Origin of the sequence: Simplicispira hankyongi, from assembly GCF_003570885.1 — a bacterium.
In the GTDB taxonomy this organism is placed as follows: Bacteria; Pseudomonadota; Gammaproteobacteria; order Burkholderiales; family Burkholderiaceae_C; genus Simplicispira; species Simplicispira hankyongi.
In genome coordinates, this window is record NZ_QXJC01000001.1 from 1,301,502 (window position 1) to 1,357,538 (window position 56,037).

The window sequence follows — 56,037 nt, forward strand, 5'->3', positions numbered from 1 at the left end:
GGCATTCCCGTGCCCGACCCGCAGGGCGACGCGCAGGGCGAAATCCTGCACAGCGTCTGCGGCAAACCCGCCGCCCTGGTCAACCGCCTGCCCGGCCACAGCCAGCTCGCGCCAGAGCCGGTGCACTGCGCGGCCGTCGGCGGCATGCTGGCGCGCATGCACCTGGCGGGGCGCGGGTTCGAACGCCAGCAGCCCAACCTGCGCGGCCTGGCCTGGTGGAACGAGACGGCACCCCTGATACTGCCAAAAATGGCTACGGACGAGACTGCGCTCTTGCAGGCCGAGCTGGCCTACCAGAACCATGTGGCCGAGAGCCCCGCCTGTGCGGCGCTGCCACGCGGCCCGGTGCACGCCGACCTGTTCCGCGACAACGTGATGTTCGAGGGCGAGCAGCTCACCGGCTTCTTCGACTTCTACTTTGCCGGTGTCGACACCTTTTTGTTCGACCTGGCGGTGTGCATGAACGACTGGTGCGTGCACCTGCCCAGCGGCGCGCACGACGCCGAGCGCGCCAGCGCGCTCTTGCGGGCGTACGAGGCCGTGCGGCCGCTCACCGCCGCCGAGCGCAGCCTGCTGCCCGCCATGGCGCGCGCCGGAGCGCTGCGCTTCTGGATTTCGCGCCTGTGGGACTGGCATCTGCCGCGCGAAGCCGAGGTGCTGACGCCCCACGACCCGCGGCATTTCGAGCGCGTGCTGCGCCAGCGCGTCGCCCACCCTCTTGTGCCCTCTGCCTGCGCCTCCACCTGCCTGTCTGCATGAAACTTCACATCGTCCCCGCCCGCACCGGCATCACCTGGGTCAAAAGCGGCATTCGCGTCTTCTGGCGCCAGCCCATGGCGCTGTCAGCGCTGTTCTTCCTGACCATGGCGGCCATGTCGGTGGCGACCCTGCTGCCGCTCGTCGGCCCGGTGCTGGCGCTGGCACTGCTGCCGTCGGCCACGCTGGCCATGATGGTCGCCTCGGCCGAAACCATGCAGGGGCGCGCTCCCACGCCTGCCGTGCTGCTCACCGCGTTTCGCGCCGGGCGCCAGCGCCTGCGTGCCATGGCGGTGCTGGGCGCGCTGTATGCGGCGGGTTTTCTGCTCATCATTGGGGTCTCGGCACTGTTTGACGGCGGACAGTTTGCCCAGGTGTACCTGGGCGGCGCGCCGCTGACGCAAGAGGTCGCCGAAAGCGGCGCCTTCCAGCTCGCCATGTGGGTTGCGATGCTGCTGTATCTGCCGCTCTCATTGCTGTTCTGGCATGCGCCCGGCCTGGTGCACTGGCACGGCGTGCCACCGGTCAAAAGCCTGTTCTTCAGCTTCGTTGCCTGCGTGCGCAACCTGGGCGCGTTCACGGTCTATGGCCTGGCCTGGCTGTTCGTGTTCGCACTCGGGGGCATCGCCATGAGCCTGATTTCCGGCCTGCTTGCCGCCATGGGCCTGGTGAGCGCCCCCACCGTGCTCGGCGGCACCATGGTGGCGCTGGCGATGATGCTGGCCGCCATGTGCTTTACGTCGATTGTGTTCACCTTTCGCGATTGCTTTGAGCCGCCCGACGCCACGCAAGCCCCCGAAGCCCCTGCGGCACTGGCAGAAACCGCGTCCGAATAGAGCCAGAACCGCGCTCGCTCCCAAAAAACCCGGTCTGGCCGGGTTTTTTGTTTTTCAAATGCCTGTCACATTGCGTTTCTAGTCTCCAGGGCAGGAAACGGGCCACCCGCCCGCTCCAAAACCTCGGCGGACCTGGCCTGCCTTCTGGGCGCGCCGCCCGCCTTTCACCGCCCCTTTCTGGAAACCACCATGCCCCACACGACGACGCCCACCCGCCGCAAAGCCCTGCAATTCTTGGCCGGTGTGCCCCTGCTGCCGCTGGGCGCCAGCGCCTCGGCCGCGATGCTGGCCGCCTGCGGCGGCGGCAGTGACCCCGCACCGAAGGCCAGCTACGTGTCCGCCGCCTTCACCACCATGGCCGCGCCCACGCTGGCCAACCCTGCCGCCATGGCCACCACCACGGTGGGCTCGGCGCTCAACATCACGCTGAGCGACAAGTCGGTGCTGACCTACCAACTGGCCTACCAGCCCTTCTTCGTGACCGGCGACATGGTCTCTGATGGCAAGGGTGGCACGATCCTGTCAGGCGGCTACTACGACATCCACAACCAGCCCATCATCGACGCCACGGTGCCGGGCAAAGAGCGCCAATACTTCTCCGACTCCCCCGACGGCACCTCGCTGCTGACCGTCGCCAACCCCACCGTGACCGGCATCAAGGGCAAGGCCGTATTTGCCGTGGTGCAGTTCGAATACACCACCTGGGCGCAAGACGGCAAGACAGACATGTACGGCAAGCTGCCCTCGCCGATCGCCGTGCTCACGCTCGACCAGGACCAGGCCACCGGCAAGCTCAGCCTCGTGAAGTACCACAACGTCGACACCTCCAAGGTGCACGGCCTGTGGATCACCTGCGGCGCCAGCCTCTCGCCCTGGGGCACGCACCTGTCGAGCGAGGAATATGAACCCGATGCCTTCGGAATTGCCAGCAACACCATGTTCCAGGCCTACAGCCAGAACCTGTACGGCAATGCCGCCACGGCCAACCCCTACCACTACGGCCACATGCCCGAAGTGACCGTGAACCCCGACGGCACGGGCAGCATCCAGAAGCATTACTGCATGGGCCGCCTCTCGCACGAGCTGGTGCAGGTCATGCCCGACAACCGCACGACCTTCATGGGCGACGACGCCACCAACAGCGGCTACTTCGTCTTCGTCGCCGACAAGGAAAAGGACCTGTCCTCGGGCACGCTGTACGCGGCCAAGCTGGGCACGGGCTTCTCCATTGACCCCGCCGTGGGCACGGCCGCCGCGCTGACCTGGATCAAGCTCGGCTCGGCCACCAGCGCCGAGATCGAAGCCCTGGCCAACACGCTCAAGCCCACGGACATCATGACCGTGGTCAAGGCCGACCCGGCCGATGCCGCATACACCAAGATCGTCGCCAACGGCAAGACCGAGTGGATCAAGATCAACCCCGGGATGGAAAAGGCCGCCGCCTTCCTCGAAACCCACCGCTACGCCGCCTTCAAGGGTGCCAGCATGGGCTTCAGCAAGATGGAAGGCACGACCGTCAACATCAAGGACAAGATCGCCTACTCGGCGCTGCAGAATGTGCAGGCCTCCATGGTGGCCGGCAACGCCGCCAACGTGCCGGGCAATAACATCTCGGTGCCCAAGCAACTCGTGGCCGGAGTGGTGATGGCGCTCAACCTCAAGGGCAGCCAGAAGGACACCAGCGGCACGGCCATCAACAGCGAATGGATGCCTGCGGACACCAAGCCCCTGCTGGCCGGCGAGGATCTGCTGGACACCGATGGCAAGACCCTCAAGGGCGACGCGCTGGGCAACACGGCCAACCCGAACAAGGTCGCCAACCCCGACAACCTCAAATTCTCGGAAAAGCTGCGCACCCTGTTCATCGGAGAAGACAGCAGCCAGCACGTGAACAATTTCCTGTGGGCCTACAACGTCGACACCAAAATGCTCTCGCGCGTGATGTCGGTGCCGACAGGCGGTGAATCCACCGGTCTGCACGCGGTGGACGAAGTCAACGGCTGGATGTACATCATGAGCAATTTCCAGCACGCGGGCGACTGGGGCAGCATCCACAGCGTGGTCAAAGACACGCTGGATCCGCTGATCAAGGCGAACTACAAAAACAAGTTTGGCGCCGCGGTCGGCTATTTGACGGGAATGCCAACGCAGATGACGTTGGGGTGAGGCTTCGTTCGAGGCAAGAACGCCCGACTGCCGGCAAGCAAGCATGCTTGCTTGCGCGGTGTGCTTTGGCCTCGATTGGGCTTGCTTTTCGGGATGGTTTTGAGGCGCCGGATGCAACAGGCCTTGAGGCGGCATCACAGCAGCGGGCCTTGCGCGCAGGGCGCCAATTTTCACCCGCCCCTCTGCGTCCTGCAAACCGGGCCCACCGTTCAAACGCGCTTAAAGACCGGCTTGTGTCGGGATGGGAAGCTCATAGACAAGGAATTGCTCATTGCACTTCCAACCGGCGGACGCGTACAGCGCCTGCGCCGTTTTGTTGGTCACCGCGGTTGACAGCGAGAGGCGCACCGCTCCCACGGCCTTTGCAAAGGCAACCGCTGCAGACATCAGGCACGCGGCCACCCCTTTTCTGCGCGCCGATGCCTCCACGAAGAGATCGTTGAGCACAAAAATGCGGGCCAGCGACACCGATGAAAAACTCGGATACAGCTGGGTGAAACCGACTGGCCGGTCGCCTTCCAACGCAATAAAGAGAACCGACTCGCCATGATTGAAACGTGCCGACAAAAACGCCCTCGCCGCACCGGCATCACTCTCACGTCCATAGAACTGGCGATAACGGTCAAAGAGCGCCACCAGCGCATCGAGGTCGGACAGGACAGCTTGGCGAACGGTAAGGGTGTTCATATTTTTCCGGTGCGAGACGAATCAGGGGAAAATCAGACTTCAGTCCACGATAAGTTCTAAGACTTCTTCGTCTCCACTTTCGGCGTATCAAAAAAATAGCTCATCCGCTTGCGCGGGCTCAGGTAGTCGTAGGCCTCCGGGCTAAGCTGGCTGGGTTTTAAGCTGGCACTGATCTCGATATCGGTCTCTTGGCTTAGATCCAGAATGATTGCCTCATTTTTCGGCACGCCCGGATCATGAATCAAGACGCTGGGCCGCAATGGTTTGCCAGAATTAATGGAAATCACCATACCCAACGATTCATCCGATAACTTCACCAGCGTGCCCGGGGGATAGACTCCCATGCAGCGGATAAACATATTCAGCGGCACCGGGTCAAACAAGTGGCGCTGCTGCTTGAACATCATCGACAAAGCTTCAAAAGGCGTCAGAGAATCGTCCGGGTTGGTGCGGTTGCAGTGGTTATCGAAAGTGTTAACCACACAGACAATACGGGCCAAAAACGCGATTTCCTCCCCACGCAAATGATTGGGGTAGCCGCTGCCGTCCATATGCTCATGGTGCTGCTCGATGATATCTAGCGACGCTTTCGGCAAGCCAATTTTTCTCACCACATTAAGGCCATACTGGCAATGCAGTTGCAGCAAGTTCTTTTCTGCACGGTTGAGAGGAAGCGTCGAATTCACAATGCGTGCGGGAATTTCCACCTTGCCGATATCATGAAACAGGCAACCGATGCCAATGGCCTTGATATCCTCGGCTGGCAGCGCCAGCTCTTTCGCCAGCATCATCGCCAGCACCGATACATTGAGCGAATGAAAATACACATCCTCACCGGCAATTTTGTCGTTCATGAGGTGGATAGCGATGCTCTTGTCCGCCAGCAGGCCATCGAGCATCTGCTGTACCAATTGATCCGCATCGGCATAAGCGTCTTGCGGCCTGGAAAACACATTGCGCTCGATATTCTTTAAAGTGCTGCCCGCCTTGGCGAAGGCTTTTTCACATTTTGAAATCGCAGCACGCTCGGCAAGGATTCTTTCGATGCGCGCTTTTTTCTCACTGATCAAGGCGTTTTCTTCTGCACTGGGGGCGACAACTTCCGCTGGTGCCGGCACTGGGGCGGTCAAAGGCAAAGGGCGGGTTGAACTACGCGCCGGTTCCACCCGAATCCGCTTGATACCCAACCGCTTGATGGCGTCGATCTGCCCGGCATTCTTTAATATGAAACTATTGCGGGCAAACGTATGATCCAGCCAACTCATGTCCAGATGCACATACAGACCAACGCATAATTGATCAACAGAAATGGTAAGCGTGGCGGGAGAATTCATTGATCAACGGCGCAAAACATCAGAATAGCCAGGACGGATAGGAAACTCAACCGCAAGACGCTAAGCAGAAGAGCCCCTTTACCCGCCATGATTCAACCCTCCACCACCGTCAACTTCGCCACCGCCAGCGCCAGCCACTTGGTGCCATGCCGGCCAAAACTCACCTGCGCACGCGCGTCGTCGCCCGCGCCTTCGATGGCCAGCACCTTGCCCTCGCCAAACTTGGCGTGAAACACGTTCTTGCCCGCCGCGATGCCGTGGGCGGGCGCCTGCTTCTGCGGTGGCACCGGTGGGCTGGCGAAGCGCTCAGAATTCAAGCCAAATTGGCCTCTAGCGCTTGTCCCATAAGCGCTACAAGCTCCTGAAAAAGGAGCAGTTTTGCCAAAAGCCGATTGCTTGGGTGTGATCCACTTCAGCGCCGATTCGGGCAATTCGTCGAAGAAGCGGCTCTTGATGCCATAGCGGGTCTGGCCGTGCAGCATGCGGGTCTGCGAGTGGCTCAAGTACAGGCGCTTTCGGGCGCGGGTGATAGCCACGTACACCAGGCGGCGCTCTTCCTCGATGCCGCCCTGCTCTGAGAGCGCGTTCTCATGCGGGCACAGCCCCTCTTCCAGGCCGCCGATAAACACCACATCGAACTCCAGGCCCTTGCTGGCGTGCACCGTCATGAGCTGCACGGCGTCCTGCCCGGCCTGGGCCTGGTTGTCGCCGGCTTCGAGCGCGGCGTGGGTCAGGAAGGCGCCAAGCGGCGAGAGCGTTTCGCCAGTGTCCTGGTCTACGCCCGGCGGGCCCGCAAGCGGCGCATCCACGAGTGGCGCATTTGGGTCCAGCCCCTGGCTGGCGGGGCTTTGCGTGAGCGGCTGGCCATGCTCGTCCAGCGGCAAGGCCACGGCGTCGCGCCCGAAGCCTTCCAGCATCACAAAACTCTCGGCGGCGTTGACGAGTTCTTCCAGGTTTTCAATGCGGTCCTGGCCGTCGCGCTCGGCGCGGAAATGCGCCAGCAAGCCGCTGGATTCGAGCATCTGCTCGATGATGGCGCGCAGCGGCTGGCCCTGGGTCTGCTCGCGCAGCACGTCGATCTGCGCGACAAAGGCGGTGAGGTTGCTGCCCGCCTTGCCGGTCATACTGGTGACGGCGTCGTGCAGCGAGCAGCCAGCGCCCTTGGCGGCATCCTGCAGCAGCTCCAGGCTGCGCGCGCCGATGCCGCGCGGCGGGAAGTTGACCACGCGCAAAAAGCTGGTGTCGTCCTGCGGGTTCTCGAGCAGGCGCAGGTAGGCCAGCGCGTGCTTGATTTCGGCGCGCTCGAAAAAGCGCAGGCCGCCATAGACACGGTAAGGGACGGCAGCGTTGAACAGCGCGGTTTCAATGACCCGGCTTTGCGCGTTGCTGCGGTACAAGATGGCCACCTCTTGCCGCGCCACGCCGTCGTTTCGCACGAGCTGGCGGATTTCATCGACCATCCACTGGGCTTCCTGCAGGTCGCTCGATGCTTCGTACACGCGCACCGGCTCGCCGGGGCCACGCTCGGTGCGCAGGTTCTTGCCCAGGCGCTTGCTGTTGTGGCTGATGAGCGCGTTGGCGCTGTCCAGAATGTTGCTGTAGCTGCGGTAGTTCTGCTCCAGCTTGATTTGCCGCTGCACATCGAATTCGCGCACGAAGTCCTGCATGTTGCCGACGCGCGCGCCGCGAAAGGCGTAGATGCTCTGGTCGTCATCGCCCACGGCCATCACGCTGCCGTGCGGCTCGAAGTGGCCGGCCACCTCATCGCCCGCGAGCTGCTTGAGCCAGGCGTACTGCAGCTTGTTGGTGTCCTGGAATTCGTCCACCAGGATGTGCGCAAAGCGGCGCTGGTAATGCGCGCGAATCGGGTCGTTGCCCTGCAGCAATTCGAAGCTGCGCAGCATCAGCTCACCGAAATCGACCACGCCTTCGCGCTGGCATTGCTCTTCATACAGTTGGTAAATTTCGACCTTCTTGCGCGCGTCGCTGTCGTTGGCGGGTACGTCGCCGGGGCGCAGGCCTTCTTCCTTGCAGCCGGCAATGAAATATTGCAGTTGCTTGGGGACGAAGCGCTCGGTGTCCACGTTGTACTGCTTGCACAGCCGTTTGATGGCCGAGAGCTGGTCTTGCGTATCGAGAATCTGAAACGCCTGGGGCAGTCCCGCCGCCTTGTGGTGCGCGCGCAGCAGCCGGTTGCACAGGCCGTGGAAGGTGCCTATCCACATGCCGCGCACATTCACCGGTAGCATGGCCGACAGCCGCGCGACCATCTCTTTGGCGGCCTTGTTGGTGAAGGTGACGGCCAGAATGCCACCCGGCGTGGCCAGACCGTTTTGCAGCAGCCAGGCGATGCGCGTGGTGAGCACGCGCGTCTTGCCCGAACCGGCGCCAGCGAGGATGAGCGCATGGCCCGACGGCAGCGTGACGGCAGCGAGCTGCTCGGGGTTGAGGTTCGCCAGAAGCGGCGAAGCCGCTGGGGATGGCGAAGTGGGCTGGAGCGGCGCAACGCTCTGCGCGGGGAAGGCGTCGTCCTGCGGCGCACGCGAAACCGGGTCTTGTGGGAACATGCGCCGATTGTAGAAAGCGAGGCCCCATGAAGTGCTCCACCGCCACCCTGCCCCTGCTGCTGGCCCTGCATCTGCCGCTGGCCGTTGCGCAGAACGCCTGCAGCAGCGACGGCGCCCCCGCGCCGCAGGCGCTGTACGAGCGTTTTCTCAGCGCCGACTGCGCCGAGTGCTGGCGCAACCCTACCTTCGCGCCCGGCGCGAGCGCAGCAGTGCTCGACTGGATCGCCCCTGGGCGCGCGGGCGACGAGGCGCCGCTGTCTGCCGCCGCACGCACCGACGCCCTGACACGCCTGGACGCCATGGGCCGCCCGCTACCGACGACCACCGACGTGCATGTCGCCCCCGTGGCGCAGCGCCTTCCGGGGCGGCTGCGCGTCTCCTTCGGGCCGGCGGTGAACGACTACGTGGGCACCTCGGCCAGCTACCTCGGTGCTCTGCCAGCCGGTGCGAACGAGGGGTGGACCCTGTGGCTGGCGCTGGTGGAGCAGATTCCGGCGGGCGTGGAGGGCACGCCGGTGCGCAGAAATTTGGTTAGAAACCTGTTCCAGCGCACATGGAGCATGCACGATCAGCTATCAAAAAAAGAGCTCTTCAACTTGCCGCGCACGACCCGCTGGATCGAGCGCCCCGCGATGTACTTGGCGCCCGGCACCAACCCTGAGCGCCTGGCGCTCATTGGCTGGATGGAGAATTCCAAAGGCCAGGTGGTGGCAACCGCACGCGCGGAGTGCGCCGCAGCCAAACCCTGAACCTGTGCGCCAGCGCGCCCAGCGCCACGTCGGTACAATCAACCACCGGGCCCAAGTTTCTTGACGCCCGGTTTTTTGTGCCTGCGCAAGCAGGGGTTCGGGCCACCTCGCTGCAGGCGCCCCGCAAAAACCGGCGCCAGGCCAAGCGCCCACCGCAGAACAGCATTTGCCTCTGCGGCCTTCTACGGAGCTTGGACACTGTATGGAAATCTTCGACTACGACAACGTGCTGCTGCTGCCGCGCAAGTGCCACGTGCAAAGCCGCGCCGAGTGCGATGCCAGCGTAGAGCTGGGCGGGCGGCGCTTTCGCCTGCCCGTGGTGCCGGCAAACATGAAAACCGTGGTGAACGAGGCCATCTGCGAATGGATGGCCAGAAGCGGCTACTTCTATGTCATGCACCGTTTCGACCTCGACAATGTGCAGTTCGTGCGCGACATGACCGAGCGCGGCGTGTTCACCTCCATCTCGCTCGGCGTCAAACAGCCCGATTACGACACCGTGGCGCGCCTGGTGGCCGAGGGGCTGTCGCCCGACTACATCACCATCGATATCGCACACGGCCACGCCGACACGGTGCACGCGATGATCACGCACTTGAAGGAAAAGCTTCCGCGCTCCTTTGTGATCGCCGGCAACGTGGGTACGCCCGAAGCGGTGATCGACCTGGAAAACTGGGGCGCAGACGCCACCAAGGTGGGCGTGGGCCCGGGCAAGGTCTGCATCACCAAGCTGAAAACGGGTTTTGGCACGGGCGGCTGGCAACTCTCGGCGCTCAAGTGGTGCGCGCGCGTGGCGACCAAACCCATCATTGCCGACGGCGGCATCCGCAGCCATGGCGACATTGCCAAGAGCGTGCGCTTTGGCGCCAGCATGGTGATGATCGGCTCGCTCTTTGCCGGCCATGAGGAATCCCCCGGCAAGACGGTGGAAGTGGACGGTCAGCTGTTCAAGGAGTACTACGGCTCGGCCAGCGACTTCAACAAGGGCGAATACCGGCACGTCGAGGGCAAGCGCATTCTCGAGCCCATCAAGGGCACGCTGGCCGACACGCTGGTCGAGATGGAGCAGGATGTGCAAAGCTCCATCAGCTATTCGGGCGGTACGCGGCTGATGGACATCCGCAAGGTCAACTACGTCATCCTGGGCGGCGACAACGCGGGCGAGCACCTGCTCATGTGACGATTGCGCGGTATTCACACACAACTGCTTGAACGCTGGCGCGCGCTCGCTGCAAGCCAGATGACAGCCAAGGGCGGGAAATGCACACCATGATGGGGCTTTCCCAGCCCCTACCCGGAGGATGCCCATGCCCCACACTTCGCGCTCCCGTATCGCCCTGCTGGGCGTTGGCCTCATGGGCCTGCGCGCTGGCCGGCGGCTGCTGCAGGCGGGCTACCCGGTACTTGCCTGGAACCGTACCCCCGCCAAGGCCCAATTGCTGGCTGCCGATGGCGCTACCTTCTGCAAAACCCCAGCCGAAGCCACGGCGCAGGCCGACATCACCATCAGCTTCCTGGAAAACGGCCCGGTGGTGGGCGATGTGCTGTTTTCCCAGGGCGCGGCGCAGGGTATGGCACGCGGCAGCCTGTTCATCGACATGGCGTCCATCCAGCCACGCGAGGCACGCGACCATGCAGCGCGCCTCGGTGAAATGGGCGTCGCCCACCTCGACGCCCCCGTCTCGGGCGGCACGGTAGGCGCTGAAGCCGGCACGCTGGCCATCATGGTCGGCGGCAAACCGGCAGACTACGAACGCGCACGCGAGGTGTTCGAAGTGCTCGGCCGAGCCACCCTGGTCGGCCCGCACGGCGCCGGCCAACTGACCAAGCTGGCCAACCAGATGATCGTTGGCATCACCATTGGCGCCGTCGCCGAGGCCCTGCTGTTTGCCGCCAAGGGCGGCGCCGACATGGCCAAGGTACGCGAAGCCATTGGCGGCGGCTTTGCCGACAGCCGTATCCTGCAACTGCATGGCGAACGCATGGTTCAGCGCGATTTCGCCCCGCGCGGCAGCATGAAAACCCAGCTCAAGGATTTGCACAATGTGCTCGCCACGGCGCGAGAAATTGGCTTCGACGCGCCCGTGACGGCGCTCTTTGAAACGCTCTACACGCAAGGAGTCGAGCACGGACTGGGCGAGCTGGACCACAGCGGCTTGTTCGTCGAGCTCGCCAGCCGCAATGCGATGCAATAGATACGATTTTTTGCGAGACGGCCCGCTTTTCTGTATATAATTTCGCTCTCTGCTGCGAGGCAGACAAGGTTTCAAAGTGGGTTCTTAGCTCAGTTGGTAGAGCAGCGGACTCTTAATCCGTAGGTCGAGTGTTCGAGCCACTCAGGACCCACCACTTACAAAGGGAGCTGGCCATGCGCCAGTTCCCTTTTTCGTTTTTATCTGACACGGGACGCGCTCCTGGGCACGCAAGCGCCGTTTCACCGGCCCTTCCATAATCGTTCGCATCGTGCCGGCGACGCCCGCACGGCTTCCTTTCAGAGAACTGCTTTTCCCATGAATCCGCAAGCCAACGAATTGTGGCGTGCTCCGCGCTGGGCCCTGGCCGTCTTGCTGGCTTTGCTGGGCATGCTGGGACCGTTTTCGATCGATACCTACCTGCCCGCCTTTTCGGGCATTGCCACCGCCTTGGGCGCGACGCCGGTGGAGATGCAGCAAACGCTGTCGGCCTATCTCTTTGGCTTCGCGTTCATGAATCTGTTTCATGGCGCGCTGGCGGACAGCTTTGGGCGGCGTCCGGTGGTGTTGTGGGGCATTGCCATCTTTACCCTGGCATCGGCGGGTTGCGCCTTGTCGCAAACCATTGGGCAACTGGTGTTTTTCCGCGCCCTGCAAGGCTTGTCGACGGGGGCTGGCATCGTCGTCTCGCGCGCCGTGATTCGCGACATGTTCGCGCCAGAACAGGCGCAGAAGGTGATGAGCCAGGTCACCATTTATTTCGGCGCGGCCCCGGCCATCGCGCCCATCGTCGGTGGCTGGCTGCTGGTGCACACCGGCTGGCACAGCATTTTCTGGTTTCTGACCCTGGTGGGCGTGGCGCTGTGGCTGGCCAACTACCGCCTGTTGCCTGAGACGCTGCATACAGACCACCGCCAGCCATTCAATGTGCGCCACCTGATGCGCGGCTACTGGGAACTGGGGGCGAGCCCACGCTTTCTTTTGCTGGCACTGGCCAGCGGCGTACCGTTCAACGGCATGTTCCTTTACGTGCTGGGTGCGCCTGCCTTTCTGGGCCAGCACCTGGGCCTGGCGCCCACCCAATTCTTCTGGTTTTTCTTGCTGACTATCTCCGGCATCATGTCCGGCGCCTGGCTGAGCGGTCGGCTGGCCGGCAAAATCGCTCCCAAGCGGCAGATTCGCCATGGTTTCGTCATCATGCTGGTGACGTCGCTGCTCAACTTGCTGGCCAACCTCTTTTTCCCTGTACATGTCTCCTGGGCGCTGCTGCCCATCGCCGTATTCGCCTTCGGCTGGGCGCTGATGGTGCCCGTCGTGACACTGCTGGTGCTTGATCTTTATCCGGCGCGGCGCGGCATGGCGTCGTCGCTCCAGGCCTTCATCGGTTCGGTTGCCAACGGCACCGTCGCTGGCGTGCTGGTGCCGCTGGTGATGCATTCGACCACCTTGATGGCCTTGTCTTCGCTGCTGATGATGGGCATCGGCCTTGCTGCCTGGATTTACCTGCACCATCGCTGGCCGGAAATCGGCGCCAACACCGCACGGGCCTAAGCCCTTTAGCGGCGCCGCCGATCAGCGGGGATCTCTTCGTAATACCGCGCCTTTTCGGCGTACATGGCCTTGTCGGCGCGGTGCAGCGCAGCCTCTACCTGGTCCCCGCTGCTGCAACTGGCCACGCCAATGGCCAGACTGAGCGACTGGCCGACATAGAACTGGTTGTTCATTTCCACCAGTGAGACGATGCGCTCGGTCAAGGCAAGTGCGCCGTGCTCGTCCGTCCCCGGCAGCAGAATAATGAATTCATCGCCCCCGATGCGCGCCGCGCAGGACGAGGCATCCACCGCTTTGGCCAGCACCTCTCCCGCACGGCGCAGCAAGGCGTCGCCTGCCGCATGGCCTTCGTCGTCATTGACGCGCTTGAGGCCATTGAGATCGATAGTGACAACGCTGAGCGGCCACGGTCCCTTGCGGGTGATGCGATTGAGCTCTTCCACATAGAACGCACGGTTGCGCAGTTGCGTCAGCACATCGTGTTTGCCCAGGTATTCGAGGTAGGCCTCGGCCTTCTTGCGCGCTGTGATGTCCACCAGCGACACCAGAACCAGGCCCCAATCGTCGCGGTGGCCGTCAAGCACCGAGAATTGCATGTGGATATGGACGGCGTCGCCGGACAGGGCGTAGTTCAGCACCTCACGCTGCTGAACCAGCTTACCGTCCCACAAATCCTGCAGTTGCTCGGCAAAGGATTCTTCCATTTCATCGCGGAAGATGCGGGGAAGGTTGTTGAGCAAGGCCTCTTTGCTCGCAGCACCCAACATCTGCAATGTCTGCTGGTTGACGTCGATGACGCGAATTTCCTGCATGCAGCGCGAGACGAACTCTGGGTGCACTTTGAGGAAGGTCTTGAAATCCCGTATGCCCTGGGCGCGCACGTCATCCAGCAAACGCTTGACGGCACTAAAGTCTTCCACCCAGAGGGAAACGGGCGAATGCTCGAAGAGATCGCGGGCGTAGCGCTCGCTGCGCTGCAGCCGCTGCGTGGCCTGTGCCTGTGCGGTCACGTCTTCCAAGGACACCAGGACCCGGCTCCAGGTGGCCTCGTGGCCGGGCAGGATGCGGGCGTGCACCACCACGTCCAGCCGCCGACCATCGAGGGCGTAGTTCACCGTCTGGTTGTCGAAACCTTGTGCCCCCGACCACAGTTCGGCCATCTCGTAGGCCACCCGATCGTGCATATCGTCTCGAAAAACGCTGTCTAGGCGCGCAAACAGTTCGTCGGCACTGCCAGCGGCAAACAGGCCCAGCGTACGCTGGTTGACGCGCAACACCTTGAGGCTTGCCGTGCACTCGCGCAGCCGCGCCGGGTTTTCATCGAAATGTGCACGGATATCGGTGACGCCTTCGGCCCGCCAGCGCTCAAACAATTGCTTGAGGGCACTGTAATCCTCCAGCCAGAGCGACACCGGCGCCAGCTCGAACATGTGCTCGAAATCAGTGTCTGTAGTGGGGGTGGACGGCACGGCAAAGGCTCCTCTCATGCGCATTATTGACGCGTTCAAGAGTGCTGTAGCGTCTCAGAACAGCAAAAAGGCCGGCTCCTTGCGGAGCCGGCCTTCAGATTCGATGAGGACCGCGATTAGCGTGCAGGACGCGCCGGGCGCTTGCGCGCGTCGTGCGGTGTGAAGGACTTGCCGGCCGGAGCCCCCGGCTTGGCAAACGCGGGCCTGCGCGGGGCGAAATCGCCGCGTGGGGCGCCCGCATCACCGCGTGGCGCGCCATAGCTGCCACGACCAGCGTCACCAAAACCGGGCTTGCGGCCATAGCCATCACCATCACGACGGGGCGCGAAGGAGCGGCCTTCCGGCGCGCCTTGCACCCGTGGACGGTCGTTGAAACCACTACGGCCTTCGCTGCGCGACGCACCTGCGTAACCGCGATCACGCGAAGGCTGCTCACGACCACCCCGTGCACCGAAATTGCCCTGGGGCGGACGGGTGGACGGAAAGCGTTGCGTGGGCTCCAGGCCTGGGATGACTTCGTTCTTGATTTGCTGGTGCGTATAGCCTTCGATATCAAAAATCTTGCGGCGATCGCGGAATTCGGCGAAGGTGATGGCCAGGCCATCGCGCCCGGCACGGCCGGTACGGCCAATGCGGTGCGTGTAGTCCTCGGCCTTCATGGGCAGACCGAAGTTGAATACGTGGGTGACAGTGGGCACGTCAATGCCGCGCGCCGCCACGTCGGTGGCCACCAGAATCTGCACCTGGCCCTGGCGCAGCGCCATCAGGCGGCGGTTGCGCAGGCCCTGGCTCAATGCGCCATGCAGGGCCACGGCGCTGAAGCCTTCCTGCTGCAGGTCGGCGGCCAGGCCGTCGCACTCGATCTGGGTGCTGGCAAACACGATGGCCTGGTTGATGGTGGTGTCGCGCAGCCAGTGATCGAGCATCTTGCGCTTGTGCTGCAGGTTGTCGGCCCAGTACAGGATCTGCTTGATGTTGCTGTGCTTTTCCTGCGGCGAATCGATCTGGATCTTCTGCACCGAGGAACCACCATCGTGCATGACGCGCATGGCGAGCTGCTGGATGCGGGGCGCAAACGTGGCGCTGAACATCATGGTTTGCTTGCGCTGGCTGGTGAGCTGGTTGATCTCGGCCAGATCATCCGAAAAGCCGAGGTCCAGCATACGGTCGGCTTCGTCCACGACCAGGAACTGCACCTGGTCGAGCTTGATTTGCATGGAGCGCTGCAAGTCGAGCAGACGGCCCGGCGTGGCGACCACCAGGTCAGCATTCTGCAGCTTGGCAATTTGCAGTTGGTAGGGCATGCCGCCAACGACGTTGGCGACGCGCAGGCCGCGGGAATGCTTGACAAGGTCGATGGCGTCGTGCGCCACCTGTTGGGCCAGCTCGCGCGTTGGGCAAACAATCAGTGCACCAGGCACGGCCGGCTTGAAATTGCGGTTGTTGGTGGGGTCTTTGCGCTTGGCACGCTTAGGCGCAGCTTCGCCGCGCGCGGCGGCTTCGGCGCAGGCCTGTTCGTATGCAGCACGGGCCTGCTCAGCGGCTTCGGCCTGCTGGCGCAGCAAGGTATTCAGCACCGGCAGCAGAAATGCTGCCGTCTTGCCGCTGCCCGTCTGGCTGGAGACCATCAGGTCGATGTAGCGGCCACCCTTGGCTTCCGCGCCCATAGCCAGCGGAATGCACTTGAGCTGCACGGCCGTGGGCTGGGTGTAGCCCAGATCGGCAACCGCCTGAACAAGCTCGGAAGCCAGGCCCAGTTCGACAAAACCGTTGGGTTCGGGCGCAGTGTCGGGAGAGGCTTCGATATTGGAAGCGGTGTGGCTTGCGCCGTGCTCGGCGGGCATGGAAAAGGATTCGGCAGGCGCAAAGTCGCCCTGCACTTCAAAAGTGTCGGTCATATTTTTTCTCACGAAAGCGACCGGAAGCGAAAGCTCCGGGCGGTCTCTCTGATGGTTAAAAAACATCAACCATCAAACGAAACCTGCAGCGGCGTCGCGCTACTGCGGCTGGGTATTCATCGCAAGGGCTGTCTGGGCCTGAAATCGGCCAGACTCGTTGCGGACCCGGTGTGTGAAGGGAGATGCACAAACTTGCAGCGCTATGCGGTGCAAGTCAGCAATTATGCCACGGATTCGGGTTTTCCCGCAAGTGCCTCAGCTGCGAAGAGCTGTGCGCGGTAGTGCGCCAGCTCGTCAATCGACTCATACACATCGGCCAGCGCCGTGTGTTTCTGCGCCTTTTTGAAGCTGCTGTAGGCGGCGGGCTTCCAGCGCTTGGCCAGCTCCTTGAGCGTGCTGACGTCCACATTGCGGTAGTGCAGAAAAGCTTCCAGCTTGGGCATGTAGCGGGCCAGAAAGCGCCGGTCCTGCCCGATGCTGTTACCGCACAAAGGCACGGCTCCCTTGGGCGCGTAGCGCTTGACGAATTCCAGCACCTGCGCTTCTGCTTCTGCTTCGGTCAGCGTGGAGGCGCGCACTTTGTCGATCAAGCCGCTGCGGCCGTGCGTGCCCTTGTTCCAGGCATCCATGGCTGCCAGCAATTCGTCGCTCTGGTGCACCACCAGCACCGGGCCCTCAACGCAGGGCGTGAGCTGCGGGCCGGTGACGACCACGGCAATTTCGATGATGCGTTCTTTCTCCGGGTCCAGGCCCGTCATTTCGCAATCGAGCCAGATCAGGTTTTGATCGGAGCGGCCCAGCGCAGGCGTTGCAGGGGAAAGGGAGGCGGAAGGTACAGACATACCGCAGATTGTCGCGCACCCAGTCTGGCGACAGCCGCGTGCTCCTTGCCCCAAGGCGATGCTGAACAAGTCACCGCGATGGCGCGCGCCGTGCATCGGGATGGGATGCAAGGCGCAAACCGCACCCATAGCCGCAGCGATGGCGAGGATTTGCAACGCGGCAGACCGCCCGAGGTACGGATGCGCGGCGCGTGAGAGACTTGTTCAGCATTGCCCTAAACTCGCGCAACATGCCTGTTTCCACCCCGTCCTTTCTGCCGCCCTCCCTGGTGCTGACCATCGCCTTCGTCATTGCGCTTGGCGGGGGCTTTCTCCTCAAATTGTGGCTTGCGAGCCGGCAGCTGCGCCATGTAGCGCGCGGCCGTGCTGCCGTGCCGGGCTCGTTTGCCAGCCGCATTTCTCTGGCAGCGCACCAGAAGGCTGCAGACTACACCCTGGCGAAACTGCGTTTTGGCACGCTAGAAGCGGCACTGGGCGCCGCCATACTGCTGGGCTGGACACTGCTGGGTGGGCTTGATGCCCTGAACCGGGCGCTGCTCGCGCTGCTCGGTGGCGGCATGCTGCAACAACTGGCCCTGCTGGTGGGTTTTGTACTGATCAGCGGCCTGATCGACCTGCCTGGCACGCTGTACCAGACCTTTGTGCTGGAGCAGCGGTTTGGTTTCAACCAGACCACGCTGCGCTTGTGGCTGAGCGACCTGGCGAAATCCACGCTGCTCAGCGCCTTGATCGGGTTGCCCGTTGCCGCGGCCATCCTTTGGTTGATGGGGTCAGCCGGCGGCCTGTGGTGGATCTGGGCCTGGGGGCTGTGGACCGGGCTCAACCTGCTGTTCATGTGGGCCTACCCAGCCTTCATCGCGCCCTTCTTCAACAAGTTCGAGCCCCTGGCAGACGAGACGCTGACCGCGCGCGTCACGGCGCTGATGCAGCGTTGCGGCTTTTCTGCCAAGGGATTTTTCGTCATGGATGGCAGCCGCCGCAGCGCCCACGCCAACGCCTATTTCACGGGTTTTGGGACGTCCAAGCGGGTGGTGTTTTTCGACACCCTGCTGCGCCAGTTGGCGCCCGCCGAAGTGGAAGCCGTATTGGCGCACGAACTCGGGCACTTTCACCACCGCCACGTCGCCAAGCGCATGGCGACCATGTTCGTACTCAGCCTGGCTGGCTTTGCACTGCTGGGCTGGCTCTCAAGCCAACCCTGGTTCTATACCGGTCTGGGCGTGCAACCCAACCTCACCGCGCTGCTGCCGGGCATCGCCCACGCCCCGAGCGACGCACTGGCCTTGCTGCTGTTCGTGCTGGTGGTGCCGGTGTTCACGGTGTTTTTCTCACCGCTGTTTGCCCAGCTCTCGCGCAAGCACGAATTCGAAGCAGACGCCTACGCCGCCCGCCAGACCCATGGCGGCGACCTCGCGTCGGCACTGCTCAAACTGTACGAAGACAATGCCGCCACGCTGACGCCGGATCCGCTCTACGTCAAGTTCTATTACTCGCACCCGCCGGCCGTAGAGCGGCTGGCGCGCATGCAAGCCGGAGCCCCCGCATGACAAACGATTTGAAGCAAAAAAACTGGTCCACGCAGACGCGGCGCGCCCTTAAAGCTACGGAAATAGTAGCAGCATTGGCGCAACTGGATGGCTGGCGTTTGCAAGGCGACGGCGCCGACGTAGCCATCGAGAAAACCTACCGATTCGCCAACTACTACCAGACCATGGCCTTCGTGAATGCCCTGGCCTTCATCGCCCACGCGCAGGACCACCACCCCGACCTCTCGGTGCACTACGACCGCTGCGTCGTGCGCCTGAATACGCACGATGTGGGCGGCATCTCCAGCACCGACTTCGATTGCGCCAGCCGCTTCGACGCGCTGCTCACATGAGCCGGTACCCGCGCCATGGCTGAAGCCCAGCGCCAAGGCCTGGTGGTGGCCAGCCATGGCAGGCACTGTGTGGTGGAAACGGCGGACGGCGAGCGGCGCATCTGCCACCCGCGAGGCAAGCGCAGCCAGGTTGTCGTGGGCGACCGGGTGCTGTGGCAGCCGCCACCCACCGGCCAGGGCGAGGAAGGCACCGTCGAGAAGGTACTGGAGCGCCGCAACCTGTTTTACCGCCAGGACGAAATCCGCACCAAATCGTTTGCCGCCAATCTCGACCAGATCCTGATTCTCATTGCCAGCGAGCCGGTGTTTTCGGAAATGCAGCTCGCGCGGGCCTTGATTGCCGCCGAAGCAGCGGGCATTGCGCCGCTGATCGCGCTCAACAAAAGCGACCTGGCCCAAGCTTTCGAGCGCGCCTGGGAGCGGCTTGCACCCTACCGGAGCATGGCCGGGCCCTCACCCTACCCGGTGCTGCCTCTTTCGCTGGGGCAGGCGCCGGACGCCGCCAAAGACATGCTGATGCCGCTGCTTGCCGGCAAGACGACGCTGGTGCTGGGGCCGTCTGGGGTTGGCAAGAGCACGCTCGTGAACCTGCTGGTGCCCGGCGCGGCCGTGCTCACCGCCGAAATCTCACAGGCACTCAATTCCGGCCGCCATACCACCACCAGCACGGCCTTGTACTGGATGGATGCCGCCCACAGCACGGCGCTCATCGACTCGCCAGGCTTTCAGGAGTTTGGCCTGCACCACATTGCGCCAACCGACCTGGCCCGCTGCATGCCCGACATTGCAGCGCACGCCACGGCGTGCCGCTTTTACAACTGCACGCATTTGCACGAACCTGGCTGCGGTGTGATTTCAGCCGTCAAAAGCGGCTCTGACGCTGAAGGCATAAGCGCCATCCGCTATTCAATCTATAGCGAATTATTCAAAGAGCTTGGGCAGACGCGCTACTGATCTGCGACTGCGTTAGCCGAGCAGGCGCGCCAGCGTCAGCAGCGCGAGGAGCAGCATCCACACCACCACCGAGCGCCAGACCAGGCCCACCACGCTGCGCAAATGTGCCAGCTCGGGCTCACGGCCGGGGGTGCTGTCGCTGTCTGCCAAGTCGGTGTCATCGCCCAACCCCGTCGCGGTGGGGTCGCCTGCGTTGGGCTTGAGCGCCTCGCCGCCCAGGCGCACATTGATGGCGCCAGAAGTCGCCGCCAGCAGAACGCCCACGTTGTCGTTTGGAAACCGCTGGGCATAAAACCGCCAGCCGTCGATGGCCTCTTCGAAGCTGCCCACCACGGCAAAGCACAGCGCGGTCATGCGCGTGGGCAACCAATCGAGCGCCGTCCAGGCCGCCGCGCTGGCTTGCCTGAGGGCCTCGCTGGCGCGGGGTGCGCCGTCCGTGCCGGGGCGGCTCCAATAGCGGGCGACGAATTCGGCCATGCGGTAGAGCACGGCCCCCGCCGGCCCCAGGCCCAGCGCGGCAAGCACCGAATACCAGGCCAGCACGCCGAACACATGGCGATGCGCCGCGATCACGGAATATTCGAGCACGTGGCGCACCAGCTCGCTGCGCGGCAACTCGCCCACATTCACGCCCTGCCAGCGGGCCAGCCCTTCACGTGCCGAACGCTCGTCGCCCAGGTCAAGCGCGTCGCGGATGCGGGTGAAATGGTGGCTGAACTGGCGAAAGCCCAGGGTGATGTAGAGCACTGCGACATCCCATGCAACGCCCAGCGGCCAGCCTACCCATTGCATCAGCAGCAGGTACGCCCCCGCCACCAGCCCCGCTGGCAGCAGCACGGCAAGGCTCCAGGCCACCCAGGCATGGTGGGCCTTGCCTGCGTCAAAATTGCGACTGACCGAGAGCGCCCAGGCGCGCAACCCGGCATGCACCGGGTTGCTGCGTGCGAGGGGGCGGGCCTGCTCAATCAGCAGGGCCAGCAGGATGGCGATGAAACTCATGGCGGGCAATGATAGCGGCGCTCCCCGGTGGCGCGCCGCACCGGTCGCTCAAGCGGAGAGAAACCGGTAAAAGTTGCGCAGCATGCCTGCCGTGGCGCCCCAGATGAAATGCTCATAGCCCTCGGCATCGCGGTAGGGCATGGAATACCACTCGCGCCGCTGTCCAGCGTACTCAAAAACGTGGCGGCGGTGGTGCGCCGGGTCGAGCAGGAAGGCCAATGGCACCTCGAAGATTCGCGCCACCTCATAAGGGTTGGGGCGCAGCACGCAATCGGCCTGCACCAACGCCACCACGGGCGAGACGATGAACGAAGAACCGGTGACATAGACCGGTAGCTCGCCCAGCACCTGGGCAGAGCCGGCCTCCAGGCCGACCTCCTCATGGGCTTCGCGCAAAGCCGTTGCGGCGGCGTTGGCGTCGCCGGGATCTGCCCGCCCCCCTGGAAAAGCCACCTGGCTGGAGTGCGTGGAGAGATGTGCCGTGCGCTCGGTGAGCAGCACCGTAGGCTCAGCGCGCTGGATGATGGGGATCAGGACGGCGGCGCGCGCCGGTGCACGGGCAGAAAAACGCGGTTCAGAGGCAATCTCTGGTTGCCAGACTGGCGGCGCCGCAAAACGTGCGCGCAGGGCCTGGGCCGTGGTACGCGCCTGCGGCACGGCGGACAGGCCGGTGTCGATACCCGACACAGGCACGGTACGTGGATCGAAATCGGGCAGCGGCGTAGGCACTGCGAAGGAAGGGGTAGCCGGCATGGCAATAAAAAAGCCGCGGCAAACAGAAGCTGCAGCGGCTTTTGCGCAGGTAGCGGCGCTAGGTCAAGCGACCACAGCTGCCGTTTTGGCGCGTGAAGGGAGCTTTTCCTTGATACGTGCCGACTTGCCGCTGCGCTCGCGCAGGTAGTACAGCTTGGCGCGGCGGACATCGCCACGGCGCTTGACTTCGATCTTGGCGATCAGCGGGCTGTAGGTCTGGAAGGTGCGCTCCACGCCTTCGCCGCTGGAGATCTTGCGCACGATGAAGGCGCTGTTGATACCGCGGTTGCGCTTGGCGATCACCACGCCTTCGTAGGCCTGCATCCGCTTGCGTGTGCCTTCGACCACGTTGACGCTGACGATGACGGTATCGCCAGGAGCAAATTCAGGAATGGTTTTGTCGAGGCGGGCAATTTCTTCCGCTTCAAGGGTCTGGATCAGGTTCATAAAGGCATCCTGCGATCGTGTCCGCGCCAAGATTGGCAGTGTCGGGATTGACGGGTGTGCCCAAGCACCAAGGAGTGCGGGCCGGCCGGGCAGAGGATCGAAAAGCCTGCCATTATAGCCTGCTGTCTTGCGGAGCACGCAACTGCGCCTCGTCGGCGGGGCTCAAGCGCCCGGCGGCACGTGCGGCAGCAATCAGGTCTGGTCGGTGGCGCGCCGTGAACAGCACCCGCTGGCTACGGCGCCACTGCTCGATCTGCGCGTGGTGCCCCGAGAGCAACTCGGCCGGCACACCCTCGCCCTGCCAGACGTCGGGCCGCGTGTAGTGCGGGCAGTCCAGCAGGCCATCGAGTGCCGGGTTAAAGCTGTCCAGGGCATGGCTGCCCGCATCGTGCAGCACGCCGGGCTGCAACCTTGCAACGGCGTCCAGCAGCGCCATGGCGGCAATCTCGCCGCCCGAAAGCACAAAATCACCCAGGCTGATCTGCGCATCGACAAAGCGGTCGATAAACCGCTGGTCAATGCCCTCGTAGCGGCCGCACAGCAGCACGGCGCCTGCGCCCTGCCCCCATTGCTCGACGCCCGCGTGGTCCAGCCGCTGGCCGATCGGCGAGAACAGCACCAGCGGCGCCTGGGCGCCTTCGTTCTCTGCGCGCGCCGCGCGAATGGCCGCGAGGCACAGCGCGAGCGGCTCAGCCAACATCACCATGCCAGGGCCGCCGCCAAAAGGCCTGTCATCCACGCGGCGGTAATTGCCCTCGGCGAAATCGCGGGGGTTCCACAGCTGCACCGCCACCTGGCCCGAGGCGTAGGCACGCCGCGTTACGCCGCTGGCCAGAAACGGCGCAAACAGCTCGGGAAACAGGGTGATGACGTCAAAGCGCATACGCGGCGGGGCTGCGGCAGCCGTTTTACCAGCGAGGGCTCAGTAGTCAGGCTGCCAGTCAGCCACGATGCGCCGCCCCGCCAGATCGACCTGGTCAATGAATGCGCCGACAAAGGGAATCATGCGCTCCACGGGCTTGCCCTCCACGACTTCGCCGTCCAGCACCAGAACGGTCTGCGGGCCGGTGGTCAGCAGGTCGCGCACGGTGCCCAATGCCACGCCTTCGCGGTTTTCCACGGCCAAGCCAATGAGGTCTACCCAGTAGTACTCACCATCTTCCGTTTGGGGGAAACCAGAGCGCGGTACAAAAATGCGCGAACCGCGCAGGGCTTCGGCGACGCTGCGCTCGTCAATGCCTTGCGCCCAGGCGACGATGCCGCCGGCGTGCTCGCGCACCTGGCGCAGGTCGAGGCCCACGGTGCCAGAGAAGCTGCGAGGGCCGCGCTCGGTGGGTTGCAGGTACCAGCGCTTGCCAGAAAGCAGGGCCGCAGGTTCGCTGCTATGGGGCAGCACCTTGAACCAGCCCTTGACACCCCAGGCGTCGGTGATGCGGCCGATTTCCACGGCGTCGGGCGGCAGTTCAGCAGCGGGGAGCGCAAGTTCAGAGGTCATGGCAGCGGGCACAAAAAAAGAAAAAGGGCGGATCGCGTCAGTAGCTGACGCCATCCGCCCCGTCCGGTCAGACGCCGGGTTCAGGCTGCCGTTTGGGCAGCCTGTTTGACCAGGCGGTCCACTGTAGGCGAAGACTGGGCGCCCACGCTCTTCCAGTAGGTCAGGCGGTCTTGCGCAATGCGCAGACCTTCTTCGCCTTCCTTGGCCGTGGGGTTGTAGAACCCCAGACGTTCGATGAAACGGCCGTCGCGGCGCACGCGCTTGTCGGCAACGACGATGTTAAAGAAAGGACGGCCTTTGGAACCGCCGCGGGAGAGTCGAATGACGACCATGATTTATCCTTCGGGTGGTGGGCCGGCGCGTTAGCAACCGAAGCCCCAGATTTACAACGTAGAGACACGCGACATGGCCACCCGGCCAGCGACACGCTGCAAAGCCTGCAATTATATCTTTCTTTACTTTTTCCTATGCCCACCATTCGACCCAGCCTGGACAGCGACCTCGACGCCATCACCGCCATCTACGCCCACCATGTGCTGCACGGCACCGGAACCTTCGAAATCGACCCCCCATCGCGGGCCGACATGGCGGCACGCCGCGCTGAAGTCCTGGCGCGCAATCTTCCCTGGCTGGTCGCCGAGCGCAGTGGTGAAATCGTGGGTTTTGCCTACACCAACTGGTTCAAACCCAGGCCCGCATACCGCTTTTCTGCCGAGGATTCGATCTACGTCGCCGATTCGGCGCGCGGCGGCGGCGTGGGTCGCGCGCTGCTCACCGCCCTGATCGCGCAGGCCGAGGCTGCCGGCGTGCGCCAGTTGATGGCCGTGGTGGGCGATTCGGCCAATGCCGGCTCCATCGGCCTGCACCGCTCCCTGGGTTTTGAACAGACCGGGCTCATGCGCTCGGTCGGCTGGAAGCACGGCGCCTGGCGCGACATCGTGCTGATGCAAAGGCCCCTCGGTAACGGCGATAGCCAATCACCCGAATAATCCCACCCCATGAAAAATAAAACTGTGGCCGCCTGGCTGGCCTTTCTGGGCGGCCCTGTCGGCCTGCACCGCTTTTATCTGCGAGGCCTGGCCGACCCACTCGGCTGGCTTTTGATGGTGCCCACTGCGCTGGGGATCTACGGCATTCGGCGCGTACTGAATTTCGGTCAGGACGATGCGCTCAGCTGGATCTTGATTCCCATGGTGGGGTTCACCATTGCCGGCTGCTCGCTGACCGCCATCGTCTATGGGCTGTCTTCACCCGAGAAGTGGAACGCCCGCTACAACCCGGGCGCAGCGTCGGACGCTCTGCCCGGCCGCACCAACTGGTTCACCGTAATGGCCCTGGCGACCTCACTGCTGGTGGGAACCGCGGTACTGATGGCCAGCCTGGCGTTCAGCTTTCAGCGCTATTTCGAATACCAGGTCGACGAAGCGCACAAGATTTCGGATTAGCGAGAAACTCGATAAGGAAAGAGTCACTTTCGCTTATCGAGTCAGCACTTTCAGCGATGAAAATAGTAGTAACCAGCGCGCTCAATAGAGCTGCAGGCTGATCCAGTAGGCGATGGCCGCCACGAATGCGCTGGCCGGGATGGTCAGAATCCAGGCCCACACGATATTGCCCGCCACACCCCAGCGCACGGCGCTAGCGCGCTGCGCCGATCCCACGCCAACGATGGCGCCCGTGATGGTGTGCGTGGTCGAGACGGGAATGCCCAGCAGCGTGGCCATGAACAGGGTGATCGCACCGCCGGTCTCGGCACAAAAACCGCCCACGGGCTTGAGCTTGGTGATCTTCTGCCCCATGGTCTTGACGATGCGCCAGCCTCCGAACATGGTGCCCAGACCGATCGCCGTGTAGCAGCAGACGATGACCCACAGCGGCGGTGAAGCGCTGTCTGGAGCCGCGTAGCCAGCGGCAATCAGCAACAGCCAGATGATGCCGATGGTTTTTTGCGCATCGTTGCCGCCGTGGCCCAGGCTGTAGGCTCCGGCGGAGAGTATCTGCAAACGGCGAAACCACTTGTCGATGCGGCTTGGCCGCGCACGGCGGAAGACCCAGCTCACGGCCACCATCATCAGCGAGCCGAAAACGAAACCCAGTAGCGGCGAGAGAAAGATGAAGGTCACGGTCTTGAGAATGCCCGAAGCGATGAGTGCGCCGGCACCCGTTTTCGCCATCACGGCGCCGACGATGCCGCCAATCAGCGCGTGCGACGAGCTGCTGGGGATGCCGTAGTACCAGGTGATCAGGTTCCAGGTGATGGCGCCCATCAACGCCCCGAACACCACATGGGTATCGACCACTCCCGGCTCGACAATCCCCTTGCCAATGGTGGCCGCCACGCTCAGGTGAAAGACGAAGATGGCAACGATATTGAAAAAAGCAGCAAATACCACCGCCTGCCCAGGCTTGAGCACGCCGGTGGAGACCACCGTGGCAATAGAGTTGGCGGCGTCGTGAAAGCCGTTCATAAAGTCGAACACGACGGCCATCGCGATGAGCAGCGCGACAACCCAAAAAGTGGTCTGTACGGTTTGCATCGGTCAGCTGCCCGCAACGTCAGGAGTTTTCGAGGACGATGCCCTCGATCAAGTTGGCCACGTCTTCGCACTTGTCGGTGATGGTTTCCAGCAGTTCGTAGATCGCCTTGAGCTTGATGAGCTCACGCACGTCGGGCTCCTCACGGAACAATTTGCTCATGGCACTGCGCAGCACGCGGTCGGCGTCGCTCTCAAGCCGATCGATCTCTTCGCAGGTTTTCAGTGCCGCCTCGGCGGTCGCCGCATCCGCCAGCTTGTTCAGCAGCTTGACCGCATCGCGCATGCGCTCGACAGATTTGACGCTCAGATCGGTCAGGCGGGTGATCTCTTCCGTCATCTCGCGGATGTCGTAGAGGCTCATGGTTTCTGCAGAATCCTGGATCAGGTCGGCCACGTCGTCCATGGTGTTGATCAGCGTGTGGATCTGCTCGCGATCAATTGGGGTGATGAAGGTTTTGTGCACGGCCTTGTTGACTTCGTGCGTAATGCGGTCTGCCGCGCGCTCCGCGTTGTCCACGTCCTGGGCGTAGCGCTCGCGCAGGTGCGGCTCGTTGTAGTGCGCAACCATCTGCGCAAAGGCCTGTGCAGCCTCCACGATGCGCTCGGCATGCTGGTTGAACATTTCAAAAAAGTTGCCTTCGCGCGGCAAGAGCTTGCCAAACAGCATGTGGAACTCCAGGGAAAAACAGGAAGAGGTACGACAGAGGGGACGAAACGCCAGGGTTTCGCAATGGCGCGAGTTTAACGAGGCGCGGGCCATGAGCCTGCGCCAACGCTGACAACGCCGATGACCGAGATCAAGCGCCGCGGAATACGAAGTACACCGCACCCAGCATGCACAACCCAGCCCATAGGTAATCCCACTTGAGGGGCTGGCCCAGGTAGAACACAGCAAAGGGCACGAACACCGAGAGCGTGATGACTTCCTGGAGAATCTTTAGCTGGCCGATGCTCATCTGGGTAAAGCCGATGCGGTTGGCGGGCACCTGAAACAGGTACTCGAACAGTGCCACGCACCAACTGACCAGAGCGGCAACGTACCAGGGCGCGCTGGAGAGGTTCTTCAGGTGCCCGTACCAGGCAAAGGTCATGAACACATTGCTGGCGAGCAGCAGCAGCACGGTTTGTACGGGAATTGGCAGAGACTGAAAAGCATTCATGGGGCGTGAGAATATCGCGGCGGCCCGCAGGTGAGAGAGAAAAGACCGGCACTGATGGGTAGGCAAAACTGGCCTCGGCGCCTGGTATTCGGCCACTCATTGCTAGAAAAAAATTAGCAAAAAAAAACCGGCATGGAGCCGGTTTTTTGGGGACCGCTGCGTCACTCGCCCAGATAGGCGGCGCGCACCTTGGGGTCGCTGAGGAGTTCCTTGCCCGGCCCAGACATGGTGATGAGACCCGACTCCATCACATAACCGCGGTTCGCAATCGCCAGCGCGCGGCTGGCGTTCTGCTCGACCAGCAGCACGGTAACGCCCTGGGCGTACACGTCGCGCACCACCTCGAAAATCTTGTCCACCATGATGGGCGACAGCCCCATGGACGGCTCGTCCAGCAAAAGCAATTTGGGCTGGCTCATCAATGCGCGGGCCATGGCCAGCATCTGCTGCTCGCCGCCGGACATGGTGCCCGCGAGCTGATCACGGCGCTCCTTGAGACGAGGAAACAGCGCAAACATGCGCTCCATATCGGCTGCGATGCCGGCCTTGTCGCGCCGCACGAAGGCGCCCATCTGCAGGTTTTCGATAATCGTCATGCGCGCAAACACGCCGCGGCCTTCGGGCACCATGACCAGGCCCTTCTTCACCAAGTCCCAGGCACCCTGCCCACGGATGCTCTGCCCCTGGTAGCGGATATCGCCGTCCGTCAGCCCCAAGGTGCCCGTGATGGCCTTCATGGTCGTGGTTTTGCCAGCACCGTTGGAGCCGATGAGCGACACCAGCTCGCCCGAGCGCACGTCAAAATCGATGCCTTTGACCGCCTGGATTCCGCCGTAGCCCACCTTCAGGCCACTGATTTGCAGAAGAATATTGTTGTTCTGTTCGGCCATGCTCAATGTCCTCCGGCGCCCAGATAGGCCTCGATCACTTTTTCGTTCTTCTGCACGTCAGCCGGCGTTCCCTCGGCAATCTGCTTGCCGTAGTCGAGCACGGTGACGCGATCGCACAAGCCCATGACAAGCTTGACATCGTGCTCGATCAGCAAAATGGTGCGGTTGTCCTTGCGGATGCGGTCGATCAGTTCGCGCAGCATCACCTTCTCGGTGGCGTTCATGCCGGCAGCCGGCTCGTCAAGGGCTATCAGCTGCGGGTCGGTCGCCAGCGCGCGGGCAATCTCCAGGCGCCGCTGATCGCCGTAAGACAGCGTGCGCGCCTTGTAATCGGCGTAGCTGCCAATGCCGACATAGTCCAGCAACTCCTGGGCGCGCTTGGCAATTTCTAATTCTTCCTTTTTGAAGCCCTTGGAGCGGAACACGGCGCCAAAAAGCCCCGAATGGGTACGGATATGCCGCCCCACCATGACATTCTCGAGCGCCGTCATCTCGGCGAACAGGCGAATGTTCTGGAAGGTGCGGGCAATGCCCGCCTTGGCCACCAGGTGCACCGCTTTGGGTGCATAGGGCTTGCCTGCCAGCTCAAACGTGCCGCTGTCGGGCGTGTAGAGACCGGTGATGACGTTGAAAAAAGTCGTCTTGCCGGCGCCGTTGGGGCCGATCAGGCCATAGACCTGACCGCGTTTGATGGTGATGCCGACATCCGAGAGGGCCTGCAAGCCGCCAAATCGCTTGGAAATACCGGATACGTTGAGCACCGGCGCATTGGAATTCTCTGCCATATTGTGTCCTTCTGCGGTGTTCAAGTCTTCTGCACCAGGCTCTTGCCGTGGTCAGGCGCGGGCCACAGGCCACGGGGACGTATCAGCATGACGATGATCATAGCCAGCGCGATCAGCAGCTGGCGCAGGATGGCCGAGTCAAGCCGGCCATCTGTCATGGCCTGCAACGGCCCTGCGACATAGCGCAGCACCTCGGGCAGTGCCGAAAGCAGCACCGCGCCCAGGATCACCCCAGGAATATGGCCAATCCCACCGAGCACCACCATGGCAACGATCATCACCGACTCCATCAGGCTGAAGGATTCCGGCGAGACGAAGCCCTGGAAGGCACCGAACATGACGCCCGAGACGCCGCCAAACGAAGCCCCCATGCCGAACGCCAGCAGCTTCATGTTGCGCGTGTTGATGCCCATGGCCTTGGCGGCGATTTCGTCTTCGCGGATGGCCATCCAGGCACGGCCAATGCGCGAGTCCTGCAGGCGGTAACAGACCAGAACCGTCACCAGCACCAAGACCAGGAACATGTAGTAGTACAGCGTCACCGAGTTGATGTCGTAACCAAAAAGCTGGTGTGTTTTGCCCAGATTCAGACCAAAAACGGACACCGAATCGATCTGCCCTATCCCTTTGGGGCCGTTGGTGATGTTCACCGGGTGGTCCAGGTTGTTCATGAAAATGCGGATGATTTCCCCGAACCCCAGCGTCACGATGGCCAGGTAGTCGCCGCGCAATTTCAGCACTGGAAGACCCAGAATCACACCGGCTGTGGCGGCCGCGACCAGCGCCAGCGGAATCACCAGCCACATCGAAATATGCAGGCCTTCAGGAAACATCGCCGCAATGTTGGCGAAGTTGTCCGTCAGCTGGGGCGAGGCCAGCAGCCCGAACAGGTAAGCCCCCACGGCGTAGAACGCGACGTAACCCAGGTCCAGCAGACCGGCGTAGCCCACGACGATGTTCAGGCCAAGGGCCAGCATGACGTACAGCAGGGACAGGTCGGCAATGCGCACCCAGGCGTTGCCGAAGGACTGCAGGATCAGGGGCAGCACCAGCAGCGCGATGGCGCCAGCGACCCATTTGGCAAGGTTCTTTTGGTTCATGGTGGTGTCCTCAGGCCCGGTCGGCCACACGTTCGCCGAACAAACCGGATGGGCGCAGCGTCAGGATGATGATGAGCACGATGAACGCAAAAATGTCTGCGTAGTTGCTCCCGAGAATGCCGCCTGTGACCGTGCCGATGTAGCCCGAGCCAATGGCTTCAATAAGCCCCAGCAGAATGCCACCAACCACCGCGCCGGTCAGGTTCCCGATACCGCCAAACACGGCTGCCGTGAACGCCTTCAGGCCAGGCAAAAAGCCCATGGTGTGCTGCGCCGTGCCGTAGTTCGAGGCGTACATGATGCCGGCAATGGCCGCCAGAATGGCGCCGATGATGAAGGTGGCCGAGATCACCATATCGGGCTTGACGCCCATCAAGGCGGCCACACGCGGGTTCTCTGCCGTGGCCCGCATGGCGCGGCCCAGGTTGGTATAGCCCACCAGCCAGGTCAGCACCGCCAGCGAGATCGCCGTGACGCCCAGAATCAGAATCTGCGTGGACGTAATCACCGCGCCTGCGACCTCGAACGGCGCGGCGGGCAGCAGCGTCGGGTAGGGCTTGTAGTTGGGCTTCCAGATGATCATGGCCAGCGTCTGCAGCAAGATGGACATGCCCAGCGCGGTGATCAGGGGAGCCAGACGCGAGGCGTTGCGCAGGGGCCGGTAGGCCACCTTCTCAATCGTGAAATTGAGCGCCGCGGCGACGATGCAGGCAATGATGGTTGCCAGCAGCAAGATCAGCCACCCAGGCGCCCAGGGCATGGACGATTGCATCATGCCGATGCAGCTCCAACTGGTGAGTGCCCCCACCATCAGCACCTCGCCGTGGGCAAAGTTGATCAATTGAATAATGCCGTACACCATGGTGTAGCCCAAGGCTATCAAGGCGTACATGCTGCCGAGAACCAGACCGTTGATGATCTGCTGCAGCAAGATGTCCATAAAAAAGTCCTTCGTGTGTGACGGGCTCAGGGTCAGGCACCGGGAATACGGTGCGGCTTTTTGGGCCTGTCTGCCATCTAGCAAAAAACCCGCCAGGAAAGCTGCCGTGCGGGTTTGAAGGCGGAATTGTAGCGAGATGCATACCCAGCACCACTGCGGCACTGGAGGGGTTTTCCCTTGGATTCGGGACGCATCAGAGGTGTGCGTAAAACATAAGATTAGCTACTTTTCATGCACATCCAAGGTGCACGCTCTTATCGGCCATCTTCCGCTTTGCCATCCTGCGCCTGCGCGTTGCGTGCCCGCAGCTCGTCCAGCCGCTCGGCAATGCGTATCTCCAGCCCCCTGCGAACCGGCCGGTAAAAATCTGGCGCCTGCATGCCCTCCGGCCAATAGCTTTCGCCCGCGGCAAAACCGCCCTCTTCGTCGTGCGCATAGCGGTAGCCCTTGCCATAGTCGAGCTGCTTCATCAACTGGGTGGGTGCATTGCGCAAGTGCATGGGCACGGGGCGCGTGCCGTCCTGTTTGATCAAGGCACGCGCGGCGTTGTAGGCCTTGTAGACCGCATTGGATTTGGGCGCCACGGCCAGATAGACCACGCACTGCGCCAGCGCCAGCTCGCCCTCGGGGCTGCCCAGGCGCTCATACACCTCGGCGGTGTCCAGCGCCAGGCGCAGCGCACGCGGGTCGGCCAGGCCGATGTCTTCGCTCGCCATGCGCACCATGCGCCGCGCCATGTAGCGCGGGTCGGCGCCGCCGTCGAGCATGCGCACCAGCCAGTACAGCGCGGCGTCGGGGTCCGAGCCGCGCACCGACTTGTGCAGCGCGCTGATGGTGTCGTAGAACTGCTCGCCGCCTTTGTCGTAGCGGCGCATGCGCTCGCCCAGCACGCTGAGCACCCAGGCGTCGGTGATTGCCTGCAGTTGCTCCTGCGCAGCCGCCATGGTGAGCGTCTCCAGCGTGTTGAGCAGGCGGCGAGCGTCACCATCGGCATACGCCACCAAACGCTCGATTGCTACTTGTTCAATAGCAGGAACCCCTTGCTGCGCCTGCGCCAGGGCCACTATTTTCTTTAAATCTTCGGTGGTGAGCGGCTCCAGCACATAAACCGTGGCGCGCGAGAGCAGCGCCGAATTCACCTCGAACGAAGGATTTTCCGTGGTGGCGCCGATAAAGGTGAACAACCCGCTCTCGACATGCGGCAGAAAGGCGTCTTGCTGGCTCTTGTTGAAGCGGTGCACCTCATCGACGAAGACCAGCGTCGGCTGCGGGTGCAGGCCCGATTGCACCGCCTGCGCCCGCTCGACCGCCTCGCGGATGTCCTTGACCCCACCGAGAACCGCGCTGATGCTGATGAACTGTGCGTCGAAGGCATCGGCCATCAGCCGTGCAATCGTCGTCTTGCCCACGCCCGGCGGCCCCCACAGGATGCAACTGTGCGGGCGCCCAGATTCGAATGCCAGGCGCAGCGGCATGCCCGGGCCGAGTATCTTTTGCTGGCCGACCACGTCGGCGAGTCGGCGTGGGCGCAGACGCTCGGCCAGAGGCTGGTGGGAGGAGAGTTTGGCGGCGGGCACGTTACGGGGCAAAGTGGGCGTGGTGCATAGCGCTATTACAACGGTTTTACAGCGACCCTCACCAACACAGTAACGCCAAGGCCGCTATGCTGCGGGACTTCTCACCCTGCACACCCGTCCGCCATGCTGCTCGCCGCCAACATCGTCGTCGCCGCCATCGCCCTGCTCCATGTGTATATCCTGGTGCTGGAGATGTTTTTGTGGGACAAGCCGGCCGGGCTGCGCGCCTTTGGCCTGAACCAGGAACTGGCGACGGCCACCAAGGTCCTGGGCGCCAACCAGGGGCTGTACAACGGGTTTCTGGCCGCGGGGCTGTTCTGGGGCCTGTGGCTGGGCGATGCGGGGCTGTCGGTAAAAGTGTTCTTCCTGCTGTGCGTGGCCGTGGCGGGGCTGTTCGGCGCTGCCACCGCGAGCCGCAAGATCCTGTTCATCCAGACCGTTCCGGCTGCCCTCGGTCTGGCGCTGTTGCTGCTGGCCTGACTGTGGACCGCATTACTGCTTGAGCACATCGGCCCCCTGCGGCACCTTGAAGTCGAACGTGGAAGCCGGCAAAGCCGCATTGGCCTGCACCTTGTCGAAACGGATCATGGAGCGCTGGCCGAAACTGTCCAAGATTTCCAGCGCTGCCAACTGCTCGCCGCGCAGGCCGACGCGCACGCTCTGCAACTGCCCATCCTTGGCCTTGGGCGTGGCGTGCACCCACTGCAAACCGTCCTGCTCGGGGGCGGATTCCAGCGTGAAATCTTTCGTCAGCGCCTGCAAATTGGGCGCCGAGGCCAGCAGCGCAGCGGGCGTGCTGCCCAGCGCTTTGGCCTGGGCGCGCTCGGTCACCTGGTTCAGGTCAGCGTCATAGAGCCACAGCGTCTTGCCATCGGCAACGATGGTCTGGACAAAAGGCTTCTTGTAATCAAAGCGAAACTGCCCGGGCCGCTCAAAGGCAAAGCTGCCACTCGACGTTTTGACGCGCGGCGCCTGCCCGTTCTTGGAGGGCGCCGTCACCTCCTGCGTGAACTCTGCCTGCGCCGAGTGCGTGTTCTGCATAAAAGTTTCAAGGCTTTTTAGGCCGTCAGCGCTTGCTGCGCTTGCGCAGACAGCTATGAAAATTGCAGTAATCGTCTTTTTCATTCATATCCCTTGAGAGTCGGTTCCCGTTGTATCGCAGATGGCGCCACCCCGACGTAAGACTGGGGCCGTGCCCTCTACCAGCGGACACCGCGCAAGGGCCGCCCCGCTGCGCCGGTGTCGTCCCCCTTCCCGAATCGCGCAGCGATTCGAGAGAAGGGGGAAGCGGCGCAGCCGCTCAGGGGGATGCCTCTACTCCCTCGCCGGCACCAGCACCTCGCGCTGCCCGCTGGTGGTGAGGCCGCTGACCAGGCCCGCTTTTTCCATGTCTTCCAACAGACGCGCCGAGCGGTTGTAGCCGATGCGCAGCTTGCGCTGCACATAGCTGATGCTGGCCTTGCGGTCCTTGAGCACGATCTCGACCGCCTGGTCGTACATCGGGTCCTTCTCGCCGCCAGCATCACCATCTAAAGACAGATCGCCCTCGCCGTCCACAGTTCCGCCCTCCAGCACGCCCTCGATGTAGTCGGGCTCGCCCTGGGTCTTGAGGTAGCTGACAACGCGGTGCACTTCTTCATCGGAAACGAAAGCGCCGTGCACGCGCACCGGCAAGCCGGAACCACTGGCCATATAAAGCATGTCGCCCATGCCCAGCAGGGCTTCGGCGCCCATCTGATCCAGGATGGTGCGGCTGTCGATCTTGGAGCCGACCGAGAAGGCAATACGGGTGGGGATATTGGCCTTGATGAGCCCGGTAATCACGTCCACGCTCGGGCGCTGGGTGGCCAAAATGAGGTGAATACCGGCGGCGCGCGCCTTCTGCGCCAGGCGGGCAATGAGTTCTTCGATCTTCTTGCCCACGACCATCATCAGGTCGGCCAGTTCGTCGATGATGACGACGATGTGCGGCAGGCGTTCGAGCGGCTCCGGCTCCTCGGGCGTCAGGCTGAAGGGGTTTGGAATGGACTCGCCGCGCGCCTTGGCCTCGTCAATCTTCACGTTGTAGCCGGCAAGGTTGCGCACACCGAGTTTGCTCATCAGCTTGTAGCGCCGCTCCATCTCGCCCACGCACCAGTTCAACCCGTGCGCCGCCTGCTTCATGTCGGTGACGACAGGCGCCAGCAGGTGCGGAATGCCTTCGTAGACCGACATTTCCAGCATCTTGGGGTCGATCATCAACAGGCGCACGTCGCGCGCTTCGGCCTTGTAGAGCAGGCTCAAAATCATGGCGTTGATGCCGACCGATTTGCCCGAACCCGTGGTGCCAGCCACCAGCACGTGCGGCATCTTGGCCAAGTCGGCCACCACCGGGTTGCCGACGATGTCCTTGCCCAGGCCCATGGTGAGCAGACTCTTGCCCTCGTGGTAAATCTGCGAACCCAGAATTTCGCTCAGCTTGATGGTCTGGCGGCGTGCATTGGGCAATTCGAGGGCCATGTAGTTCTTGCCGGGAATCGTCTCGACCACGCGAATCGACACCAGACTGAGCGAGCGCGCCAGGTCTTTCGCCAGGCCGACGATCTGCGAGCCTTTCACGCCCGTGGCGGGTTCGATCTCGTAGCGCGTAATGACTGGGCCGGGCATGGCCGCCACCACCCGCACCTCGACGCCGAAGTCCTTGAGCTTCTTCTCGATCATGCGGCTGGTCATCTCCAGCGTCTCGGGCGATACGCTCTCGCGCTGCTGCTGCGCCGGGTCCAGCAAATCAACCTGCGGCAGCCGGCTGTCGGGCAGATCGGTGAACAAGGGCTTTTGCCGCTCTTTCACCACGCGGGTGCTTTGCGGCACGTCGACCAGTACCGGCTCGATGATCTGGATCGGCATCGGGTGGTGCGTCTCGATGTCGGTGCGCTCGCCGCTCACCACCTTCTCGCGGGCGCGGGCAGCGCGCCGGCCTTCCGCCAAGTCGATCGCCACTTCGCGCCGCGCGCGGGTGGACTGCAAGAGCGTGTCGATGCGTGCGCCCAGGCCTTCGGCCACCCGGCTCCAGGAGAAGCGGAACACCAGTGCCGAGCCCAGCACCACCAGCACGATGCCGACCAGGCCGGAGCCCGTAAACCCCAGCCAGCGCATGGCCAGGGGCCCCAGCACATAGCCCAGAACGCCCCCCGCATGGCCGGGCAACAAGGCTTCAAAACGGTACATGCGCGTCCATTCCAGAGCACAACTCGCCGCCAGCAGCAAGGCCAGCCCCCCCCAGAACAAGATGCGCAGCGTTGCCGGGCGCCTGGGCGAAGTGCCCTCTTCTGCCGCTGCGCCACCGCGCAGCAGGCGCGTCAGGGACGCCGCCCACGCGCCTATGGCGGCCGCCAGGCACCACCAGACGGAAAAACCAAAAACGAAATAGCTCACGTCTGCAAGCCAGGCGCCTGCCAAGCCCATGCGGTTGTGCACCACGCCGCTCGCAGAGGCTCCCGAGGTGGACCAGGCCGGGTCCTGCGGCGCGTAGCTCCACAGGGCGAGCAACCACACCAGACAGGCAAACAGCCCGGCCAGCACAAGCAGTTCATGGCCTACACGCGCGCCCACGCTGCGCGGAAGGCTCTTCCCAGGAGAAGAGGCGTTCAGGGTATTGAGCGAATACGTCATAAGTGCATGGGAAGCTTACCGCAGCGGGATTCGATTAGCCCAGCGACTGCAGGCGGCTGCGCAGCGCCGTGGCGCCGCTGGGCAGGGTTTCAATAAAGCCGCGCGTCTCCAGATCTTTCATCACGCGGCTGACCATTTCACGCGAAGCGCCAATGGTTTTGGCCATTTCCTGGCGCGAAATTTTTTCCCGGATCAGCGTCTGCCCATTGGCATCCGTCTCGGCCAGATCGAGCAAGGCATGCGCCACGCGCCCGTACACGTCCAGAAGCGCCAGCGATTCGATTTTGCGGTCGGCATGGCGCAAGCGCTTTACGAGGCCGCGCATCACCACCAGCGACATGCTCGCGTTCTCCGCCAGGCAGCGCACGAACTCGGCACGGCCAAGCTCCAGCACATCGGTCTGCACCAGCGCATGAACCGAGGCCGAATGCGGCTCATTGTCGATAAGGCTCATCTCCCCCAGGTAGTCGCCCGGCACCAGCGTGGCCAAAATCACCTCGCGACCACGCGCATCGGCGGCGCTCACGCGCGCGCGGCCCGTCAGCAGCAGGTACAAGGCATCCGATTTCTGGCCCTGCAGCACCAGCGGCTCGCCGCGCTTGAAGCGGCGCTTGTTCACGGCGCCCCCGAGCGCTTCCGCCTGGGGCGCCGTCAAGCGCGAAAACAGCGGCACACGCCGCAGAAGATCGAGATTGGTCACGATGGACATGCTTGCCTCTCATTGGATGAATCTGTCCGCGAACCCTGACTCAGGGCAAGGCCAGAGCACACGGCAGCACCGGTCGATGCGACTTTGGCCGATACTTGGGGCTTGTCCCTCGCGCCCCGCATCTGCCTCGCTGGCAGGCCTGCCGGGCGGCAAAACCCGAGCTTTTACCATGCCTACACCCCAGCACGCGCAAGTCCTCATCCTAGGTTCCGGCCCCGCCGGCTACACCGCCGCCATTTACGCCGCCCGCGCCAACCTCAAGCCCGTGCTCATCACCGGCATGGCCCAAGGCGGCCAGCTCACCACCACCACGGAGGTGGACAACTGGCCGGCCGACGTGCAAGGCGTGCAGGGCCCCGAACTGATGCAGCGCTTCCTGGAGCACGCCGAGCGCTTCAAGACGCAAATCATCTTCGACCACATCAGCCAGGTCGATTTCAGCAAGCGCCCCTTCACCCTTTCGGGCGACACCGGCAGCTACACCTGTGATGCGCTCATCATCGCCACAGGCGCCTCGGCCAAATACCTGGGCCTGCCCACGGAAGAAGCCTTCATGGGCAAGGGCGTATCGGGTTGCGCCACCTGCGACGGCTTCTTCTACCGCGAGCAGGAAGTCTGCGTGATCGGCGGCGGCAACACCGCCGTGGAAGAGGCCCTGTACCTCTCGAACATCGCCAGCAAGGTGACACTGATCCACCGCCGCGACAAATTCAAGGCCGAGCCGATTCTGGTGGACAAACTGATGGAAAAGGTCGCCGCCGGCAAAATCGTGCTCAAGACCTTCTTCACCCTGGACGAAGTGCTGGGCGACGTTACCGGCGTCACCGGCGTGCGCATCAAGAGCACGCAGGATGGCCACACCGAGGACATCGCCCTGCAAGGCTGTTTCATCGCCATCGGCCACGCACCCAACACCGACATCTTCAAGGGCCAGTTGACGATGGAGAACGGCTACATCGTCACCCAGGGCGGCCTGCAGGGTTTTGCCACGCAGACCTCGGTACCAGGCGTCTTTGCCGCGGGCGACGTACAAGACCACGTCTACCGCCAGGCCATTACCAGCGCCGGCACGGGCTGCATGGCGGCACTCGACGCACAGCGCTACCTGGAGCAGCAGTCGCTGACCTGACGCGCGCTATAATCTGCGGCTTTGCCAAATCACGCGCCTCTTTGGGGCGCTCTTTCGAGGCCCTTTGGGCCACAGGCAAATCGGGTTACCGCCACCCTTTCTGGCGAGGTGAGGCCGCCGGCGGGCTTTCGAAAATAGTTCGAAGGCGCCAGCAGGCGGCCGTTAAAAAGTATCGGAGTGTCCACATGGCACGCGTCTGCGAAGTCACGGGCAAGAAGCCCATGGTCGGGAACAATGTTTCCCACGCCAACAACAGAACCAAGCGCCGGTTTCTGCCAAACCTGCAATACCGCCGTTTCTGGGTCGAGAGCGAAAACCGCTGGGTGCGCCTGCGCATTTCCAACGCCGGTTTGCGTCTGATCGACAAAAACGGTATTGATTCGGTGCTCGCAGACCTGCGCGCACGTGGCCAGGCTTAAGGAGAACCACCATGGCAAGCAAAGGCGGACGCGACAAGATCAAGCTGGAATCCACTGCGGGTACCGGCCACTTCTACACCACCACCAAGAACAAGAAGACGATGCCCGAGAAGCTGCTGATCATGAAATTTGATCCCAAGGCTCGCAAGCACGTCGAGTACAAGGAAATGAAGCTGAAGTAACTCGGCCCATTCCACGTAAAAAAACCGCCCGGCGCGAGCCCGGCGGTTTTTTTGTCTTTAGAAACGCTATTTGCGCTGCCACACCGCGGCAAAAAAGCCGTCGGTTTTGTGCCGGTGCGGCCACAGGCGCAGGTAGCGCGTGCCAGCTTCTCCGCCGCTGCACAGAGACGCGGCATCCGGCACCTTGAGTTGCGCCAGCACCTCCCCCACTTCCAGAGGAACAAACTCTGGATGCGCTGCTGAAAACGCCTCGGCGATCTCCTCGTTTTCCTGCGGCAGCACGCTGCAGGTGGCGTACACCAGCCGGCCGCCGGGCTTGAGCAGGCGCGCGGCGCTGTCCAGGATAGCGGCCTGCTTGACCACCAGCTCTTCAATCGTCTTGGGGTTCTGGCGCCATTTCAGGTCGGGGTTGCGCCGCAGCGTGCCCAAGCCCGAACATGGCGCGTCGACCAGCACCCGGTCGATCTTGCCGGCCAGGCGCTTGATGCGGTCGTCGCGCTCATGGGCGATGGCGGCCGGGTGCACGTTCGAGAGCCCGCTGCGCGCCAGGCGCGGCTTGAGCGCGTCGAGCCTGTGGGCGGAAACATCAAAGGCGTACAACCGCCCGGTGCTGCGCATGCTGGCGCCCAGTGCCAGGGTTTTGCCGCCAGCGCCAGCGCAAAAGTCCACCACCATCTCGCCGCGCTTGGCGTCCACCAGCAGCGCCAGCAGCTGCGAACCTTCGTCCTGCACCTCGATGGCGCCGCGCACGAAAGCCGGCAGTTTGGCAAGCTGGGGCTTGCCGACCGCGCGCAGGCCCCAGGGGGAATACGGCGTTACTTCTGTTTTGATAGCTGCTTTCGCAAGCTCCTCCTGCGCTAGCTGCCGTTTTTCCTTAAAAATGTTAACGCGCAGATCGAGCGGTGCGCTTTGCGACAGAGCGGTGACTTCTGGCCAAAACTCGTCGCCCAACTGCGCCTTGAGCGGCGCCACCAGCCATTCGGGCAGGTTGTGGCGGTGGCGCTCCAGCAAATCGGCCTCATCCACCGCATCGCACTGCGCCAGCCACTGGCGTTCGCGGTCGTTGAGCGCGCCCTGCAAGAAGTCACGCGGACCGTGCCTGGCCTGCGGGTTGGCGCGGCGGGCTTCCTCGTCCTGCCAATGCGCATAGCCCAGGATCGCCAAACGCCGCTCGCGCGGGCCGGAGCCCGAAGGGGCCATGTGGTCGAACAGCAGCTTCTTGCGCAGCACGGTGTAGACCGTTTCGGCCAGGGCGGCGCGCTCACGCTGGCCCAGGCCACGGTTGTCGCGAAAGAAACGCGAGACCACGGCGTCGGCCGGGTGCTCGAAGGTGAGGGCCTGGCGCACGAGTTGCGCGCAGGCTTCTATCAGGGCGTTGGGATGCATGCCCCGATTGTCCCATTCGCGTGTGCTATTTAAAAAATCGTCGCACCGCACGCGGGTAGATCAGGTGCTCTTGCGTCAGCACGCGCGCGGCCAGCGCCTGTGCGGTGTCGCCGTCGAGTACCGGCACCGCAGCCTGCTCCAGAATCGGGCCGTCGTCGAGCTCGCTGGTCACCTGGTGCACCGTCGCACCGACAAAACGGCAGCCAGCCGCCAGCGCCCGCTCATGCGTGTGCAGGCCGGGGAAGGCCGGCAGCAACGAGGGGTGGATATTGAGCAAACGCCCAAGGTAGTGGTCGACGAAACCAGCGCTCAAGATGCGCATGAAACCGGCGAGCACCACCAGAGCAGGCGCATAGGCATCGATGCACCGCACCAGCTCCGCATCAAAGGCTTCCCGCGAACCAAAGCCCTTGTGGTCCAGTACCTGCGTCGCAATGCCACGCGCCTGCGCAAAGGCCAGGCCGCCCGCATCCGCCCGGTTGCTCAGCACCGCTGCGACGCGCACGCCCAGCTTGCGTTCCCAGTCTTCCCGCTCAGCAGTGCGCACGATGGCCGCCATGTTGGAGCCGCCGCCAGAGATCAGAATCACGATGTTCTTCATCTCCCAGATTATCTCGCCATGCCTTTTGACGCCCAGGCCCAGCCACTGACCGACATCGAAGCCCGCGTGCTTGCCACGCTCATGGAAAAGGCCCGCACCGTGCCCGACAGCTACCCGCTCTCGCTCACCAGCCTGGTGGCGGGCTGCAACCAGAAGACCACGCGCGAGCCAGTCATGCAATTGAGCGACGCCGAGGTGCTGGCGGCGCTGGAGCCATTGCGCAGCCACAGTCTCGTGTTCGAGAGCAGCGGCTCGCGCACCACGCGCTACGAGCACAACTTTCAGCGCGGCATTGGCGTGCCCGAGCAGTCCGCCGTGCTGCTGGGCCTCTTGATGCTGCGCGGCCCGCAGACGGCAGCCGAGTTGCGCACCAATGCCGAGCGCTGGTACCGCTTTGCCGATGTGTCCTCCGTCGAAGCGTTCCTGGAGGAATTGCAGGAACGCTCCGAAGACAAAGGCGGGCCGCTGACCGTGCTGCTGCCGCGCGCGCCCGGCGCCCGCGAGTCGCGCTGGATGCACCTGCTGTGCGGCCCGGTGGACTTGTCGCAGCCCGCTGCCGCACCACAAGCGAGCGCGCTGGGCGAACGCGTGGCGCAGCTCGAAGCCCAGGTCGCGCAGTTGCAAGCCACGGTGGAGCGGCTGTGCAGCGAACTGGGGCTGCCCATGTCGCCGCCCGGACAGGCTTAAAACGAACGACCGTGCTACAAATGCAGCCTCACAGGAGACAAGCCCTATGGATCTCGCATTCACCCCCGAAGAACAAAGCTTCCGCGAAGAAGTCCGCACCTGGGTGCAGGCCAATCTGCCCAAGGACATCGCCCACAAGGTGCACCACGCCCTGCGCCTGACGCGCAGCGACATGCAGGGCTGGGCCAAGATTCTTGGCAAAAAAGGCTGGCTGGCCTTTGGCTGGCCCAAGGAATTTGGCGGCCCCGGCTGGACCGCCGTGCAAAAGCACCTGTTTGAAGAAGAATGCGCGCTGGCTGGCGCGCCGCGCATCGTCCCGTTTGGCCCGGTGATGGTGGCGCCCGTCATCATGGCATTTGGCAATGCGGAGCAGCAAAAGCGCTTCCTGCCCGGCATCGCCAGCGGCGAAGTCTGGTGGAGCCAGGGCTACAGCGAACCGGGCTCGGGCTCGGACCTGGCCAGCGTCAAGACCCGCGCCGAGCGCGTGGGCAACAAATACATCGTCAACGGCCAGAAGACCTGGACCACGCTCGGCCAGTATGGTGACTGGATGTTCAACCTCGTGCGCACCAGCACGGAAGGCAAGCCGCAGACCGGCATCAGCTTTCTGCTGCTGGACATGAAGTCGCCCGGCGTCACGGTGCGCCCCATCAAGCTGCTCGACGGTGAGTGCGAGGTCAACGAGGTGTTCTTCGACAACGTCGAAGTGCCGGCCGAGAACCTGGTCGGCGAAGAAAACAAGGGCTGGACCTACGCCAAGCACCTGCTCAGCCATGAGCGCACCAACATCGCCGACGTGAACCGCAGCAAGCGCGAACTGGAACGTTTGAAGCGCATCGCCAAGCGCGAAGGCGTGTGGGACGAGCAACGCTTTCGCGACCAGATTGCGCTGCTTGAAGTAGACATCGTGGCGCTGGAGATGCTGGTGCTGCGCGTGCTCTCGGCCGAAAAATCGGGCAAGAACTCGCTCGACATTGCCGGCCTGCTCAAGATCAAGGGCAGCGAGATCCAGCAGCGCTACAGCGAGCTCATGATGCTGGCCGCAGGGCCCTTTGCCTTACCTTTCATCGAGGAAGCCATGCAGGCCGGCTGGCAAGGCGACTTCCCTGGCGGCGAGGTAGCCAATGCGCCGCTGGCATCCACCTACTTCAATCTGCGCAAAACCACCATTTACGGCGGCAGCAACGAAGTGCAACGCAACATCGTGGCCCAGACTGTGCTCGGCTAAAGCCTCGGGCAGTCCACGCGGTGCGCGACAGGACTGCTCCCCGTGCCCCCTCCGGGAGGGGATTCCAGCAAGAACTTCGCTGAATGTGAACGGCGCCCAGGCGCCACAGCAGGTCAGCATCAGGAGTAAAGAACATGGATTTTGATTTCTCTGACGACCAGCAATCCCTGCGCGACGCCGTGCGCCGCTGGGTGGACAAGGGCTACACGTTCGAGCGCCGCCGCGGCATCGTGGCGGCCGGCGGCTTTGACCGCGCCGCTTACGGCGAACTGGCCGAACTGGGCTTGACCGCCCTGACCGTTCCCGAGGCGCACGACGGCCTGGGCCAGGGCGCCATCGACGTGATGGTGGCAATGGAAGAATTGGGCCGCGGCATGGTGCTCGAACCCTTGGCGCACGCCTTTATCGCAAGCAGCGTGCTCACGCAGTACGCACCGGCCGAGTTGCAAGCAGCCTGGTTGCCGCGCATTGCCAGCGGCGAAGCCCTGGTGGTGCTGGCACAGCAAGAGCGCAAAGCGCGCTACGCGCTCCAAAAATGTGATGCAAAAGCGGCTCCAGCGCAATCTGGATATGCGCTAGAAGCTACCAAAAGCATAGTTCCTGCGGGCGACCAAGCCGACGCGTACCTCGTGCCCGCGCAGCTCGATGGCCAGATCGCCCTCTTCCTCGTGGAACGCTCGGCCAGCGGCGTCAGCGCCCAAGGCTACGTCACGCAAGACGGTAGCCGCGCCGCCGAAGTGCAGTTCGCCAGTGCGCCCGCCACCCTCATCACCCAAGACGGCCTGACCGCGTTGGAACTGGCCGTGGACACCGGCATCGCTGCCCTGTGCGCAGAAGCCGTAGGCGTGATGGACAAGGCCGTGGCGCTCACGGTGGACTACATGAACCAGCGCAAGCAGTTCGGCGTCACCATCGCCAGCTTCCAGGCGCTGCGCCACCGCGTTGCCGACATGAAGATGCAGCTCGAACTGGCCCGCTCCATGAGCTACTACGCCAGCCTCAAGCTCACCGCGCCCGCAGGCGAACGCCGCACCGCCATGGCGCGAGCCAAGGTGCAACTGGGCCAATCCATGCGCTACGTGGGCCAGCAGATGGTGCAGCTGCACGGCGGCATCGGCGTCACCGACGAATACATCGGAAGCCACTACTTCAAGAAGCTCACGCAGATGGAAATGACGTTTGGCGACACCCTGCACCACTTGGGCGAAGTCTCCAACCGCATGCAGGACACGGCGGGTGTGTTCGCCTGAGAGTTTGTAGTTCATCCATCTGGCATTCTTGGCCCTACTACTCAAAAGATTTTGAACACGTTCTGAGAGGCTCCCCGAGGTACGAACGAGCATTCGGCCCACAGCACGTGTTTTCAGGCCAACGGCACGCTTCAAACGTTGCGAAATCGCAGGCAGATTCCCATTTGCTTTCGGTATCGAGGCAGATGGGCATTGCCTCATGCGCCATCTTGGATAATGGCAAGCTTTGCACTGCGCGGTTACCTAGGCCAGCTCCGCCCAACTTATGAACTCCCCTGCCCCAGAACCTATCCTCAAGCACCTGACGTTCGCACGCGATCGCATTGCAGCGGGCGACCTCCAGGGCGCGGCAGCGTCGCTCAACAAAGCCAACAAGGTCAGCCCTAACGATGCCCGCATCTTCATGCTTGCGGGTCTGATGGCAGAGAAGGCCGGGAATATTCCCGGCACGTTTGAGGCCTTGCGGCGCTCAGTGCGCGAGGCACCTGACTGGGGGCCGGGAATGCTGGAACTCGCACTCTTCCTGGCGCGCCAGAACCAGTTCCAGGAGGCGGTGGAGTGGGCGGAGAAGGTCGCGGCACTGGAACCCTCCAACACCCTGGTGCTGGCAAGTGTCATTGACATCGCCCACCGTGCTGGCCATACCGAAATGGCAGTTCGTCATCTGCAACGTGGGTTAACCTTGGTGCCCGGGGATTTGACGCTGCGCCGCATGTTGGCGCGTGATCTCGCCACACTCGGACGCCACGACGAATCGCTGGCCGCCTGGGGGGCGCTCATTGAAGAAAACCCGGCGGATGCCCAGGCACGCATTGGGCGCGTGCAGACCTTGATTGCAATGGGGCGTGCGAAGGATGCTGCTCCAGACACCGCCTTCCTGCTCGCGGCCGCTCCAGATGACGTGGTGTATGCCTATTTCGACACCATCGCCCAGGGGCGCACGCCGCTCCAGCAACCGCCAGAGCTCCATCGCGCTCTGTTCGACGGCATGGCGCCGGTCTACGACCAGCATATGGTTCGCGGGCTCAAGTACCAACTTCCCAAGCGCGTTGCCGATACGCTCCTCACCGAGCATCCCGACAAGCACTTCAATCTGCTCGACCTCGGTTGCGGCACAGGGCTTCTGGGCGTGTGCCTTGGTCGCATCGATGGTTTCTTGATTGGGGTAGACACCTCGCTCCCCATGATTGAGCAAGCAGCACGCCATCAGGTGTACGACAAGTTTCACCACGTCAACGTGCTCGACGCGCTGCGCGAGACACCCGAGGCGCAGTACGAAATCATTACCGCGCTCGACGTGTTGATCTACGTTGGCGACCTGGCCCAAGCGGTACCAGATGCATCGCGCATCCTTACACCCGGGGGAACCTTCATTTTCTCGTGCGAGGCGGCTGGCGAGGATGGGCCAGACCTGGTGCTTCAGCCTAACAACCGTTATGCCCACAAGCTCAGTCATGTGAAAGCCTTGTGCCAACAGGCAGGCTTCATCAGCGTGGAGATCGAGCCCTTGACCCTGCGCCAGGAAGGTGGTCAACCCGTGGAAGGCTACCTGGTACGTGCCCGCAAAGCTGCGTAGCGAAATTTTCCGAGCTCAGGCCGCGAGGCGCGACGTTCGCGGCACATGCGCCATCAGAAATTCCATCTGGTCGGCCAGGATACGCCGGTTGCGCAGGATGAAATCCTCCCACAGGCTCGGTACATAGGGCGTGTAGAGCAACGGCATGTGTGCCTGCTCGGGCGTGCGCGGACCTTTGCGGTGGTTGCAGGCGCGGCAGGCGGTGACGACGTTCATCCAGTGGTCAACACCCCGGCTGGCAAAGGGCACGATATGTTCGCGGGTCAGTTCGCTCTCGTGGAAGTCGCCGCCGCAATAGGCGCAGATGTTGCGGTCGCGCGCGAAAAGCTTGGCGTTGGTCAGGCCTGGGCGGCACTCAAAAGGGTTGGTGCGCGGAATCCCGCGCGTGCCGATGATGCTGTTGATGGCAATCACCGACTGCTGGCCTGTGACCGCATTGTTGCCACCGCGAAAGCGCGCCACCTCACCCCCCACCTCCCAGCGCACGTCGCCGGCAGCGTAGTGGGTGGCGGCCTGTTCCAGCGATATCCACGACTGGGGCAGACCTTGGGCCGAGAGCTTCAACACTTTCACGAGCAGCCTCCTTAAAAGATGCACAGGAAACGGGGCAAGCGGGCGCCTCAATGCCAACACGGGCGCAGCAAGGCCACTGCGTCACAATATACGCCAATCGTGACATATCGGTGTCCAGCGCTTGCCCCATGTGCGTTAAACGCTATTAAATTCATATCGACCCATGCTCGTTCTTCGCGGCTTCCATCACCCGGCCATCGCCCCGGCCTGCGCGCTCACCATTGGCAACTTCGACGGCGTGCACCGCGGCCACCAGGCCATGCTGGCGCTGCTCAATGCCGAAGCCACGCAGCGCGGCGTGCCCAGCTGCGTGCTGACCTTCGAGCCGCACCCGCGCGACTACTTTGCCGCCGCGCTGCACAAGCCTGAACTCGCGCCGGCGCGCGTCGGCACGCTGCGCGACAAACTCTCTGAACTGGCCCGTTTTGGTGTGCAGCAAACGATCGTGCTGCGCTTTGACGCTGCTCTGGCCGGGCAATCACCTGAGACCTTCATCAATGACGTGCTGGTGCGCGGCCTGGGCGTGCGCTATGTGCTGGTGGGCGACGATTTCCGCTTCGGCCGCCAGCGCGCGGGCGACTACGCCCTGCTTAGCAGCGCCGGCCAGACGCAGGGGTTCGATGTGGCGCGCATGAATTCCTACGAAATCACCTACCCCCAGGCCAGCAGCGACAGCGCCCAGCCGGTGCGGGTGTCAAGCTCGGAAGTGCGCGCCGCCCTGGCTGCTGGCCGCATGGACGACGCCGCGCAGTTGCTGGGGCGCCCCTACGCCATATCTGGCCACGTGGTGCACGGGCGCAAGCTGGGCCGGGTGCTGGGCGAGGCCAGCCGTGGCGCAGGGGATGGCTTTCGCACGCTGAACCTGCGCTTTGCCCATTGGAAGCCAGCCGCCAGCGGTATTTTTGCCGTCTGGGTGCATGGCCTGGACGCGCAGCCGCTGCCGGGCGTGGCCAACCTGGGCATCCGCCCCTCGCTGGACCCGAGCGACGCCAACGGCGGGCGCGTGCTGCTGGAGACACACTGCCTCGAATGGCCAGCACACCTGGGGCCCGAGGGGGCCTACGGTAAAATCATCCGCGTGGAACTGATGCACAAACTGCACGACGAACTCAGGTACGACAGCCTGGGTGCGCTGACGGCCGGCATTGCCCGCGATTGCGCCGACGCCCGGGCCTGGTTTTCGGCCCACGCAGAAACCCGGCGCCAGACCACGCGCGACCGAATTTGAGGCGCCCGCGCACGGCGCTGTGCGCCTCCAAGCCCCCTCTTTCCTGGCGCCCCGGCACTCCCTCAACCACGCCCCGCCTGCCACCACCGTTCACGAGAATCCGCGATGTCCGACGTCTCCTCCAGCGCTTCCACCTCTCCTGCTCCTGCACCCACGCAGGACTACCGCAAAACCCTGAACCTGCCCGATACGCCGTTCCCGATGCGCGGCGACCTGCCCAAGCGCGAGCCGGGCTGGGTCAAGGAATGGAACGACGAGGGCCTGTACAAGCGCCTGCGCGCGGCCCGCTGCGGTGCACCCAAATTCATCCTGCACGACGGCCCGCCCTATGCCAACGGGCAGATCCACATGGGACACGCGGTCAACAAAATCCTCAAGGACATGATCGTCAAGGCGCGCCAGCTTGAAGGCTTTGATGCGCTTTACGTCCCCGGCTGGGACTGCCACGGCCTGCCGATCGAAAACGCCATCGAAAAGAAGTTTGGCCGCAAGCTCTCGCGCGACGACATGCAGGCCAAAAGCCGGGCGTACGCCACCGAGCAGATCGCGCAGCAGATGGCGGACTTCCAGCGCCTGGGCGTGCTGGGCGAGTGGGACCACCCCTACAAGACCATGGACCCGGAAAACGAGGCCGAAGAGATCCGCACCTTCAAGCGCGTGATCGAGCGCGGCTTCGTCTACCGGGGCCTCAAGCCCGTGTACTGGTGCTTTGACTGCGGCTCATCGCTGGCCGAATTCGAGATCGAATACCAGGACAAAAAGAGCCAGACGCTCGACGTCGCCTTCAAATCGCACGACCCGGCCCAGCTTGCCGCCGCCTTTGGCCTGAGCGCGCTCAGCAAAGACGCTTTTGCCGTCATCTGGACCACCACCGCCTGGACGATTCCGGCCAACCAGGCGCTCAACCTGAACCCGGAGCTGACCTACGCGCTGGTCGATACGGCGCGCGGTGTGCTGCTCATCGCCGAATCGCTGGTGGAAAGCTGCATGACCCGCTGGGGCCTCGAAGGCCTGGTGCTGGCCCTGGCACCAGGCAAGGCGCTTGCCGGCCTGGAGTTCGAGCACCCCTTGTACGACGTGGCCAGCGACGACGGCAGCCACGGCTACCAGCGCCTCTCGCCCGTGTACCTGGCCGACTACGCCACCGCCAGCGACGGCACCGGCATCGTGCATTCGTCGCCCGCCTACGGCGTGGAAGACTTCAACTCCTGCGTCGCGCACGGTGTCGCCACGGACGACATCCTCAACCCCGTGCAGGGCAACGGCAGCTACGCGCCGGAGCTGGCGCTGTTTGGTGGCCAGAACATCTGGAAGGCCTGCCCCGTCGTCATCGACACGCTGCAAGCCGCCGGCCGCCTGCTGGGGACCGAAACCATCAGCCACAGCTACCCGCACTGCTGGCGCCACAAAACGCCGGTGATCTACCGCGCTGCGGCGCAGTGGTTCATCCGCATGGATGAGGGCGAAGGCGTTTTCACCAAAGACAAGGCCCCAGAGACCCTGCGCCAGACCGCCCTCAAGGCCATCGAGCAAACCCACTTCTACCCCGAGAACGGCAAGGCGCGCCTGCACGACATGATTGCCGGCCGGCCCGACTGGTGCATCTCGCGCCAGCGCAGCTGGGGCGTGCCGATTCCCTTCTTCCTGCACAAGGATTCGGGCGAGCTGCACCCGCGCACCATGGAGATCCTGGACCAGGCCGCTGACATCGTGCAAAAAGGCGGCATTGAAGCCTGGAGCCGCGTCACCGCCGAAGACATACTGGGTGCCGACGATGCGCCCCACTACACCAAGAGCACCGACATCCTCGAAGTCTGGTTCGACTCGGGCTCCACCTTCCAGCACGTGCTGCGCGGATCGCACGCCGGCGCCCACCACGACAGCGGCCCCGAGGCCGACCTGTACCTCGAAGGCCACGACCAGCACCGCGGCTGGTTCCACAGCTCGCTGCTGCTGGCCTGCGCGCTGGAGGGCCGCGCGCCCTACCGGGGCCTGCTGACGCACGGCTTCACGGTGGACGCGCAGGGCCGCAAGATGAGCAAGTCGCTTGGCAACGGCATCGACCCGCAGGACATCAACAAGAAGCTCGGCGCGGAAATCATCCGCCTCTGGGTCGCGTCGAGCGACTATTCGGGCGACATCGCCGGCGACGAGAAAATCCTCGCCCGCGTGGTGGACGCCTACCGCCGCATCCGCAACACCCTGCGCTTCCTGCTCGCCAACACCAGCGACTTCGACCCCGTGCACGATGCCGTGCCCGAGGCGCAGTTGCTGGAGATCGACCGCTACGCCCTCTCCCGCGCCGCCCAGTTGCAAGCCGACATCCTGGCGCATTACAAGGTGTACGAATTTCACCCCGTGGTCGCCAAGCTGCAGCTCTACTGCTCGGAAGACCTGGGGGGCTTTTACCTCGACATCCTGAAAGACCGGCTCTACACCACCGCGCCCGCCAGCCTGGCGCGGCGCAGCGCACAGACGGCGCTTTGGCAGATCGCCCAGGCCATGCTGCGCTGGATGGCCCCGTTCCTGAGCTTCACCGCCGAGGAAGCCTGGAAATTCGTCGGCGGCAGCGAATCGATCTTCATGCAGCAGTACACCGCCTTGGGCGAACCGGCCGAAGGGCTGCTGGCCAAATGGGCGCGCATTCGCGAGATCCGCGACCTGGTAAACAAGGAGATCGAGCAACTGCGCGCCGCCGGCACCGTGGGCGCATCGCTGCAGGCCACGGTGGAACTCACCGTAGGCCCCGAAGACCACGCGCTGCTGGCCAGCCTGGGCGACGATTTGAAGTTTGTGTTCATCACGTCCGCTATTGAATTAGTAGCTGGTAGCGCAATACAGATAAGCGTTAAGGCCAGTTCTGACCAAAAATGCGAGCGCTGCTGGCATTACCGTGCCGACATCGGTCACGACGCTGAGCACCCCACGCTCTGCGGCCGCTGCACCAGCAACCTCTTTGGTACCGGCGAAACCCGGGTGCACGCCTGATGGCCCGCAGCCACTTTGCCCCGCGCGCAGGCGGCAGCGTCTGGCCCTGGCTCGGCTGGGCGCTGTTCGTCCTGATCATCGACCAGTTGACCAAAACGCTCATCCTCGGCGCCTACCACCTGGGCGACGCCACGCCCATCACCAGCTTTTTCAGCATCGTGCGGGCGCACAACACCGGCGCGGCGTTCTCGTTTCTGGCGCAGGCGAGTGGCTGGCAGCGCTGGCTGTTTACCGGCTTTGGCGTGGTGGCGGCGCTGTTCATCGTCTGGCAACTGCGCGCCCACCCAGGGCAACGGCTGTTTGCGTTTGCGCTCTCCAGCATCCTCGGCGGTGCCATTGGCAACGTGGTGGACCGGTTGCTGCACGGCTACGTGGTCGATTTTTTGGACTTCCACTGGGCGGGCTCGCATTTTCCGGCCTTCAATATGGCCGATTCGGCGATCACGCTGGGCGCCATTTGCCTGGTACTGGATGAGCTGCTGAGAGTGCGGCGGGCACGGTAAACGGACGGCGGCAAAGTCAACATACAGCGGGGCAAACGCTGTTGCCAGCACGCCATCGGGCTACAAACTTTTCGCTGCACCCTCTCGCCACGCACCTTTTCGATGTGATATAACCTTTACCAAACCGTCACCCGGAGAGAGAGAAATGAAAAAACTTGCTATTGCTGCCCTTGCCTGCTGCGCCTTTGGGGCACAAGCTGCAGCCAACGTCGGCACGCTCGACAACGTGGTCGGCACCGTCAGTGTCGGTGGCCAGGGTTTCGTGGCCCACGCCAAGAACGGCATGCCACTGGCTGAAGGCAGCACCGTGCTGGTCGCCAGCAAGGGCATGGCCACGGTCATGCTGGCCAACGGTTGCAGCATCTCCCTCTTGGGCAGCCAGCACTACACGGTCAACTCCAAACTGAGCTGCGAGCAGTCCATTGCCTCGGTTCAGAGCTTGGCCTCCACCACGCGTCTGGCCCAAGCCAGTTTGGGTGCTGGTCTTCCTGGTCCTGGCGGTAGCGCTGGAGGAGCTGGCGGCGCCTTTGGCGGCGGCTTGGGCACTGGTGGCATGATGGGTGTAGGTTTTGGAACCCTTGGAACCCTTGGCGCCCTCAACAGCACTTCCAGCACCAAAGCCAGCGGTAGCTGATTGTCTTCACGACCTCATTACGCCCGCTCCGACACCAACCAGCTTAGTCACTGGTTGGTGTTTTTTTTGGCCTGCGCGCTGCTTGGCCTAGCGCCTGTGCTGCGCGGCGGCAACCGGCAGATTGCGCTCGCCGGGCTGCTCTCGCTTAGCGCCGCGCTGCTGGCACTGCTTCTGGGCTCACTCAGCTTCGACCGCCTGTTTGGCGGGCCGCCAGCCACGGGCGAACGCCGAAAGGCGGCGCGCGGCGGCCTCGGCTTTGCGCTGGCGCTGGCCTTTGTCGGCAGCAGCCCGGTATGGCTGGGCCTGCTGCAGCTCACCCCGCTGTCGGCACCATCGTGGAGCCACCTGGCAGGTCACGGCATCTACCTGGACGCCCTGGCCGCCGCTGGCGGTACGGCGCCGCAGGAGCTGGCGCTCAGCCTGAACCCGCAAGCAACCCTCACCGCCCTGCTCTCCGGCGTTCCGGCAGCGGCCACGCTTTTCGCGGCGCTGTACCTGCCGCGCCCCCTGGTGGAGAAATGCCTCCTGGTGCTGCTGGCAGCCGGCGCCTGCCAGATGCTGCTGGCGGTGCTGCAGTTCTGGATGGGCAGCGGCTCCGCACTCTATTTCGGCGTGGACAGCGCCACCGGCTTTGTCGGCAGCTTCGCCAACCGCAACCACCTGGCCGATTTTCTGGTCATGCTCATGCCGGTGTGGTTCTTCTGGTTCAGCCAGAGCGTGAGTGGGCGCGGCAGCCACAAGGGCGAAGCGCGCTTTGGCGGCACGGGGGCGCTGTGGCTGTTCTTTGGCTTTGCACTGCTGGTCGTCACCCTGGCAACACTCTCGCGCGGCGCCCTGCTGTCGGCTGCACTGGTGCTGACCGCCAGCATGCTGCTGCTCGGTGTCAAACTCAAGTCGCGCCTGGGCCGCAAGCAGCGCATCGCCCTGGGCGTGGCTGCGGGCCTGTTCGCCCTGTTCGCGATCATCGGCGTGGGCGCCGAACGCGTCGGCCAGCGGCTCGATACGACCACGCTGGAAGCGGACGCCCAGACGCGCCACAACTTCACCACCGCCACGCTGGAAGGCGCCCAGGCCTTCTGGCCCTGGGGCAGTGGCGCCGGCACCTACGAATCGGTGTTCCCACGCTTCCAGGCGGCCGACTCTCTCTATTACGTGGAATACGCACACAACGACTACGCCCAACTGCTCATGGAGCTGGGCCTGCCCGGCGTGCTGCTGGCGCTGGTGGTGGCAGGCCTGATGGCCGTCCAGGGCGTGCGCCTGTTGCGCGCCTACCGGGCCGAGCGGCGCCTCTCTGGCGAGCTGGCGCTGCGCGTCTGGTGCGGCCTGGGGGCGACCGCCCTGCTGCTGCACAGCACCGTGGAATTCAACATGCACATCCCGGCGCTGGCGCTCACGGCGGCTTTCTTACTCGGGGTCTATCTGCGGCCACTGCGCCCCACCCGGTCAAAGGCCTGAAGCAGATGCAGAGGTGGATGGGTTTCGCATCGCAATGGGCCACTCAGGGAGTACGGCCCCGCATGCACCTGGCGGCCGCCTTGCTCACGGCAAGCCTGCTGGCCGGCTGCGCCACAGGCCCTGGTGCGGCGCCATCGCCCAATGCACCGCAACTGTTCATGAACGCGCGCGGCCTCAAGCAATGGGACCACCCCGAAGCCTTTGGCCCGGTGCCCAAAGAGATGCTCACGACCGGACGGCAGTACTGCGCCACCCTTAACAACGGCGGAAAACGCTACACCCCAACCGGCTACCACCCGCATGCGCGCAGCGTGGAAGGCTATCCGTTCGAAGATGGCGGGTTTTACTGCACGCTTGAATAGAAATTGGGGTGAGGTAGAAATTGGGGTCAGATTCCAATTATTTGAAAATAATTGGAATCTGACCCCAATTTCCACCCCAATTTCTACAACTTTTAAGCGCGAACGCCGCCCTCTGCGTCTCCAAAAATCGACTTCGCGTCCTCGACCCTGATTCTTCTGGCAGCCAGCAGTGAACCCGTTTCGTCGGCCATCGGTGTATAGCCTGCAAGCCGCTGCAACATGCGGTGCACGGTGGCCATGTCGCCCGCTGCCATGGCAGTGTTCAGCGTGGCAAGCTCGTGCTCCAGGGCGGGCCAGGGGAGTGACACTTCGCTCGCCTTCATCACGCGCGGGTGGGTGGTGGGCTGCGGGTTGTTGCCGATCAGCAACTCTTCGTACAGCTTCTCGCCAGGGCGCAGGCCGGTCACCTTGATCTCGATTTCGCCGTCCGGGCAGGTCTCGTCACGCACGCGCATGCCCGAGAGCTCGACCATGCGGTAGGCCAGATCCACAATGCGCACCGGCTCGCCCATGTCAAGCACGAACACCTCGCCCCCGCTGGCCATGGCGCCCGCCTGCACCACCAGCTCGGCGGCTTCGGGAATCGTCATGAAGTAGCGCGTGACATCGGCGTGCGTCAGTGTCACCGGCCCGCCCTGCGCGATCTGCTGGCGAAACAGCGGCACCACCGAGCCCGAAGACCCCAGCACATTGCCAAAGCGCACGATAGAGAAGCAAGTGGGCGCCGCTCCCGCAGGCCCTACTACCGGAGCGGAGGCAGCAAAAGCCTGCACCACCAGCTCGGCCATGCGCTTGCTTGAACCCATGATGTTCGTCGGCCGCACGGCCTTGTCGGTGCTGATGAGCACAAAGCTCTGCACCCCATGGCGCGCGGCAGCGCGCGCACAGGCCAGCGTGCCCCAAACGTTGTTGCGGATGCCCTCCACCGGGTTGAATTCGACCAGCGGCACATGCTTGTAGGCAGCGGCGTGGTACACGGTATGCGGGTGCCAGGCGGCCATGATGGCGCCCATGCGCTCTTCGTTCTGCGCCGAGCCCAGCAGCGGCACCAGTTCGGGCGCCACGCCCTCAGCCGCTGCCAAGGTGTCTTCGAGTTCGCGGTGAATCTGGTACAGCGAAAACTCGTTCATCTCGACGAGCAGCAGGCAAACCGGCGCGCACTTGAGTACCTGGCGGCACAGCTCGCTGCCAATCGAGCCCCCCGCCCCAGTGACCAGCACCACCTTGCCGCGCACATTGCGGTTGAGCAGAATGCCATTGGGCAACACCGGCTCGCGCCCCAGGATGTCGGCAATGTCGAGCTCTTGCACATCCTTGAGCGTAACCTTGCCCGAGGCCAGCTCGGACACCCCCGGCAACGTGCGCACATGCACCGGGTGCGGGCGCATGCGCTGCACAATGGCGTTGCGCTCTTTGCGTCCGATCGAGGGCATGGCCAGCAGCACATGGCCCACCTGCTGCTTGGCGATCAGCACGGTCAACTGGTGCGCCCCATGCACGCGCAGACCATCGACCGTATGGCCGTGCAGTCGCACGTCGTCGTCAATGAAACCCACCACCCGCTGCTCGCGGCCATTGCGCAGGGCCGACGCCAGTTGCCGCCCAGCCGAACCCGCGCCGTAAATCAGCACCCCCGGCAGGTTGCCCTGGCTCAGCATGCGGCGGTACAGGTCGCCCAGAAAAAAACGCACCCCCACGCGGCTGATGCCGACCATGAGGAACATGAGCAGCGGTTGCATGATGCCCACCGTGCGCGGCACACCCCGCACGCCGACCACCGTGAAGATCAGGGCGTACAGCAGGCTGTACACCGCAATGGCGCGAATCAGGCTGACCATGGCGTGCCAGCCCGCGTAGCGGAACACCGCCCGGTACAACCCGAAGTAGGCAAACAGGGGCAGTGCCAAGCCGATAGCTACCACCACTGCAGGCCAATAGCCAGAGCTCCAGACCACCCAGCGCTCCAGCCGAAGGCACAGCGCCAGCCACACCGTAAAGCCACAAAAGACCACATCGTGCAGCATGGCCACGACCTGCTTGACCGGCCTGGGAAGGGCCAGCAGTCCACGGGCCATCGAGTTGGTTTGCATGTCAGAGCCCTCCAGTTAACGCACGGTCACGCCTGCCAGCCGAGTGATCTGGGTCGCGGGGGCTGCACTGGCGGCACCAGCAGCAAGCTGCCCGCCAAGCCCAGTGCATCGGCCAGCCAATCGCCCAGCGATGCACTGCGGCCTGGTATGGCCGATTGCAGTACCTCGGTGAGTGCGCCCAGCAGCAGCAGGGCCGCCACCGCCCACCAGCGCTGGCGGCCCTGCTGCCAACTGCGCGCGGCCAATCCCCCCAGCACGGCAAACAGGCTGGCGTGCACCAGCTTGTCGGAATACGCCGTGGCGTCGGCCGCGTCAAGCACCGTCGCCATGGGCAACCACGACGCCGCCCACACCTTGGCAGCCAGCACGGCATTGGCCGGGGCCAGCAGGCAGACCAGGGTCACCAGCAGCGCCATGGTGAAAAGCACGCGTGCAATCAGCAGCGCCCGCCTCATCCCCCAGCACCCCCGGCCACGCCCAGCACCTGGCGAACCACCGCGCAGGTGCGATCCACTTCTGCCGCCGTCAGCGTCGGGTGCACCAGGAACATCAGGCTCGTTTCGCCCAGGGCGCGCGCCACGGGCAAGCGCTCGGCCGGGCGCCAGGGCGTGCCGTCAAAGGCCTTTTCCAGGTACACCTCGGAGCACGAGCCCTGGTAGCAGGGCACGCCCAGGGCGTTGATGGCGTCCACGATGCGGTCGCGGCTCCAGCCGGGCGCCAGCGCCTCGGGCCGCACATAGGCGTAGCACTTGTACTGCGCATGCACACTGCCCGGCGCATGGGCCGTGGCTGCGGCAAAGTCGGGCACCCGCACGCAGTC

Annotated in this window: 55 protein-coding genes and 1 tRNA gene (2 of these 56 running past the window's edge); 27 read left to right on the forward strand and 29 right to left on the reverse strand. The window is 63.6% G+C overall.

The features are described 5' to 3' along the window. The 3 genes from D3F03_RS06025 to D3F03_RS06035 form a co-directional block, all read left to right on the forward strand. On the forward strand, positions 1–759 hold the 3' portion of the coding sequence (locus tag D3F03_RS06025; protein ID WP_119108373.1) for a homoserine kinase. It extends 222 nt beyond the left edge of the window; the window shows 759 of its 981 coding nt (coding positions 223–981); its start codon lies beyond the left edge, outside the window; it ends in the stop codon at positions 757–759. Continuing rightward, positions 756–1,592: a BPSS1780 family membrane protein gene (locus D3F03_RS06030; RefSeq protein WP_119108374.1), complete on the forward strand. Its 837-nt coding sequence runs from the start codon at positions 756–758 to the stop codon at positions 1,590–1,592. The genes D3F03_RS06025 and D3F03_RS06030 overlap by 4 nt, the downstream gene beginning before the upstream one ends. A gap of 189 nt (positions 1,593–1,781) precedes the next feature. Beyond that, positions 1,782–3,758: a PhoX family protein gene (locus D3F03_RS06035; protein ID WP_119108375.1), complete on the forward strand. Its 1,977-nt coding sequence runs from the start codon at positions 1,782–1,784 to the stop codon at positions 3,756–3,758. A gap of 219 nt (positions 3,759–3,977) precedes the next feature. On the opposite strand, the gene D3F03_RS06040 is transcribed toward D3F03_RS06035, so the two are convergent. The 3 genes from D3F03_RS06040 to D3F03_RS06050 all read right to left on the reverse strand — a co-directional run bounded on the left by D3F03_RS06040 (position 3,978) and on the right by D3F03_RS06050 (position 8,346). Then, the gene (locus D3F03_RS06040; protein WP_119108376.1) at positions 3,978–4,445 is read right to left on the reverse strand and encodes a GNAT family N-acetyltransferase; all 468 of its coding nucleotides are present in this window, start codon (positions 4,443–4,445) and stop codon (positions 3,978–3,980) included. A 56-nt stretch (positions 4,446–4,501) separates the two neighbouring features. After that, positions 4,502–5,779: an HD-GYP domain-containing protein gene (locus D3F03_RS06045; protein ID WP_119108377.1), complete on the reverse strand. Its 1,278-nt coding sequence runs from the start codon at positions 5,777–5,779 to the stop codon at positions 4,502–4,504. A 92-nt stretch (positions 5,780–5,871) separates the two neighbouring features. Continuing rightward, positions 5,872–8,346 (reverse strand): UvrD-helicase domain-containing protein, encoded by a 2,475-nt coding sequence (locus D3F03_RS06050; protein WP_119108378.1) that lies wholly within the window; start codon positions 8,344–8,346, stop codon positions 5,872–5,874. Positions 8,347–8,372: 26 nt separating this feature from the next. Here D3F03_RS06050 and D3F03_RS06055 point away from each other — a divergent pair, with 26 nt between their 5' ends. The 5 genes from D3F03_RS06055 (at position 8,373) to D3F03_RS06075 (ending at position 12,838) form a co-directional block, all read left to right on the forward strand. After that, the gene (locus tag D3F03_RS06055) at positions 8,373–9,095 is read left to right on the forward strand and encodes a hypothetical protein (RefSeq protein ID WP_119108379.1); all 723 of its coding nucleotides are present in this window, start codon (positions 8,373–8,375) and stop codon (positions 9,093–9,095) included. Between the two features lie 202 nt (positions 9,096–9,297). Continuing rightward, a complete protein-coding gene (locus D3F03_RS06060; protein ID WP_119108380.1) occupies positions 9,298–10,275 on the forward strand; it encodes a GMP reductase in 978 nt (325 codons plus the stop codon). A 127-nt stretch (positions 10,276–10,402) separates the two neighbouring features. After that, positions 10,403–11,290 carry an NAD(P)-dependent oxidoreductase gene (locus tag D3F03_RS06065; RefSeq protein ID WP_119108604.1) on the forward strand — a complete coding sequence of 296 codons (888 nt, stop codon included), beginning with the start codon at positions 10,403–10,405 and terminating at the stop codon, positions 11,288–11,290. Between the two features lie 78 nt (positions 11,291–11,368). Continuing rightward, positions 11,369–11,444, forward strand: a tRNA-Lys gene (locus tag D3F03_RS06070). A 161-nt stretch (positions 11,445–11,605) separates the two neighbouring features. Next, positions 11,606–12,838: a multidrug effflux MFS transporter gene (locus D3F03_RS06075; RefSeq protein ID WP_119108381.1), complete on the forward strand. Its 1,233-nt coding sequence runs from the start codon at positions 11,606–11,608 to the stop codon at positions 12,836–12,838. Positions 12,839–12,843: 5 nt separating this feature from the next. Here D3F03_RS06075 and D3F03_RS06080 read toward each other — a convergent pair whose 3' ends face one another. The 3 genes from D3F03_RS06080 to orn form a co-directional block, all read right to left on the reverse strand. Then, entirely contained in the window at positions 12,844–14,268 is a 1,425-nt protein-coding gene (locus D3F03_RS06080) for a sensor domain-containing diguanylate cyclase (RefSeq protein WP_119108382.1), read from the reverse strand. Between the two features lie 155 nt (positions 14,269–14,423). Next, entirely contained in the window at positions 14,424–16,205 is a 1,782-nt protein-coding gene (locus D3F03_RS06085) for a DEAD/DEAH box helicase (protein WP_119108383.1), read from the reverse strand. 221 nt (positions 16,206–16,426) lie between these two features. Further along, the gene (orn, locus tag D3F03_RS06090; protein ID WP_119108384.1) at positions 16,427–17,047 is read right to left on the reverse strand and encodes an oligoribonuclease; all 621 of its coding nucleotides are present in this window, start codon (positions 17,045–17,047) and stop codon (positions 16,427–16,429) included. Between the two features lie 230 nt (positions 17,048–17,277). Between orn and D3F03_RS06095 the strand changes: the two genes are divergently transcribed. From D3F03_RS06095 to rsgA, 3 genes are read left to right on the forward strand one after another with little or no spacing between them, the layout of a single operon-like run. Further along, entirely contained in the window at positions 17,278–18,594 is a 1,317-nt protein-coding gene (locus D3F03_RS06095) for a M48 family metallopeptidase (protein ID WP_119108385.1), read from the forward strand. After that, entirely contained in the window at positions 18,591–18,926 is a 336-nt protein-coding gene (locus tag D3F03_RS06100; RefSeq protein WP_119108386.1) for a 4a-hydroxytetrahydrobiopterin dehydratase, read from the forward strand. The genes D3F03_RS06095 and D3F03_RS06100 overlap by 4 nt, the downstream gene beginning before the upstream one ends. Positions 18,927–18,941: 15 nt before the next feature. Next, positions 18,942–19,880: a ribosome small subunit-dependent GTPase A gene (gene rsgA, locus D3F03_RS06105; protein WP_119108387.1), complete on the forward strand. Its 939-nt coding sequence runs from the start codon at positions 18,942–18,944 to the stop codon at positions 19,878–19,880. A gap of 12 nt (positions 19,881–19,892) precedes the next feature. On the opposite strand, the gene D3F03_RS06110 is transcribed toward rsgA, so the two are convergent. The 6 genes from D3F03_RS06110 to rpsP form a co-directional block, all read right to left on the reverse strand. Then, the gene (locus tag D3F03_RS06110) at positions 19,893–20,879 is read right to left on the reverse strand and encodes a CobD/CbiB family protein (protein WP_119108388.1); all 987 of its coding nucleotides are present in this window, start codon (positions 20,877–20,879) and stop codon (positions 19,893–19,895) included. A gap of 48 nt (positions 20,880–20,927) precedes the next feature. Further along, the gene (locus D3F03_RS06115; protein WP_119108389.1) at positions 20,928–21,632 is read right to left on the reverse strand and encodes a CoA pyrophosphatase; all 705 of its coding nucleotides are present in this window, start codon (positions 21,630–21,632) and stop codon (positions 20,928–20,930) included. A 63-nt stretch (positions 21,633–21,695) separates the two neighbouring features. Then, a complete protein-coding gene (rplS, locus tag D3F03_RS06120) occupies positions 21,696–22,079 on the reverse strand; it encodes a 50S ribosomal protein L19 (RefSeq protein WP_119108390.1) in 384 nt (127 codons plus the stop codon). A 112-nt stretch (positions 22,080–22,191) separates the two neighbouring features. After that, positions 22,192–22,962, reverse strand: a complete 771-nt coding sequence (gene trmD / locus D3F03_RS06125) for a tRNA (guanosine(37)-N1)-methyltransferase TrmD (RefSeq protein WP_119108391.1) — start codon at positions 22,960–22,962, stop codon at positions 22,192–22,194. A 39-nt stretch (positions 22,963–23,001) separates the two neighbouring features. Next, positions 23,002–23,574, reverse strand: a complete 573-nt coding sequence (gene rimM / locus D3F03_RS06130) for a ribosome maturation factor RimM (protein ID WP_119108392.1) — start codon at positions 23,572–23,574, stop codon at positions 23,002–23,004. An 80-nt stretch (positions 23,575–23,654) separates the two neighbouring features. Further along, positions 23,655–23,906 (reverse strand): 30S ribosomal protein S16, encoded by a 252-nt coding sequence (gene rpsP / locus D3F03_RS06135; protein WP_119108393.1) that lies wholly within the window; start codon positions 23,904–23,906, stop codon positions 23,655–23,657. A gap of 135 nt (positions 23,907–24,041) precedes the next feature. Between rpsP and D3F03_RS06140 the strand changes: the two genes are divergently transcribed. Next, positions 24,042–24,563 (forward strand): GNAT family N-acetyltransferase, encoded by a 522-nt coding sequence (locus D3F03_RS06140; RefSeq protein ID WP_119108394.1) that lies wholly within the window; start codon positions 24,042–24,044, stop codon positions 24,561–24,563. 9 nt (positions 24,564–24,572) lie between these two features. Next, entirely contained in the window at positions 24,573–25,019 is a 447-nt protein-coding gene (locus D3F03_RS06145; protein ID WP_119108395.1) for a TM2 domain-containing protein, read from the forward strand. An 81-nt stretch (positions 25,020–25,100) separates the two neighbouring features. Here D3F03_RS06145 and D3F03_RS06150 read toward each other — a convergent pair whose 3' ends face one another. The 8 genes from D3F03_RS06150 to D3F03_RS06185 all read right to left on the reverse strand — a co-directional run bounded on the left by D3F03_RS06150 (position 25,101) and on the right by D3F03_RS06185 (position 32,575). Beyond that, positions 25,101–26,111, reverse strand: coding sequence for an inorganic phosphate transporter (locus tag D3F03_RS06150; protein WP_119108396.1), 1,011 nt, complete (start codon positions 26,109–26,111; stop codon positions 25,101–25,103). Between the two features lie 19 nt (positions 26,112–26,130). After that, positions 26,131–26,778: a DUF47 domain-containing protein gene (locus D3F03_RS06155; RefSeq protein ID WP_119108397.1), complete on the reverse strand. Its 648-nt coding sequence runs from the start codon at positions 26,776–26,778 to the stop codon at positions 26,131–26,133. Positions 26,779–26,908: 130 nt separating this feature from the next. Further along, a complete protein-coding gene (locus tag D3F03_RS06160; RefSeq protein WP_119108398.1) occupies positions 26,909–27,271 on the reverse strand; it encodes a DMT family protein in 363 nt (120 codons plus the stop codon). 161 nt (positions 27,272–27,432) lie between these two features. Continuing rightward, the gene (locus tag D3F03_RS06165; RefSeq protein ID WP_119108399.1) at positions 27,433–28,161 is read right to left on the reverse strand and encodes an ABC transporter ATP-binding protein; all 729 of its coding nucleotides are present in this window, start codon (positions 28,159–28,161) and stop codon (positions 27,433–27,435) included. A 2-nt stretch (positions 28,162–28,163) separates the two neighbouring features. Further along, a complete protein-coding gene (locus D3F03_RS06170) occupies positions 28,164–28,946 on the reverse strand; it encodes an ABC transporter ATP-binding protein (protein WP_119108400.1) in 783 nt (260 codons plus the stop codon). A gap of 20 nt (positions 28,947–28,966) precedes the next feature. Then, entirely contained in the window at positions 28,967–30,046 is a 1,080-nt protein-coding gene (locus tag D3F03_RS06175; RefSeq protein WP_119108605.1) for an ABC transporter permease subunit, read from the reverse strand. A 10-nt stretch (positions 30,047–30,056) separates the two neighbouring features. Then, positions 30,057–30,986 (reverse strand): branched-chain amino acid ABC transporter permease, encoded by a 930-nt coding sequence (locus D3F03_RS06180; RefSeq protein ID WP_119108401.1) that lies wholly within the window; start codon positions 30,984–30,986, stop codon positions 30,057–30,059. Positions 30,987–31,240: 254 nt separating this feature from the next. Beyond that, positions 31,241–32,575 (reverse strand): replication-associated recombination protein A, encoded by a 1,335-nt coding sequence (locus tag D3F03_RS06185; protein ID WP_245960506.1) that lies wholly within the window; start codon positions 32,573–32,575, stop codon positions 31,241–31,243. Positions 32,576–32,686: 111 nt separating this feature from the next. On the opposite strand from D3F03_RS06185, the gene D3F03_RS06190 reads away from it, so the two are divergent. After that, entirely contained in the window at positions 32,687–33,043 is a 357-nt protein-coding gene (locus D3F03_RS06190) for a DUF1304 domain-containing protein (RefSeq protein WP_119108403.1), read from the forward strand. Positions 33,044–33,055: 12 nt separating this feature from the next. On the opposite strand, the gene lolA is transcribed toward D3F03_RS06190, so the two are convergent. The 3 genes from lolA to D3F03_RS06205 form a co-directional block, all read right to left on the reverse strand. After that, on the reverse strand, positions 33,056–33,688 hold the full coding sequence (gene lolA, locus D3F03_RS06195) for an outer membrane lipoprotein periplasmic chaperone LolA (protein WP_119108404.1): 633 nt from the start codon (positions 33,686–33,688) through the stop codon (positions 33,056–33,058). A 189-nt stretch (positions 33,689–33,877) separates the two neighbouring features. Further along, a complete protein-coding gene (locus tag D3F03_RS06200; protein WP_119108405.1) occupies positions 33,878–36,214 on the reverse strand; it encodes a DNA translocase FtsK in 2,337 nt (778 codons plus the stop codon). 34 nt (positions 36,215–36,248) lie between these two features. Continuing rightward, complete coding sequence (locus D3F03_RS06205) at positions 36,249–36,923, reverse strand: Crp/Fnr family transcriptional regulator (RefSeq protein ID WP_119108406.1); 675 nt, start codon at positions 36,921–36,923, stop codon at positions 36,249–36,251. Between the two features lie 169 nt (positions 36,924–37,092). Between D3F03_RS06205 and trxB the strand changes: the two genes are divergently transcribed. From trxB to rpmG, 3 genes are all read left to right on the forward strand, one after another. After that, entirely contained in the window at positions 37,093–38,052 is a 960-nt protein-coding gene (gene trxB / locus D3F03_RS06210; RefSeq protein WP_119108407.1) for a thioredoxin-disulfide reductase, read from the forward strand. 185 nt (positions 38,053–38,237) lie between these two features. Further along, complete coding sequence (gene rpmB / locus D3F03_RS06215) at positions 38,238–38,471, forward strand: 50S ribosomal protein L28 (RefSeq protein WP_119108408.1); 234 nt, start codon at positions 38,238–38,240, stop codon at positions 38,469–38,471. 11 nt (positions 38,472–38,482) lie between these two features. Next, the gene (gene rpmG / locus D3F03_RS06220) at positions 38,483–38,653 is read left to right on the forward strand and encodes a 50S ribosomal protein L33 (protein ID WP_119108409.1); all 171 of its coding nucleotides are present in this window, start codon (positions 38,483–38,485) and stop codon (positions 38,651–38,653) included. A gap of 66 nt (positions 38,654–38,719) precedes the next feature. Here the strand turns inward: rpmG and D3F03_RS06225 are convergent, their stop codons facing one another. Then, the gene (locus D3F03_RS06225; protein ID WP_119108410.1) at positions 38,720–40,039 is read right to left on the reverse strand and encodes an RsmB/NOP family class I SAM-dependent RNA methyltransferase; all 1,320 of its coding nucleotides are present in this window, start codon (positions 40,037–40,039) and stop codon (positions 38,720–38,722) included. 25 nt (positions 40,040–40,064) lie between these two features. Further along, the gene (purN, locus tag D3F03_RS06230) at positions 40,065–40,640 is read right to left on the reverse strand and encodes a phosphoribosylglycinamide formyltransferase (protein WP_119108411.1); all 576 of its coding nucleotides are present in this window, start codon (positions 40,638–40,640) and stop codon (positions 40,065–40,067) included. A gap of 18 nt (positions 40,641–40,658) precedes the next feature. Between purN and D3F03_RS06235 the strand changes: the two genes are divergently transcribed. From D3F03_RS06235 to D3F03_RS06250, 4 genes are all read left to right on the forward strand, one after another. After that, on the forward strand, positions 40,659–41,327 hold the full coding sequence (locus D3F03_RS06235; protein WP_119108412.1) for a YceH family protein: 669 nt from the start codon (positions 40,659–40,661) through the stop codon (positions 41,325–41,327). A 46-nt stretch (positions 41,328–41,373) separates the two neighbouring features. Continuing rightward, a complete protein-coding gene (locus D3F03_RS06240; protein WP_119108413.1) occupies positions 41,374–42,555 on the forward strand; it encodes an acyl-CoA dehydrogenase family protein in 1,182 nt (393 codons plus the stop codon). Positions 42,556–42,689: 134 nt separating this feature from the next. Beyond that, positions 42,690–43,805 carry an acyl-CoA dehydrogenase family protein gene (locus D3F03_RS06245; RefSeq protein ID WP_119108414.1) on the forward strand — a complete coding sequence of 372 codons (1,116 nt, stop codon included), beginning with the start codon at positions 42,690–42,692 and terminating at the stop codon, positions 43,803–43,805. Between the two features lie 265 nt (positions 43,806–44,070). Then, complete coding sequence (locus tag D3F03_RS06250; RefSeq protein ID WP_119108415.1) at positions 44,071–45,381, forward strand: tetratricopeptide repeat protein; 1,311 nt, start codon at positions 44,071–44,073, stop codon at positions 45,379–45,381. A 15-nt stretch (positions 45,382–45,396) separates the two neighbouring features. Here the strand turns inward: D3F03_RS06250 and D3F03_RS06255 are convergent, their stop codons facing one another. Next, positions 45,397–45,954, reverse strand: a complete 558-nt coding sequence (locus D3F03_RS06255; RefSeq protein ID WP_119108416.1) for an HNH endonuclease — start codon at positions 45,952–45,954, stop codon at positions 45,397–45,399. A gap of 163 nt (positions 45,955–46,117) precedes the next feature. On the opposite strand from D3F03_RS06255, the gene D3F03_RS06260 reads away from it, so the two are divergent. The 6 genes from D3F03_RS06260 to D3F03_RS06285 all read left to right on the forward strand — a co-directional run bounded on the left by D3F03_RS06260 (position 46,118) and on the right by D3F03_RS06285 (position 53,127). Then, positions 46,118–47,182: a bifunctional riboflavin kinase/FAD synthetase gene (locus tag D3F03_RS06260; RefSeq protein WP_119108417.1), complete on the forward strand. Its 1,065-nt coding sequence runs from the start codon at positions 46,118–46,120 to the stop codon at positions 47,180–47,182. Positions 47,183–47,287: 105 nt separating this feature from the next. Continuing rightward, positions 47,288–50,170 (forward strand): isoleucine--tRNA ligase, encoded by a 2,883-nt coding sequence (ileS, locus tag D3F03_RS06265; RefSeq protein ID WP_119108418.1) that lies wholly within the window; start codon positions 47,288–47,290, stop codon positions 50,168–50,170. Continuing rightward, the gene (gene lspA / locus D3F03_RS06270; protein WP_119108419.1) at positions 50,170–50,673 is read left to right on the forward strand and encodes a signal peptidase II; all 504 of its coding nucleotides are present in this window, start codon (positions 50,170–50,172) and stop codon (positions 50,671–50,673) included. Before ileS ends, lspA begins: the two co-directional genes overlap by 1 nt. Before the next feature lie 145 nt (positions 50,674–50,818). Next, positions 50,819–51,307, forward strand: a complete 489-nt coding sequence (locus tag D3F03_RS06275; RefSeq protein WP_119108420.1) for a hypothetical protein — start codon at positions 50,819–50,821, stop codon at positions 51,305–51,307. Continuing rightward, the gene (locus D3F03_RS06280) at positions 51,308–52,765 is read left to right on the forward strand and encodes an O-antigen ligase family protein (protein WP_158606135.1); all 1,458 of its coding nucleotides are present in this window, start codon (positions 51,308–51,310) and stop codon (positions 52,763–52,765) included. 17 nt (positions 52,766–52,782) lie between these two features. Then, a complete protein-coding gene (locus D3F03_RS06285; protein WP_158606136.1) occupies positions 52,783–53,127 on the forward strand; it encodes a hypothetical protein in 345 nt (114 codons plus the stop codon). A 92-nt stretch (positions 53,128–53,219) separates the two neighbouring features. On the opposite strand, the gene D3F03_RS06290 is transcribed toward D3F03_RS06285, so the two are convergent. The 3 genes in view from D3F03_RS06290 to D3F03_RS06300 are tightly spaced (at most 26 nt apart) and all read right to left on the reverse strand, a layout consistent with a single transcriptional unit that may run on beyond the window. Beyond that, positions 53,220–55,217, reverse strand: a complete 1,998-nt coding sequence (locus tag D3F03_RS06290) for a polysaccharide biosynthesis protein (protein WP_119108423.1) — start codon at positions 55,215–55,217, stop codon at positions 53,220–53,222. A 26-nt stretch (positions 55,218–55,243) separates the two neighbouring features. Continuing rightward, a complete protein-coding gene (locus D3F03_RS06295) occupies positions 55,244–55,645 on the reverse strand; it encodes a VanZ family protein (RefSeq protein WP_158606137.1) in 402 nt (133 codons plus the stop codon). A gap of 23 nt (positions 55,646–55,668) precedes the next feature. Continuing rightward, positions 55,669–56,037 carry the 3' end of a DegT/DnrJ/EryC1/StrS family aminotransferase gene (locus D3F03_RS06300; RefSeq protein ID WP_119108425.1) on the reverse strand. 834 nt of this gene lie beyond the right edge of the window, so only the last 369 of its 1,203 coding nucleotides appear in the window; the start codon falls outside the window, past its right edge — the gene reads right to left on this strand; it ends in the stop codon at positions 55,669–55,671.

Coding starts and splice junctions, on each gene's coding strand:
- D3F03_RS06285 (WP_158606136.1), top strand. CDS start 52,783: ATGGGTTTCGCATCGCAATGGGCCACTCAGGGAGTACGGCCCCGCATG.
- D3F03_RS06075 (WP_119108381.1), top strand. CDS start 11,606: ATGAATCCGCAAGCCAACGAATTGTGGCGTGCTCCGCGCTGGGCCCTG.
- D3F03_RS06115 (WP_119108389.1), bottom strand. CDS start 21,632: ATGCCGGCTACCCCTTCCTTCGCAGTGCCTACGCCGCTGCCCGATTTC.
- ileS (WP_119108418.1), top strand. CDS start 47,288: ATGTCCGACGTCTCCTCCAGCGCTTCCACCTCTCCTGCTCCTGCACCC.
- D3F03_RS06155 (WP_119108397.1), bottom strand. CDS start 26,778: ATGCTGTTTGGCAAGCTCTTGCCGCGCGAAGGCAACTTTTTTGAAATG.
- rpmG (WP_119108409.1), top strand. CDS start 38,483: ATGGCAAGCAAAGGCGGACGCGACAAGATCAAGCTGGAATCCACTGCG.
- D3F03_RS06045 (WP_119108377.1), bottom strand. CDS start 5,779: ATGAATTCTCCCGCCACGCTTACCATTTCTGTTGATCAATTATGCGTT.
- D3F03_RS06145 (WP_119108395.1), top strand. CDS start 24,573: ATGAAAAATAAAACTGTGGCCGCCTGGCTGGCCTTTCTGGGCGGCCCT.
- D3F03_RS06095 (WP_119108385.1), top strand. CDS start 17,278: ATGCCTGTTTCCACCCCGTCCTTTCTGCCGCCCTCCCTGGTGCTGACC.
- D3F03_RS06080 (WP_119108382.1), bottom strand. CDS start 14,268: ATGTTCGAGCTGGCGCCGGTGTCGCTCTGGCTGGAGGATTACAGTGCC.
- D3F03_RS06170 (WP_119108400.1), bottom strand. CDS start 28,946: ATGGCAGAGAATTCCAATGCGCCGGTGCTCAACGTATCCGGTATTTCC.
- D3F03_RS06110 (WP_119108388.1), bottom strand. CDS start 20,879: ATGAGTTTCATCGCCATCCTGCTGGCCCTGCTGATTGAGCAGGCCCGC.
- lolA (WP_119108404.1), bottom strand. CDS start 33,688: ATGAAAAAGACGATTACTGCAATTTTCATAGCTGTCTGCGCAAGCGCA.
- rimM (WP_119108392.1), bottom strand. CDS start 23,574: ATGACCTCTGAACTTGCGCTCCCCGCTGCTGAACTGCCGCCCGACGCC.
- D3F03_RS06225 (WP_119108410.1), bottom strand. CDS start 40,039: ATGCATCCCAACGCCCTGATAGAAGCCTGCGCGCAACTCGTGCGCCAG.
- D3F03_RS06160 (WP_119108398.1), bottom strand. CDS start 27,271: ATGAATGCTTTTCAGTCTCTGCCAATTCCCGTACAAACCGTGCTGCTG.
- D3F03_RS06140 (WP_119108394.1), top strand. CDS start 24,042: ATGCCCACCATTCGACCCAGCCTGGACAGCGACCTCGACGCCATCACC.
- trxB (WP_119108407.1), top strand. CDS start 37,093: ATGCCTACACCCCAGCACGCGCAAGTCCTCATCCTAGGTTCCGGCCCC.
- rpsP (WP_119108393.1), bottom strand. CDS start 23,906: ATGGTCGTCATTCGACTCTCCCGCGGCGGTTCCAAAGGCCGTCCTTTC.
- rpmB (WP_119108408.1), top strand. CDS start 38,238: ATGGCACGCGTCTGCGAAGTCACGGGCAAGAAGCCCATGGTCGGGAAC.
- rplS (WP_119108390.1), bottom strand. CDS start 22,079: ATGAACCTGATCCAGACCCTTGAAGCGGAAGAAATTGCCCGCCTCGAC.
- D3F03_RS06180 (WP_119108401.1), bottom strand. CDS start 30,986: ATGGACATCTTGCTGCAGCAGATCATCAACGGTCTGGTTCTCGGCAGC.
- D3F03_RS06040 (WP_119108376.1), bottom strand. CDS start 4,445: ATGAACACCCTTACCGTTCGCCAAGCTGTCCTGTCCGACCTCGATGCG.
- D3F03_RS06175 (WP_119108605.1), bottom strand. CDS start 30,046: ATGAACCAAAAGAACCTTGCCAAATGGGTCGCTGGCGCCATCGCGCTG.
- D3F03_RS06165 (WP_119108399.1), bottom strand. CDS start 28,161: ATGGCCGAACAGAACAACAATATTCTTCTGCAAATCAGTGGCCTGAAG.
- D3F03_RS06200 (WP_119108405.1), bottom strand. CDS start 36,214: ATGACGTATTCGCTCAATACCCTGAACGCCTCTTCTCCTGGGAAGAGC.
- D3F03_RS06055 (WP_119108379.1), top strand. CDS start 8,373: ATGAAGTGCTCCACCGCCACCCTGCCCCTGCTGCTGGCCCTGCATCTG.
- D3F03_RS06240 (WP_119108413.1), top strand. CDS start 41,374: ATGGATCTCGCATTCACCCCCGAAGAACAAAGCTTCCGCGAAGAAGTC.
- D3F03_RS06205 (WP_119108406.1), bottom strand. CDS start 36,923: ATGTCCATCGTGACCAATCTCGATCTTCTGCGGCGTGTGCCGCTGTTT.
- D3F03_RS06150 (WP_119108396.1), bottom strand. CDS start 26,111: ATGCAAACCGTACAGACCACTTTTTGGGTTGTCGCGCTGCTCATCGCG.
- D3F03_RS06085 (WP_119108383.1), bottom strand. CDS start 16,205: ATGACCGACACTTTTGAAGTGCAGGGCGACTTTGCGCCTGCCGAATCC.
- D3F03_RS06030 (WP_119108374.1), top strand. CDS start 756: ATGAAACTTCACATCGTCCCCGCCCGCACCGGCATCACCTGGGTCAAA.
- D3F03_RS06250 (WP_119108415.1), top strand. CDS start 44,071: ATGAACTCCCCTGCCCCAGAACCTATCCTCAAGCACCTGACGTTCGCA.
- D3F03_RS06035 (WP_119108375.1), top strand. CDS start 1,782: ATGCCCCACACGACGACGCCCACCCGCCGCAAAGCCCTGCAATTCTTG.
- D3F03_RS06060 (WP_119108380.1), top strand. CDS start 9,298: ATGGAAATCTTCGACTACGACAACGTGCTGCTGCTGCCGCGCAAGTGC.
- D3F03_RS06190 (WP_119108403.1), top strand. CDS start 32,687: ATGCTGCTCGCCGCCAACATCGTCGTCGCCGCCATCGCCCTGCTCCAT.
- D3F03_RS06065 (WP_119108604.1), top strand. CDS start 10,403: ATGCCCCACACTTCGCGCTCCCGTATCGCCCTGCTGGGCGTTGGCCTC.
- orn (WP_119108384.1), bottom strand. CDS start 17,047: ATGTCTGTACCTTCCGCCTCCCTTTCCCCTGCAACGCCTGCGCTGGGC.
- D3F03_RS06245 (WP_119108414.1), top strand. CDS start 42,690: ATGGATTTTGATTTCTCTGACGACCAGCAATCCCTGCGCGACGCCGTG.
- purN (WP_119108411.1), bottom strand. CDS start 40,640: ATGAAGAACATCGTGATTCTGATCTCTGGCGGCGGCTCCAACATGGCG.
- D3F03_RS06275 (WP_119108420.1), top strand. CDS start 50,819: ATGAAAAAACTTGCTATTGCTGCCCTTGCCTGCTGCGCCTTTGGGGCA.
- D3F03_RS06260 (WP_119108417.1), top strand. CDS start 46,118: ATGCTCGTTCTTCGCGGCTTCCATCACCCGGCCATCGCCCCGGCCTGC.
- rsgA (WP_119108387.1), top strand. CDS start 18,942: ATGGCTGAAGCCCAGCGCCAAGGCCTGGTGGTGGCCAGCCATGGCAGG.
- D3F03_RS06235 (WP_119108412.1), top strand. CDS start 40,659: ATGCCTTTTGACGCCCAGGCCCAGCCACTGACCGACATCGAAGCCCGC.
- lspA (WP_119108419.1), top strand. CDS start 50,170: ATGGCCCGCAGCCACTTTGCCCCGCGCGCAGGCGGCAGCGTCTGGCCC.
- D3F03_RS06100 (WP_119108386.1), top strand. CDS start 18,591: ATGACAAACGATTTGAAGCAAAAAAACTGGTCCACGCAGACGCGGCGC.
- trmD (WP_119108391.1), bottom strand. CDS start 22,962: ATGCGCTTTGACGTCATCACCCTGTTTCCCGAGCTGTTTGCGCCGTTT.
- D3F03_RS06050 (WP_119108378.1), bottom strand. CDS start 8,346: ATGTTCCCACAAGACCCGGTTTCGCGTGCGCCGCAGGACGACGCCTTC.
- D3F03_RS06290 (WP_119108423.1), bottom strand. CDS start 55,217: ATGCAAACCAACTCGATGGCCCGTGGACTGCTGGCCCTTCCCAGGCCG.